Origin of the sequence: Actinoplanes awajinensis subsp. mycoplanecinus (assembly GCF_001509495.1) — a bacterium.
In the GTDB taxonomy this organism is placed as follows: Bacteria; Actinomycetota; Actinomycetes; order Mycobacteriales; family Micromonosporaceae; genus Actinoplanes; species Actinoplanes palleronii.
The window spans coordinates 1-53,837 of record NZ_LLZH01000284.1; the positions used below are offsets into that span (position 1 = coordinate 1).

Genomic DNA, 53,837 nt, shown 5'->3' on the forward strand with positions numbered 1-53,837 from the left:
TCGGCGATTCAGGACTTGAAATGCCCTGCATCTTCCACGACTTTGCTGGGTCGCTTGAATTCGTTGACCGCGCTGCGCGGAAACGCGAACCGCGACACCGTCCTGCGCGGTTTGGGTCTGAACGAAACGCCAGCGGATAAAGCCGCGCCGCAAAACGTACCAGCGAAATAAGCGGCTCGCAGAGCGGCGCCACGGACAACGGCAACCTGATCCACCGCGCGGAACCGCCTCGCCGGAGGCCCTCGAACCACGGGGGTCTCCGGCGCGTCCGTGTGTGGGCCATGCGCGCGGTGATCTTCGGCTGCTTCGGCACGCTGACCGGAAGCCTCGGCGACCCGCAGCAGGTCGTCCCACATGTCCGTGACCAGGTCCAGGTTGAGCCGCCGGGTCGGCAGCGCGCCGGCGCGCGGGGTCCGGTCCGATGGAGGGTGAAAAGCAGATCCAGCTCGGCGCAGCGCCGGTCGGAGAGCAGGTACTTCACCCGCGCCCAGGTCTGCTCCCGCTCGCCGTGCCCGCGCAGCTCACCCATCGCGATCCCGAACTGTTGCGTCCGGCGCCGCCAATTACCTCATCGGGTACGAACCCGAGCCACGGCAGCGTGCACAGCTGGACCGCCACACCCAACACGTTGCGGCCGGTGCGGAACTGGCGCACGAACGCCTCGTCCGCATCCGTCAGCGTGAAGTACCGGACCAGCTCGGCCCGGTTGATCTCCGGAAAGCCCCGAAGCCGCGCCAGTTCCTCCGCCGCGAACACATCCTGAGTCGCCACGAACCCACCGCCTGAGCATCGACCGTCACCACACGGCCGGCACGCTAGGACTGGGGAAGAGTGTGATCAACCCTCAGTTCCTACCGTTGTTCTTGGCCTGGAAACTACGGGGCGGGCCGGGACTTCCGCGAGTTCAGCCGAACTGAAGGTTCATCGGCTGGAACTCAACGGGTTTCATGCTTGTGGGATGGTTTCCGTTCTTGGGCTCGCGGTGAACGGGGGCCCCGGCGAGCCGCAGAAGAGCAGGATCGCACTCGGCAGGAGTTGAGCGTCACGCCGGTGGCCCGGTGAGTTTGGCTGCGACAGCGTCGAGGACCCATTCCAGGCCGGTGGCGAAGGATTCCGTGGCGTCCATGTCCGTGCCGTCATGTACCGCTTTGGCCAGGGACGGGAAGCGGCCGGTGGCCAGCATTCTGGTCACATGTGGGCCAAAGGCCCGTTGCCAGTCGCGTTTGGACAGGCCCGTGGCGCGTTCGGCCCGCAGGTTCGCGATCTCGCGCCGGATCGCGCCGGTGACGTAGGCGCTGACGGTCTGCGTTGCGCGCATGACGGTGTCGATGTCGGTGAGGCCGTCGAGGGCGGCGAGTTGGGCCTCGGCCACGGCCAGGCCGTGCGGGCCCAGGGTAGGACGGCCGCCGAGCAGGTCGGCCAGCCATTCGTGGCGCAGAGCGGCCTGCCTGGTGCGCTGGGCGAGGACGCGCAGCGTCTCCCGCCAGTCACCGGGCTGTTCCTCGGGGAGAATCTCGGCGTTGACCTCGTCGACCATGAGGTCGAACAGGTCGTCTTTGGTGGAGATGTATCCGTACAGCCGCATCGGGCCGGCATCCAGCCGGGCGGCGACCTTGCGCACCGACACCGCTTCCAGCCCGCCCTCGTCGGCCAGTGCGATGGCGGCGGCGATGATCCGCTCCCGGTCGAGCGGCGCGGGGGGATTCCGCGGCTCCGGCCGATCCCACACCGTCATGGTCGCTCCCTGTTGTTGCGAGACATCCTACGATCGAAATACAGTGTATCGCTATGAGACATCGTATCGCTGTGGTCGGCGGCGGCCCCGCCGGGCTGACCTTCGCCCGTGTCCTGCACCGCCACGGCTACCCCGTCGCCGTCCTCGAACGCGATCCCGCCCCCGACTCCCGTCCCCCGGGCGGCACGCTGGACCTGCACGAGGGGCTCGGCCAGCTGGCGCTGGAGAAGGCAGGTCTGCTGGCGGAGTTTCAGACGCTCTCTCGGCCCGAGGGGCAGGCCATGCGCATCCTGGACACCGCTGGAACCGTCCTGAGGGACTGGCGACCCCGCCCGGATGAGCGGGCCAATCCCGAGATCGACCGCGGGCAACTGCGTGACCTGCTACGCGGTCCTCTCGACGTCAGGTGGGGACGGGAGGTGACGCAGGTGGTGCCGAGGACCGGCGACAGCCCCCTGGTTCATTTCGCCGACGGACGACAGGAGACGTTCGATCTGGTGGTGGGTGCGGACGGCGCCTGGTCCCGGGTTCGCCCGGCGGTCTCGCCGGTGACACCGCGGTACACCGGCGTCACCACGGTCGAGACTTCCCTGGACGACGTCGACAACAGCCATCCCGAACTCGCCCGGTTGATCGGTGACGGTTCGGTGGCCGTGTACGGCGTGAACCGATCCCTGGGTGCCCAGCGCAACAGCGGCGGTCATGTGAAGGTCTACGCCAAGTTCCGCGCGCCGCTGGACTGGCACGCGGGCCTGGACCTGGCCGACGTCGACGCCGTGCGATCGAGCCTTCTGGCCCTGTTCGACGGCTGGGCCGCTCCCGTGCTCGACCTGCTCAGCCACGGCACCGCTTTCGTCCACCGTCCCATCTACGTCCTGCCCGAATCCCACACCTGGGCCCACGTCCGCGGGGTGACGCTCCTGGGCGATGCCGCTCACCTGATGCCGCCGTTGGGTGCCGGCGCCAACCTAGCCATGCTCGACGGGGCCGAGCTCGCCGCGTCCATCGCCGCCGGCCCGGAAGATCTGGACAAGGCCGTCCGCGCCTTCGAGGACCAGATGTGGGCACGAGCCAGCATGTGGGCGAAGATCACGACGGCCGGCCTGGAACGCCTCGTGAGCCCGGACCCCGCCGAAGCCCTCGCCCTCTTCGAGCAAGTCCAGTCATCCTGACTGCCAGGACCAACAGCACCAGGAGTTGCCGGCCGCGGCGCAGGCGTTGCAGGGTGCCGGCGTGGCCGCGGAGCGCGTTCGTGTCCAGCAGGTGCTGACCGGGCCGGTCGCGGTCTGCTGTGCCCCACGGACCTCACTGACCCGCCCCCGCGTCACGGATCCCGAAACAGGGGGTAGGCGGGAAACCCGAGGGCTAGCCTGAAATCGATCGTTTTATACGAATAAATAATAGCTTGATGGTGGTGATTGTCGTGCTCGAGTACGCCTCACGAGCTGAAGCGGTGTTCCAGGCTGCACCGGATGCGATCGTGGGCATCGATTCGAGCGGCCGGATCCTGCTGGTGAACACCCAGGCCGAACGACTGTTCGACTACGACCACGACGAATTGATCAACCAGCCGGTCGAGGTCATCGTCCCGGCAGCGGCCAGCGGCGGGGTGTACCCGGCCCGTCCTACCTATCAACTCGACGACCCGGACCGCCCGCGCCGGGCGGACACCGCGGTGACCCTGACCGGGCGGCGCAAGGGCGGCGACGAGTTCCCGGCCGAGATCTCCCTGTCGGTCGTCGACACCGATGACGGACCGGTGGTGGCGGCGGCCATCCACGACGTCAGCGTCCGCAAGGACGCCGAGGCGAAGTTCCGCTGGATGATCGAGGTCGCCCCGGACGCCATCCTCGGCGTCGACGCCTCGGGCTCCATCGAGTTGGTGAACGCGCAGTGCGAAAACCTGTTCGGCCGCAGCCACGACGATCTGATGGGTCTGCCGGTCGAGGCGGTGCTCCCCGGCGGGCTGCGTCCGGTCGACGCGGGTCAGGTCGGTGCCTGCGTGGTGATGTCGGCCGTGCACGAGGACGGCACCACCATCCCGGTCGAGGTCAGCCTCAGCGCCCTGGAGACCACCACCAGCGGACGACTCACCATGGCCGCGGTCCGGGACATCTCCGACCGCAAACACATCGAGCACCTGCTGCAGCACAACGTCTCCGAGCTGGAACGGGCCAGCCGGGTCAAGAACAACCTGCTGGCCAGCATGAGCCACGAGCTGCGCACCCCGCTCAACGCCATCCTGGGTTTCACCGGCACCCTGCTGATGAAACTGCCCGGCCCGCTCAACGCCGAGCAGGAACACCAGCTGCACCTGGTGAAGGCGAGCGGCGCGCACCTGCTCTCGATCATCAACGACCTGCTCGACCTCGCCCAGATCGAGTCCGGCAAGGTGCAGATCGCGCTGGTACCGGTCGACTGCCGCGCCGTGGTCGACACGGTCGTGCAGTCGCTGGAGCCGCTGGCCGAGACCCACCACGTCACCCTGCACGTGGAGGGACCCGAGGTGCCGGTGTCCGCGAACGCCGACAAACGCGCGCTGAGCCAGATCGTGGTGAACCTGGTCAACAACGCGATCAAGTTCGCCGAGGGCAGCCAGGTGTGCATCCGGCTGACGCTGCAGGAGTCCGGCGACCGGATCCAGATCTCGGTGCACGACACCGGCCCGGGCATCCCGGAAACGGACCTGGACCGGATCTTCTGCGCGTTCGAGCGCAGCGCCGCCACCGCGAAGGCCACCGACGAAGGCACCGGTCTCGGCCTGCACATCTCCCAGAAGCTCGCCGAGCTGATGAACTCCACCGTCACCGTGGCCAGCGTTGTCGGTGAGGGCAGCACCTTCGCCATCTCCCTGGCCACCTGCTGAACGGAGCAGGGTCATGAACGCGCGCATCCTTGTCGTCGAAGACACTCCGAACAACATGTATCTGATGACGTACCTGTTGCAGGCCCACTCGCACACCGTCACCCCGGCGGCCAGCGGAGAGGAAGCCCTCGCGCTGGCCCGGGCGTCACGCCCCGACCTGGTCGTGATGGATCTGCAGCTGCCCGGCATCGACGGCTACCAGACGTTGGCGGCCATGCGCGCCGACCCGGGACTGCGCGAGGTGCCGGTCGTCGCCGTGACGTCGTTCGCGCTCGTGGGTGACCGCGACCGGATCCTCAACGCCGGCTTCGACCACTACGTGGCAAAACCCATCGACCCGGCGACGTTCACCGACGAGATCGACGCCTACCTGCCGCAGCTGTTGCGCAGCTCCGCACCGAACTGACCGGTGCGGCTGCCGGGTGCGGCTCCGTAGCAAGAGAAAGTCCTGAGGCTGTCATGGCTACCGTTCTTGTCGTCGACGACCGCGCCACCAACCGGGAACTCGTGCGCACCCTGCTCGGATACCAAGGGCACCGGGTCATCGAGGCCCACGAGGGCGCCGAGGCACTCGACCTGGCGCACTCCCAGCATCCCGACCTGGTCGTCACCGACATGCTGATGCCCGGCATGGACGGTTACGAACTGGCCCGGGAGCTGCGCTCCGCCCCGGACACCGCCGCGACACCCATCGTGTTCTACACGAGCAACTATCAGGAATCGGAGATCCAGCCCTTCGCCCAGGCGATCGGTGTGGCCCGGGTGCTGCTCAGGTCGTCGGAGCCACAGGAACTCATGCGGACCGTCGACGAGGTCCTGGCCGCGGGACCGGGCCTGGTCGGGCCGATCGACACCGCGCAGGTCGACCGCGAGTACCTGCGCGCGGTCACCGGCAAGCTCTTCGAGAAGGCCACGGCGTTGAGCACCACCGAGAAACGTTTCCGGCTGATGGCCGACGCCTCGCCGGTGGGTATCGCGTTCGGCGACCCGCACGGGTCCGCCAGCTACGTCAACGCCCGGCTCTGCGAGATCACCGGGCTGCCCGCCGACGACCTGCTCGGCCTGGGCTGGCTCACCTGCGCCGGCCAGGAGCACCGCGACGAGGCCCTCACCGTCGCGCGCGGCGACGGGCCCCGCGACGTCCGGCACCGGTACCGCAGTCACATCGGGTTGAGCGGCCGCACCGCGCGATGGCTCAACGTGCACGTCGAGGCGGTCCAGGACGACGAGGGCAGCCACGTCGGGTTCATCAGCACGATCGACGACGTGACCGCCCACGTCGAGAGCGACCAGCGTCGCCACGCCACGCAACGCCAGCACGACCTCGACGACCGGGACCGGGCCCGGGAACGGCTCGGCAGCCTCAGCACCCTGGCCGGCGGCGTCGCCCACGACTTCAACAACATCCTGGGTTCGATCCTGGCCTTCGAGAGCTTCGTGTCCGAATCCGTCGCCGAACTGACCGTCGCCGGCCGGTTGGACCCCGAGAGCAGCACGGCCATCCTCAACGACCTGGGACAGATCCGCAAAGGCGGTGAACGGGCCACCGGCCTGACCCAGCAGCTGCTGACCTTCGGCTCCCGCAAGGTGATCAACCTGTCGGCGCTCGACCTGAACCGGGCCGTGCGCGAATCCAACGCGCTGCTCGCCCCGACCCTCGGCACCCGCGTGCACATCGTCACCCACCTCGCGGACGACCTGCGCCTGGTGCTCGCCGAGCCCACCAACATCGCGCAGATCCTGCTCAACCTCACCGTCAACGCCGGCCATGCCATGCCCGGCGGCGGCACGCTGACCATCATCACGTCCAACGTCGTGATCACCGAGGAACCCGGTGAATCGGGTCCCGCCCCGCAGACCGCCGGGCACTACGTCCGGCTCACCGTCCGCGACACCGGTGAGGGAATGACCCCGGAGACGCTGCAACACGCGATCGAGCCGTTCTTCACCACCAAGGGCCGGGGCCTGGGCAGCGGGTTCGGGCTGGCCATCGTCTACGGCATCGTCAACCAACTCGGCGGCGTGCTCCGCATCGAATCGGAACCCGGCCACGGCGCCATGTTCACCATCTATCTGCCGACGACGGAACAGACCGTCGAACCACCGCCCGACACCGTGGCGGCGGCCGGCGGCGGCACCGAGACCATCCTGATCGCCGAGGACGACGACGGTATCCGTGAGGCGCTCACCCGGACCCTGTCCGGCGCCGGTTACACGACCCTCACCGCGGTCTCCGGCCCGCAGGCGCTCGCCCTGGCCGACCAGCACACCGCCGGCATCGACCTGCTCGTCTCGGACATCGTCATGCCCGGCATGCTCGGCGACGAGCTCGCCGCGGCGCTGCAGCAACGACGGCCCGCCATCAAGGTCCTGCTCGTCTCGGGCTACGCCGGCGACCTGATGAGCCACTACGGCGTCCTCAAACCCGGTGTCACCGTGCTGCCGAAACCGTTCACCAGCGACGAGTTGCTCACCGCCGTCCGCACCTCGATCGGTATCGCCGCGGCCTGACCGCCGGACGTCCGAGCCGGCCGTGCGCCGCGCGGCCGACGGGCCCTGCACGTCACCGGCCGCCAGGACGACATCGTCGGCTACACCGACACCGCCCGGCCTCACATCCGGCCGGGCTGTGTCGTCGGTGCGGTAGCCGACCTTGAAGGAGCCCCCGTGTCCGCCGCCTATCTCACCACCACCGGCCTCGCCGCGTTCCTCGCCGCCAGTGCCGCGGTCACCTACCTGATCGGGCACGACTACCCGAAGGCGCAGCTGCGGATGAAACGCCTGCCGCTGTGGTGGATGCCGATGCTCGGTGTCATCCTGGCCGCCGGCGCCGCGGGCCTGCTGATCGGCCTCGCCGTCCCCATCCTGGGCGTCCTGGCCGCCGCCGGGCTGGTCCTCTACTTCGTCGGCGCGTTCACCGCCCACCTGCGGGTCGGCTCCCGCGCCCTGGCCGGCCCCGCGGTCTTCTTCACCGTGATGCTCACCAATCTGGGGGTGACCCTGGCTCACCGGTTCTGCTGACCGCAAAATCGGCCTGCGGGGGACAGCCGCGGGCCGGGGCGGGCTGGCATGGTGGAGGCGCCGACGTGAACAGGGGGACGATGACGTGACCACGATCGACGCCGCAGGGATCACCCTCGCCTACCGCACCGCCGGGGAGCCGGGCCGCCCGCCGATGGTGCTGCTGCACGGGCTCGGCGACAGCTCCGCCGACTGGCACACCGTGCTGTCCGATCTCGCACAGACCCACCACGTGCACGCGCTCGACCTGCGCGGGCACGGCGGCAGCGCACACCCGGGCGCGTACTCGTTCGAGCTGATGCGCGACGACGTGCTCGCCTACCTCGACGCGGCCGGCATCGCCCGGTGCGTGCTGGTCGGGCACTCGATGGGTGGCATGGTCGCCGCGCTGCTCACCCTGGCCGCGCCGGACCGGGTCACCCACCTGGTCCTGGAAGACAGCAGCCTGCCGCGGCCCGGGTCGCTGCCCCGGCCGCCGCTGGACCCGCCGGCCGAGCCGACACCGTTCGACTTCGCCGCGGTCACCGCGATCCGCGCCCAGCTCAACGACCCCGACCCGGCCTGGTTCGCGTCGCTGTCCGAGATCGCCGTCCCCACCCTGATCATCAGTGGGGCGGAGAGCCCGATCCCGCACGAGCTGCTCGCCGACAGCGCCGACCGGATCCCGGACGCGATGCTGGTCACCGTGACCGCCGGGCACAACGTGCACGTCGAACAGCCGACCGCGTTCCTCACCGAGATCCACCGCTTCCTGAACCGCCCGTGACCGATCCCGATCAGCCCGGCCCGGCGAAGCTCACCACCGCGCGACGGATCGTCGTCTACGGCGTCACCGGGTCCGGTAAGACCACCCTGGCCCGCCGGATCGGCGAGCGCACCGGCCTGCCCTGGCACAGCGTCGACGACCTCACCTGGGAACCCGGCTGGGTCGAGGTCCCGCTCGCCGTGCAACGCGACCGGATCGCCGCGATCTGCGCCGGCGACGCCTGGGTGCTCGACAGCGCCTACCTGTCCTGGGCCGACATCCCGCTGGCCCGCGCCGACCTGATCGTCGGCCTCGACCTGTCGCGCCCGCTGCTGCTGTACCGGCTGGTCACCCGCACCCTGATCCGCGGGATCGTCCGCACCCCGATCTGCAACGGCAACACCGAGTCGCTGCGCGAAGCCCTGTCCCGCGACTCGATCGTGCTGGTCCAGTTCCGGTCCCTGCCCCGCAAACGCGCCCGCCTGCGTGCCTGGCAGGCCGACCCCGCGATGCCACCGGTGGTCCTGCTCCGCTCCGCGCGCGCGGTCCGCGCCTGGCTGCACACCCTTTCCGGTACGACCTGACGACTCACTCGGTGAACTCGCAGAACGACAGCGCCTGATCGAACCGCCCGGCGGCCAGGTCCTCGTGCCGGATCAGGAACCGCCCGTTCACGTACTCCTCGTGCGGCGCCGCGAACTGGGCCAGCGCCACCCACTCGCGCAGCACCGCCTCCTCGGAGCTGTCCTCGGCCAGGATCGTCTCGGGGCTGTTCTGCGCCGACACCGAGTACCCGCCAACCAGCAGGTCGTCCTCGATCCACGGCACCCGGCCCGGCCAGAGCCTGTCGACGACCGCGGTGAGCTGCGCCATGCCCGGAATGTCGTGGGTCAACTGTTTCTCCAGGTCGGTCAGGAACTCCGGGGACTGCTCGAGCCAGTCCGGCAGGTCCGGCTCGACCCGCGCGTACAGGTCATGTTCCGGGCCGGTCAGCGGCTCGTCGTCGCAGTCGTCGTCCGGCGGCCCGGTCGGTGTGGTCACCGCGCCGGCCGGCACGTGCACCACCCGGGCGAACTGCTGCTCCTCCGGTATCGAACACGACGACATGGCCGCCTCGGGCGACAGGAAGAACAGCAGCGACCCACCGGCCGGCAGGGCGAACCCGGCGATCCGCGGCAGCGCCGCACAGTCGACCGCCGCCAGGTACGGCAACGGCACCCCCGGCCGGATGCACGGCCAGGCGATGTCGGCGGGCAGGTGCGGCAGCCCGCCGAAGCGTCCGGCGCGCACCCCGTCCGGCCCGGCACCGGCCCGGATCCGGAACCGCAGGACCAGGTCGGCGTACCGGGCCGCCTCGTCCCGCCGCACACCCTGCTCGGCCGCGGCCCGCAGAAATTGATCGTGATAGTCCATGACCGGACATAGTGGCAGAGCTATCCGACAGAACTCCGGCTCGCGGCGACCCAGCGGTCCAAGGTGACCGTCGCCGCGCCGCTGCCGACCACCTCGGCGCACCGGGCCAGGGCCGCCGGGAACGAGCGCCCGTCGACGGCGACCAGCATCGCGGCCGCGTTCAGCAGCACCACGTCGCGGATCGGGCCGGGCTCACCGCCGAGCACGGCACGCGTGATCCGGGCGTTGTGCACGGCGTCACCGCCGCGCAGCTGGGCCGGGACCGCCCGGGCCAGGCCCAGCAGCGCCGGGTCGAGGACCGTGGCGCGCACCGTGCCGTCGCGCACCGTCCACACCCGCGACGTGGTCGTGGTGGTGAGCTTGTCCAGGCCGTCGTCACCGCGTACCACCAAAGCCTGAACGCCGCGCCCGGCGAACATCTCGGCGACCAGCGGTGCCAGCCGCGCATCGGCCACACCGACCACCTGGTGCCCCGGAGCGGCCGGGTTGATCAACGGTCCGAGGATGTTGAAAACGGTCGGCACCCCGAGCGAACGCCGCACCGCCGCCGCGTGCCGCAACCCCGGGTGGTACCGCGGCGCGAACAGGAACGTGATCCCGGCCTCGGCCGCGACCCGGGCGGCCTGCGCCGGCGACAGGTCCAGGCGCACCCCGAGCTGCTCGACCAGGTCGGCGGCCCCGGCGGTCGCCGACGACGCGGCCCGGCCACCGTGCTTGACCACGGTCACCCCGGTCGCGGCGGCGACCACCGCCGCCATCGTGGAGATGTTCACCGCGCCGGTGCCGTCGCCACCGGTCCCGGCGATGTCCACGACCGGCCCCGGGATCACCACCGGCAGCGCACTCGCCAGGGACGCCTCGACCAGGCCGGTCAGCTCCGCGGCGGTCTCGCCCTTGGTGCGCAGCGCGGCCGCGAACCCGGCCACCTGCACCGGATCCAGCTCACCGCTCACGATCTTGCTCATCGCCCAGGCGGCCTGTTCCCGGGTCAGGTCGATCCGGCGCAGCAGGCTCGGCAGGATGGTCTTCGACAGCGGCATCGTGGAGGTCCTCGCAGGGTGCGGGGTCGCCCGCCGAGGGTGCACACGAAAAACGGCCGCCTCGACGAGGCGGCCGGTGGGGATGGTTCGACAGGTGGCCGCCTAGCAGGCGCGCCACCACAGCATCGAACACGAGATCACGACACGGACCTTAACAAATCGACCTCTATGGATGCGCTGGGCGGCGTGGCGTGGTACTCCAGAGCGACAGGGAGGTGCCCATGCGCTCCGAGATCTTCCGCCGCAAACCCGTCGAGGACATCACCGACGACCACGACACCGGCCTCACCCGCACCCTCGGGCTGTGGCAACTGACCTCGATCGGGGTCGGCGGCATCATCGGCGCCGGCATCTTCGCCCTCGCCGGCGCGGTCGCCCACGAGACCGCCGGACCCGCCGTACTCATCTCGTTCCTGATCGCCGGGATCGCCTCCGCGGCCGCCGCGCTCTCCTACGCCGAGTTCGCTGGCATGATCCCCAAAGCCGGGTCCGCCTACACGTACGGCTACGCCGTGCTCGGCGAACTCGCCGGCTGGTTCATCGGCTGGGACCTGCTCCTGGAATACACCGCGATCGTCGCCGTCGTGGCCATCGGCATCTCCGGCTACTTCAGCTTCCTGGTCGGTGAACTCGGCGCCGACCTGCCCGCCTGGATGCTCGGCGCACCCGGCACCGGCGACGGCCACGTCGTCGACCTGTTCGCCGTGGTGCTCTGCCTGCTGATCGCATACCTGCTCAACCGCGGCATCCGCTCCGCCGCCCGGTTCGAGACCGCCGTCGTCGGCATCAAGATCCTCGTGGTGCTGCTGGTCGTGGTCGTCGGCATGTTCCACATCAACACCGCCAACTACACGCCGTACTTCCCGTTCGGCGTCAGCGGCGCGATCACCGGCGCCGCCACCGTCTTCTTCGCCGTCTTCGGCTACGACGCGATGTCCACCGCCGCCGAGGAATCCGCCGACTCCCGCCGCCACATGCCCAAAGCCATCCTCTACAGCCTGGCCATCTCCATGGTCCTCTACGTGCTGGCCACCCTGGTCCTGACCGGCATGCAGAACTACCGCGACATCGACCCGGAGAGCGGCTTCTCCACCGCGTTCGCCTCGGTCGGGCTCAACGGCCTCGCCGACGTCATCGCGGTCGGCGCCATCATCGGCATCCTCACCGTCATGTTCACCTTCATGCTCGGCGTCACCCGCGTCTGGTACGCCATGAGCCGCGACGGCCTGCTCCCCGCCTGGTTCGCCCACCTGCACCCCACCCGCCGCGTCCCCAGCCGCGTCACCTGGATCGTCGGCGTCGCCTCCGCCCTGATCGCCGGCTTCCTGCCGATCCGCGAAGCCGCCGAACTCACCAACATCGGCATCCTGCTCGCCTTCGTCGTCGTCTGCATCGCCGTGATCGTGCTGCGCTACCGCCGCCCCGACCTGCCCCGCACGTTCCGCCTGCCGCTGATGCCGGTCATCCCCGCCGTCGGCGTCGTCTTCTCCCTCTGGCTGATCACCTTCCTGGACCCGATCACCTGGCTGCGCTTCGCCATCTGGTTCCTGCTCGGCCTGATCATCTACTTCACCTACAGCCGCAAACACTCCTTGCTCAACCGCCGCTGACCGCTTCCCGGTCACCCCTTTTCCGGTACGCCGGAAAAGCACCCCGCCGCAGTCCCCCTGCACCGGTGCTCCCGGGCCCCGGCCCCGGCACGGCCGGAGCCCGGAGAGCGGCCCCCAGCGCCCTGCGCTGCCACGAACCCCCGGCTGGCTCTCAGCGCCGTCAAACCACCCGCATAGCGCCCTGAGAACCAGCCGGGGTCGTGAGGCGCGCTGCTGCCGGTGCCGGGCGCAGACATCGCGGGCCCGCGCCGACCCGGGCGGGCCGCCTCGGACCAGCTGCCAGGACCGGCTGCTGGGGTGACCGCGACCGGTCATGGACGTGACCAGCGAGATGTTGATCACCTGGGCGCGGCCGGGACCGGCCGCCCAGCGGATCCCGGCGGCCCCCGGCCCACCCCGGCCGCGTCCCCCGGGTCACCGTCGGACACCCGGACCGGCACGATCGGCGCGCCCGGCGCCACCGCCGACGCCGCGGTGCCGTGACCCGCGCACCGCGGGCCACCCGCCAGCAGATCCCGGCCCGCCGCGATCCGGCCGGTGAGCTGCGGCAGCGCCGCGTCCACACCCGAGTCGACCACCCCCGCCCCGGTCACCGGGGCCGTCCACCGCTCCACCGGGTACGGGTTCACCGGCACCACCACCGCGCACCCCAGCATCCACACCCGCCACATCGTCCACACCCCCGGCCACCAGCGACACCCGTGAATGTCATCGGCGCCGCGCCATCCCGGTTGTGCCCCCAGCACAGCGGCGGTTAGGTTGTGGGGGCCATCTGCGGCGTCGTGAGGGAAACCGGTGAAAGTCCGGTGCGGTCGCGCCACTGTGAACTGCCCCCGCAGGGGACAGTGAGTCAGGACGCTCACGCGACCGCAGCCTGTTGATCGGGACGCGTCATCCCGTAGGAGTTGATTCCGCCATGCCCAAGGCTGATTCCGTCAAGCCGCTCGCCATCCCCGCGATCTCCACGCGCCTGCTGCTCACCGCCGCCGGTGTCGTCATCCTGCTGCTCGCCCTCGCCTACCTGGTCGCCTTCGACCAGGGCGCCCTCTCACGCAGCGGCATGTACATGCACGAGCTCATGCACGACGGCCGTCACCTGCTGGGCGTCCCGTGTCACTGAGCGCCGACCGGAAACCGACGTTCGGCCGGATCCTGATCGCCGGCATCCTGGCCGGGCTCATCGCCGGGCTGCTCGCCGGCACGTTCGCGTTCTTCGCCGGTGAACCCCGCGTCGACACGGCCATCGCGATCGAGGAACAGAACGCGCTCGCCCACGGCGAGTCCGGCGGCGAAGAACTCGTCAGCCGCGACACCCAGAAGCACGTCGGCCTGCCCCTGGCCACCGGCCTGTACGGGATGGCCGTCGGCGGCTTCCTCGCCGTCGCCTACACCCTGCTGCGCCGCCGCCTGCGCACCGGCAGCGACACCCGCGCCGCCCTCGGCCTCGCCGGCGCCGGCCTGCTCGGCATCGTCATCGTGCCGTTCCTGAAATACCCGCCGAACCCACCCGCGGTCGGCGATCCCGCCACCATCAACCAGCGGACCCTCAGCTACCTCGCCGTGCTCGCGCTCGGCCTGGTCGCGGTCTGGGCCGGCGTCGTCGCCGCCCGCACCCAGACCCACGAGTGGCGCCGCGCCACCGCCGGCCTGGCCGGCTTCCTGGTCGTGGTCACCGTCGCCTACCTGCTGCTGCCCACCATCGACGAGGTGCCCGCCACCTTCCCGGCCGTGCTGCTGTGGAAGTTCCGGCTCGCCTCGCTCGGCACCCAGGTCGTGCTCTGGAGCGTCCTCGGTCTCGCGTTCGCCGGGCTGCTCAACCGGCTCGCGACCCGCAGCGCCAACCCGGCGGCTGCCCCGGCCGCCGTGGCGACCGCCGACGCCTGACCCGCACCACGAGAAACGCCGCGCGAGACGATCGCGCGGCGTTTTTTCTGCCCAGATCTTGTTCTAGGGTGACCCGATGGCGCGGTTCAGCGGACTCGACGACCTGCTCGGCCACGTCGAGCTCGGCACCAGCGCCTGGCACCTGGTCGACCAGCCGCGGATCACCGCGTTCGCCGAGGTGACCGGCGACCACCAGTGGATCCACGTCGACCCGGAACGCGCCCGCACCGACGGCCCGTTCGGCACCACGATTGCGCACGGCGCGCTGACCCTGTCGCTGTGCATGACGTTCCTGACCGAGGTCGTGCAGGTCGACACCGTGACGTTCGTGGTCAACGGCGGCTTCGACCGGGTCCGCTTCCACACCCCGGTGCGCTGCGGGTCGCGGCTGCGTGGCAAGGTCCGGCTGCTCGAGTCCCGGCGGCTGACCGGCGGCGCCCGGCTGATCCTGCGCACCACCGCCGAGATCGAGGGCGAGAAACGCCCGGCGTGCGTGGCCGATCAGATCCTGGCCCTCTACGAGCCCACCGCCCCGACCGAGGCGTAACCCAGGGTCCGGGCTGGCTCTCAGGGGCGTGTCAGCACTGTCGAGGCACCCCGGAGAACCAGCCGCCGGGTCCGGAACCGGCGGGCGGCCCGCAATCAAAAACCTGTGGCGGTCGGCGAAGCCGTCCTTTTGGTGGTTGGTGCGGCTTGCCGCACTGCGCGTAGGTCATCCTAGGAAGATAGGAAACGACCTCACGGTCGCAGGCGGGCCGCGCGGGACTCCAGGTAGCGGCGCTCGGCCAGGCTCGCGGTGGCTTTCGCGGCACGACGGTAATTTTCGTACGCCGCAGCCGGCTCCCCCGCCTTCTCCAGCAGATGCGCCCGCACCGACGCCAGCCGGTGATGCCCGCGCACCCGCTCGTCGGCGTCCAACCCGGCCAGCAACGCCAGCCCCTCCCCCGGCCCGGCCACCTCGGCCAGCGCGATCGCCCGGTTCAACGTCACCATCGGGTTCGGCGCGATCCGCTCCAGGATCAGATACAGCGCGTACACCTGCCGCCAGTCGGTCTCCCCCGCCGTCGCCGCGTCCGCGTGGGTGGCCGCGATCGCCGCCTGCAACTGGTACGGCCCCAGCACCGGCGCGCCCAGCGACTCCCGGGCCAGCGCCAGCCCCTCCTCGATCAGCTCCCGGTCCCACACCGACCGGTCCTGCTCGTCCAGCGGCACCAGGTCACCGCCCGGCGTGGTCCGCGCCGCCCGCCGCGCATGGGTGAGCAGCATCAACGCCAGCAGCCCGGCCACCTCACCGTCCTGCGGCAGCTGCGCACGCACGAGGCGGGCCAACCGGATCGCCTCCCACGCCAGCTCGACCCGGTGCAACGACGAGCCCGACGACGCCGTGTACCCCTCGTTGAAGATCAGATAGAGCACGTGCAGGACCACCCGCAGCCGCTCCTCGAACGCCACGCCGTCCGGCAACCGGAACGCGCTGCCGGCCGCCCGGATCCGCTGCTTCGCCCGGGAGATCCGCGCCGCCATCGTCGCCTCCGGCACCAGGAACGCCCGGGCGATCTCCGCGGTGGTCAGCCCGCCGACCGCCCGCAACGTCAGCGCGGTCTGCGACGCCGCGGTCAGCGCCGGATGACAGCACAGGAACAGCAGCACCAGGGTGTCGTCGGTGTCCGGCACGTCCGGCGCCGGCTCGGCGACCGTCTCGCGCTCGCGCCGGGCGTGCTCACTGCGCACGTGATCGATCAGCCGCCGCGACGCGACGGTCATCAGCCAGCCACGCGGATTGTCCGGCACACCGTCGGCCGGCCACTGCACCGAGGCCGCGAGCCCGGCCTCCTGCACCGCGTCCTCACACCCCTCGAACTGCCCGTGCCGGCGCACCAGCGCGCCGAGGACCTGCGGCATCAGCCCGCGCAGCAGGTCCTCGACAGCCGGGCCGCTCACGCCTCGAGAACCCCGTCGGCGAACATCACCTGCCGCACCTCCACCCCGAGCCCCTCGATCGCCGCGTCCGGGATCTGCGCCGCCAGCTCGATCGCCCGCGCCCGATCCGCGCAGTCGACGAGGTAGAACCCGCCCAGGTACTCCTTCGCCTCCAGGAACGGCCCGTCGGACACCACCGGCTGCCCGTTGCGCACCGACACCACCACCGCCTGCGACGGATCCACCAGCGCCTGCGTGGTGATCAGCTCACCGGACTCCTTCAGCCCCTCGATGAACCGGCCGTGCCCGTCACCGATCGCCGCCATCTCCGCCTCGGTCAGCGACTCCAGCACGGCCGGGTTGATGTGCATGCTGATCAGGAACTTCATCGTCGTACCCCTCAGATCCTTGTCGGCCCGGACGGGGCCGCTCGCCTGGTGGTCGGAGTGGCCGCGCCCACCTTGACATCCTCGCCCGGAATTTCTCGACCGGCGTTTCCGGTCAGGGCCGCGCCCAGCGGCGTCAGCTCGTAGCGGACCGCGCGGCCCAGCCGGGTGCGGGTGACCAGGCCGGCGTCGCGCAGCACCGCCAGATGGCTGCCGACCGTGCCCAGGCTCAGGCTCAGCTGCGCGACCAGCTGCGACGTCGTCGCCGGCACCGCCAGGGCCCGCAACACGTCCGCGCGACGCTCACCGACCAGCCGGCTCAGGGCCACGTCACCCGGGGCGCGCGCCGCCGGACCGAACAGGTCCGCGACACCCCGGGCCGGATAAACGAGAGCGTACGGCCACGGCGGCTCCACGTAGTTGATCAACGTGCCGAACACCGTCGGCATCAGCAGCAGACCCTGGCCCGCCGGGCGCAGCCGCTCCCACTCGGTCCGTGACCCGGTGCGCACCTCGATCGTCCCGGCCTCACCGTCGGCACGCCACCGCACCCGCCGATCGAGATCGGACAACGCGGCCGCCCAGCCGTCCCGTGCCAACTGCCCGGAACGGTGTGCCAGGTCCCGCTCCAGCACCGCCCGCAACCGCGGCCAGTCCGGCTCCACCAGCACCCGCCAGCTCGCTTCCAGGGCGTCGGCGAGCCGGGCCACCACGTCCGGGGCGTCCAGGATCCGCTGCACCGGCCGGGCCGGCGGCCGCATTCCCGCCAGGTTGCGGGCCAGCTCCAGCCGGGCCCGGGGCAGCGCCGTGGCCCGCACCACGGCCAGCTCTGCGGTGATGTCGGCACCGGGGCCCGACGGCGGCGGATGGATGAAGTCGGCGTTGTAGGCGCCCCGGCGGAACAACGCCGTCAACGCCCCGACGGCGGGAACCTGGGCGCGCAGCTGCTCGTACCGCGGGGCGACCCGCTCCGCCCACGGCCGCAACGCGCCGGCCGGCTGCACACCGGCGGCCACCCGCAACGCCTGCACCGCCTCGCCCAGCGGCGAGATCGCAAAACGGGTCCGCGCCACGTCCACCGGCCCCACCTCGATGGCCAGCATGTTTAGCCTCCACGCGAAAGCTTAGCCACCCACGTGCGGCGGCCGGGACGCTGACCGCCATGACCACCACGTACCGCGACGTGTTCGCCGTGGGCCAGTTCCGCGTGCTGTTCGCCGGCTACACCCTGTTCCTGATCGGCGAGACCGTCCGGATGCTCGCGCTGAGCGTGACCGTTTATGCCGCCACCGGGTCACCGTTGCTGTCGGCTCTGGCGTACGCCGCCGGTTTTCTTCCGTACGCCCTCGGCGGCGCGCTGCTGCTGTCCTTCGCCGACCGGTGGCCCCCACGCCCGGTGCTGGTCGGCTACGACCTGCTGCGCGCCGCGGTCAGCGCCGTGCTCGCCGCCGGGATCCTGCCCGTCCCGGCCATGCTGGCCCTCGTCGTCGTCACCGGGCTGCCCAGCGCCGTGACCGCCGCGGCCCGGACCGCCCTGCTGCCCGACCTGCTCGCCGGGGACGGCTACGTGCTCGGCCGGGCCGTGTTCGCGATGACCGCCGGCGGCACCCAGGTGCTCGGCTTCGCCACCGGCGGTGTGCTGATCACCGCGGTCGGAGCGCGGGGCGCACTCGCGATCACCGCCGCGACGTGCCTGACCTCAGCGGCGCTGCTGAGACGGCACCTGGCCGACCACCCACGCCGCCGCACGAGCAGCACCGTCAACAGCGCCGCCGTCAGCACCGGGTCGGTCTCTGGTTCTGGCGCTGGGACTGGCGTCAGGTCTGACGTCGGCGTCGGCGTCGGCGAGACCTGGCGGGTGAACCGGTCGCTGCTGGGCCGGCCCGCGGTCCGTTCGCTGCTGCTGGCGCACTGGCTGGCACCGGCGCTGGCGGTCGGCGCCGAGGGCGTGCTGATTCCCTACGCCGCGCGCACCGGCGCTCCGGACGCCGCCGGACTGCTCTTCGCCGCCGTCGCGGCCGGGATGTTCGGCGGCCACCTGATCGTCGGCCGGCTGGCCCTCCCCGCCGCCCGGGAACGGCTGGCCGGGCCGCTCGCCCTCGCCCTCGGGATGCCGCTGCTGGCGTTCGCGCTGCAGCCGGCACCGGGATACGCCGCCGTCCTGCTGGCGGTCTCCGGCGCCGGCGTCGCCTACCAGCTCGGGCTGGCCGGCCGGTTCCTCGACGCGGTACCCGCAGACCAGCGCGGCCAGGCGTTCGGGCTGCTACTGACCGGCACGATGACGCTGCAGGGCCTGGCCGCCGCGGCGGGCGGCGCACTGGGCGAGGTCGCCGCGCCGGGCCTGGTCATCGCGGCGGCCGGCGCGGCCTCGGCCACCGCGGCCCTGCTCTCCTGGCGAACCCTGACACCCCGGCGATCCGCGCCGTCCTGGCCATGTTGATCCGGGCGGCCCGGCCGCGGAGTTAGGGTGCGATGTGACGTCGGAATTCCGCATTGAGCCAGCCCACGCGGGGGTCCGGCGATACTGGCTGGTGACCGGCGAACGCCACGGCGGCCGCTTCGAGGTCCCGGACACCCACCTCGACGTGAGCTTCGCCCACGCCCGGATGATCGACGTGGACTTCACCGGGGTGTGGTTCATCAGCTTCGTCGGGCACGACTCGGTGTTCGAACGGTGCGACTTCACCCGCACCCACTTCGATCACGTGCTGCTCGGCGCCACCGGCTACGGCGGCCGGCGCTGGGACGGACGCAGCTGGCCGGAGACGGTGTTCCGGGAGTGCGACTTCACCCGCACCCGGATGCCACCGGACACCTATTTCGGCAACGCCCGCTTCGAACGCTGCGTCTACGACTGCGGCAGCCTGCGCGACCAGACCGCGACCGAACACGCCCAGTTCATCGACTGCACGTTCCGCGGCACGGTCAACGACGTCTGCTTCTGGGGCACACCGACCCGCGGCAGCCACGTCATCGGCCGCGACCGCAACGCGTTCACCGGCAACGACTTCACCGCCGCCGAACTCGTCGACGTGGAGTTCCGCAACATCGACCTGCGCGCCCAACGATTCCCGGAGCCACCCGGCTACGCCCTGCTCGACCACGCCGACCAGCGGGTCGCGGCCGCGCTCGCCGCCCTGGCCGGCTGGCCCGACGACGCGGTCAAGGCCGACGCCGAGCAGTACCTGCGCAACCGGGCCGAGGACGCCCTCGAATACACCGAGGGCTACCTGCTCGCCTCACCGCACGAGATCGGCCAGCGCCTGCCCGCCGAGGCCCGCGAACAGATCTACCGCATGCTCGTCGACTACCAGCACCAGTGACCCGGTCCGTGCGCGCTACGCACCTCCGATCGTGGCGAGGGACTGCATGGCGGTGCGCTCCCGGATGGCCACGTCGGCCAGCAACGCCGATGCGTCGGCCAGCGGACCGGGGCTGCCGGTCCGGCCGGCGGCCTCGATGTGGGCCGCGACCTCGGTCCACCTCGGGACGATCTCGGCGTACTGCTGGTGGCCGGCACGCAGGGCGTCGTCGTCGACGATGGTCAGCGCCTCGGCGAGGAAATCCCGGTACATCGCCCGGAACAGCGCGCCGCCGGTGCCACCACGCTCCATCAGCATCGCGGCCAGCGGAAGGTCCCGGGCCGGGTCCGCGGACCGGCTGAGCCACGACGGCACCAGAGCGGCGGCCTTGGCGATGCCGCGGTGACCGAGGTTCGCGATCGGCGGGTTCAGGAACGTCAGCGCGGTGGCCCGGATCGCCCCGCGCACCGCGGCACCCAGGTCGGGACGGGCCGCCGGAGCGGTGAGCCGGAACGACAGGTGCCGGGCGGTCATCGGGCCCCGCTCGGCACGGGCCAGCTCCAGGCTGGTCAGCGTGGTGGCGACCGCACCACCCTGCTGCGCCGTGTCGATCAGGTAGGCGTGGGTGTCGTCGTAGCCGTACAGCGCGACGACGTGGCCGCCGAAATGGGTCTTCGTGGTGAAGTAGTCCAGGTGGTAGCAGTCCAGCTGCAGACCGACCGGCTGCCCGGCGTCGAGAGCGGCGACGACGGTGCGCCAGGCCCTGCCGGGCGAACTGGTCTCCTCGACCCGCAGCCCGAGTCCGAGCCGGTCAGCAAGCGTCCGAGTGATCATGGCTGGTTTGCTGCGGCCACCGAGGAACGGGAAGTCCATGTTCTTGGCATCCCAGTAGACGAACCCCAGCCCCTCACCCAGCCCGAACAACATCGGCTCGGACAGCACCAGCCCCGCGTGGCCCAGCAGCGCGCCGAGCGTGGTCGTCTCACAGTGCAGGCCCCCGGGAAAGGCCACCCCGTCAAGCTTCATGCGGCACCACCGCCGGCCAACCCCGTCGGCACCGGAACGCGCACAGCATCCTCGGCCGGTCCGGAACCAGAGGACTCCTGCCGAACCGGCCAGGCAACCTCGGTGCGCAGCGCGGATGCAGGCACATCCAGGCCCGGTGGCACCCGGTAGTGCTCCTCGGCCGGCCCGGCCAGAACCCTGCCGTGCTGAGCCAGCCAGCGGCCCAGCGACCGATAGGCCACACCGACCTCGTCATACCCACCCTCGTGCACGGTCGCGGCCAGCAGACACCCCGGCAACGTCCCCGGCGCGATCCCCGCCGTCGGCCGAGGCACCCGATCCACCGGAACGAACACCTCGACGTCGAGCTCCGACACGCCCGGCTCGACGATCGCGTCGCTGCTGAGATATCGGGTGCCGGGCGGACCGGTCGGGCGGATCCCCTGCCCGGCGAGGGCGGCGAACAGCTGCGGATAACCGCGCCCCAGCGCCTCCGCAAGGCCGCTCAGTGATGTGCGCACCACCAGCCGGGCCACCGGCTGGGGATCACGCCATCGTTCATAGACCCGCAGCCAAGCAGGCACCCGCTCCGGCTCGGCGAGCACCGTGCTCAACTGCCTGGCGATCTGATCCAGGCGTGCGGCCCGCGCGGACACCCGCTCCCGGTGCCGCTCGATGGCGGCACTCGCCTGGCGCGGGTCGTCGGTCGCCAGGATCTCGGCGATCTCCGGCAAGGGAACCTCCAGATCTCGTAGTCGCTGGATCAGCCCCGCCCGCGGGAACTGGTCGACGCTGTACCACCGGTACCCGGTGTCGGCGTCGACCCGCACCGGGACGAGCAGACCCAGCCGGTCGTAGTTGCGCAGCACCCGGACGGACAACCGGCTCGCCCGCGCGAACAACCCGATCGACATCAGCTCCGTCATCAGTACCTCCCACAGCCTCAACCCTCCCCTTGGGGCAAGGTCAAGCCCGATCATCCCCTGAACACCAAAGGCCCGGCGTGGTCGGCGAAGCCGTCCTTTGTGTTCGGGTGCGGCTTGCCGCACTACCCCTAAGGCTTCCTAGGACAATAGGATGAATCCATCCAGACAGCGAGCGCCGGCTGCCGCTCAGGGGTGTCTCCCGACCGACGAGGCACCCCTGAGCACCAGCCGGGGTCGCGCGCCGCGGCACGGTCCGGGTGAGAGCGGGCCCGGCGCGAGGCGGGAAGCGCGGCTGGGCCGTGAGTGGGAGCGGTGTCGCGCGGCCTCACGGGCGGGACGCGGCTCGTAGCCTACGGACGGGACGCGGTATTCGTACCGAATGAGGACGGTCTTGAGAAGAAGCGGTCTGGCCTAGGAAGACAGGAAGTGGCGGATCGCCGCGCGCAGGGGGTCGTGCTGGGGGCCCAGCGGCGTCTGCGCCCACTTCTCCTTCGGGTAGCGGGCCACCGGGCCGACCACCAGCTCCGGCGGTTCCCACTCGTAGCGCGGCCAGATGTGCGCGTGCAGGAACGGGTCGAAATTGCCGAGGATCTCCAGGTTGATCCGGCGGAACGCCGGGTCCAGCGACGCGCAGGCGCGCTCCACCGCCTCCCCCAGACGTTCCATGCTGTCCAGGAACGTCAGACGGGCCGGCCGCGGCAGATCCGTCAGCCGTTCGATGGCCGGGTCGTCGGTGAGCAGCAGGCAGTACCCGGGCAGGAACTGCGCATCGCCGATCACCGCGAAACCGCCCGGCAGCGTGGCCAGCAGCGTCGGGTTCTCGCCGCGGGCGCAGGAGCCGATCCGATCGGTACGCCAATCGTCCGCGCTCATCGCAGCGCCTCCCCCGCCCAGCGGCCGACCACCTCGAGGACCGGGGCCCGCCCGGCGAACCGTTCCGGCCAGCCGCGCGCGTCGTAGGCGGCGGCGTGCGCGTCCTGCGTCAACGAGTCGATCATGCGGGGTGCCAGCCAGAAGTACTTCGCCGCGCCGGTGACCATGATGGCGCGTTGGACCACGGCCGGATCGACATCGGACATGCCCCGGACGTAGCCGTCGATGACCGCCTCGAGGACGCCGTCCATCAGCGACAGGTCGATCAGGCCGTCGAAGAACGTGTCCAGGGCCAGGTTCGCGGCGTCCTCGCCGATCGCGCCCGGCCCGGTGAACGCCCAGTCCAGCAGCACCGGGCCGGACTCGGCGAGCACCACGTTCATCGGCCACACGTCGTGGTGACAGAGCGTGCGCGGCAGCGCGTCAGCGGCCGCCAGCAGGTCGTGCCGACTCTCCCACACGTCGCGGAGCCGGGCGCGCAGCTCCGGCTCCCACGCGGCGACCACGACCGGGTGATCCCAGTCGACCTCGTCCGGCACCGGCTGGGCCAGGGTGTAGTCGCGCAGGAAGTCCCGGGCCAGCCACTCCGTCGCCGGTGGCCGGCCGACCCAGCCGTTCTGCCCGGCGCCGAGCCGGTAGGCGATGTCACCGACGTCCTCGGGCCGCCACGTACTCATCGGGGCGCCGGGCACGTCGGCCAGCCACATCGCCACCGAACCGTCCGGGCGCTCCTCGATCTCGTACAGTTCCGGAACGGACAGTCCGCCGGCCGCGAACGCGGTCCGGGCCAACCCTTCGGCGTACGCCAGCGGCTCACGCCTCCAGTAGTTGAAGTGCCCCGGATCCTCGCTGGCCGCCAGATGTGCCGCTGCCCCGTCCCGCCGGCGCATGACCACTTTCAGCACCGCGGTCCCGCCGTCGCGCGGCACCCGCCACACCCCGCCGGTGACCTCGTTGGCCGTGCTGTAGACGAGTTGTTCCGCGGCGGCGCTCACGACGTAAATGCCTCGTTGATCCACATAGCCGCATGCTAAACCGGCATCGTGCCCGAATTCCGTCCCGGTGTGGAACTGTCCCGCCTCTTCTACCGTGAAGCGGTCCGCCCGTTGCTCGGCGACCGCCCGCATCTCGCCGCCCGGATCGGACCGGGCAGTGACGTGCTCGGCTTCGACACGCCGCGCTCCACCGACCACGACTGGGGCCCGCGCGTCGACCTGTTCCTCGAGGACCCCGGTGACCTGGCCGAAGAACTGCGGCACACCCTGCCGAAGCGGTTCCGGGGCTGGTCCACGCACTTCGCGCCGCCCGGCGCGCGGGTCCGATCGATGGCCGACACCGACGGGCCGGTCGACCACTACGTCGCGGTCACCGGCCTCTCCGCGTGGCTGCGGAGCCGGATCGGGGCGGGCGAGGACTGGCTGGCCCTGCCGTGGCAGCGGCTCGCCGAGATCACCGGCGGGGCGGTCTTCCACGATCCGGACGGCGAACTGGCCGCGATTCGGAAACGACTGTCCTGGTATCCGGACGAGGTGTGGCGCTACGTGCTCGGCTGCCAGTGGGCGCGGATCGGGCAGGAGGAGGCGTTCGTCGGCCGCACCGCGGAGCTCGGCGACGACCTGGGCTCCCGGATGGTGACCGCCCGCCTGGCCCGGAACCTCACCCGCCTGCTGTTGCTGCAGCAGCGGCGCTGGCCGCCGTACCAGAAATGGCTCTCCGCCGCGATCAGCGGCGACCCGGCGGCGGCCCACCTCGCCGAGGCGCTGTCCACCGGCGACAGCGAGCGCAGGCAGGCGGCGCTGTGCACGGTCTACGAGGAGGCCGCCCGCCGGCAGAACGCCCTCGGCCTGTGCCCGCCGCTCGACGCGGTGCGCCGGCCGTACTTCGACCGCGGCTACCCGGTGATCGGCGCCGACCGGTTCGCCGCGGCGCTGCTCGACGGGCGGACCGCGATCGGCACCATCGACCAGCACTGCGACAGCAACGACGTGCTGGACAATCCGGAAATCTGCGCGGCGGTAAGCAGATCCGCGCACTCACCGCGTCCTTAGGACAGGTTTCGGAACCCGGCCGCGTGCGAAGCGCCCGCAGACGGGGGCGGGCGCTCCGCGGCCCCGGCCGGGTTCCGAACAACCTACGGGTGACGGCATCCAGACGACCGGGGGAACGAGTGCACACCGGATTCGAAGAGTACGTGCGAGCGCGAGGGGACACGCTGCGACGGTTCGCCTACCTGCTCTGCGGCGACCGCCATCTCGGCGAGGATCTGGTCCAGGAGGTCCTGGTCAAGGCGTACCGGAGATGGTCACGCATCGAGGCCGACCAACCCGACGCCTACCTGCGCACCGCGCTGGTGCGCTCGCACGTCTCGTGGCTGCGCCGGCTGTCCAACGCCGAACGACCGGCAACGGTCAGCCACGACCGGCCGGCGGCCGGCGACTTCACCGACCGGCAGGCCGACCGCGACGACCTCTGGAGCCGGCTCACCGGGCTGACCCGGGCCCAGCGGGCGGTGCTGGTGCTGCGCTACTACGAGGACCTCGACGACCGGCAGATCGGGGAGATCCTGCGCTGCGCACCGAGCACCGTCCGGGTGCACGCGGCCCGCGGCCTGGCGCGGCTGCGCCACGAACTGAACCCTGTTCATTCCACGATCTCCGGAGCCACCTCATGAGTGTCGAAGAGGACCTGCGCACGACCCTGCGCGACCGGGCCGACCAGGCCGCTCCGCTGCCCGACCTGTGGGCCGGAGTCACCGCCGGAGTCCGCCGTGATCAGCGCAAACGCCGCACTCTGGCCGCCGTCGCGGCGGCCGCCGTGGTGGCCGCGGGAATCACGGTCCCGACGCTGCTGCACGACCGCGGCACCGACCGCCTGCCGGCCGCGCCGCCCACGGCGAGCCCGGCGACGTTCCCGGCGCCGGTCTTCCCGCTGCGCCCGACCTGGCTGCCGGCCGGCGTGCCGACCGCGTTCGCCAGCACCTGGACGATCACCCAGATGGGCCCGAACGTCCGGATGGAATACACCGAGGGCACCACCGTGCTCGGCATCGAGATCGGCCCGCTGCAGGCCGATTGGGAGACCGAGGCGACCGATATCCATCAGGCCGACGTTCTCAGCCGGCCCGCTGAGGTCCATGTCGCTCCGGGGTACGACGGTTCCGGCGCCGGCGAGCGCTTCGTCGGCGTGCGCTGGAAGATGCCCGCCACCCGCTGGGTGTCCGTGCTGAGCTGGGGCAAGCTGACCGAGGCCGACGTGCTGCGGGTGGCCCGGAACCTGGCCGGCGACCGGATCGTCTCCGGCTACCCGGCGCCGTTCAGCTTCCCGTTCAGCCCGCCGGGGCTCGTGCTGCAGCACCAGTCGGACGGCATGATGTGCCTCGCGCCGGTCACCGTCCAGCAGCGGCAGCCGGCCGGGCTCTGCGCTTCCCTGTCCGTGGGCGAGCCTTTCGATCCCGGCAGCGCCTCGGAGAGCTGGTCCGTGGACGGACGGCGGGTCGCGTACGAGCCGGACAGCGCCTCGCTGGTGATCGAGTGGGGCGGCGACACCCAGATCAGCGTGAACTGGAATCCCGATGAGATCCCGTTGAGCCACGACCAGGTGGTCACGCTCGCCGCCGGCCTCCGCCCGATCCACCGCTGAACGACAGGCGTGCGGCGATGACGGCGCCGCAGGTGCTCGGCGCGCCGCCCGGCGTCGCGGACCCGGTCAGCTGAGGATCGGCAGCCACTCCCGGACGCTGCTGACCGTCACCCCGGGCGTGCTGAAATACGGGTCGGCGGCCAGCACCGCCTGCGGGTCCGGCGTGTCCAGCACGATGACAGCGCCACTGTCGTCGGCGAGTGGCCCGGCCATCCGGACCACGCCGTCGGCGTGCAGGGCGGTGAGCAGCGCCCGGTGCGCGGGCCGGGCGGTGATCCGGGCGGGCTCCGGGGTGAACGACAACTCGACGATCCACATGCGGGCACCATAGGACGTTCGCCGCGGGGCGGGCATCGGGATAATGCCCGGATGTCGCACGCCGATCTCACCCTCACCGGCTGGTCGGGCCTCTCCGACGAGGCCGCTCTCCGCACCGCCACCGCCATCGCCGGCAGCACTCAGGCGCGCCTGACCGGGATCGGCGCGCATGCGTACGCCGGCCGGTCCGGGCGGGTGGCTTTCTTCGAGAGGGACGATCTCCGGTACGCCCTCGTGCCGGGCGGCACGGTCGCGCTCGGCTTCGACCCGGACCGGTTCACGCCCAGCGCCCGGCAGGTGGCCGACTTCGCCGAGGCCGAGGTGGAGTCGGCGCTCACCGCGTTCCTCGCCGAGATGACCTCGCCGGCGCGCACGGTGACGTTGCCGGCCCGGCTGGTCGCGGTCAGTTCCGAGGTGACCGACACGCTGCTGCCCGACGGCGTCGACGACCACGCCGAGCTGATCGCGGCCCTCGGTCGCCGGGGCCTGCGACCACCGAGCCCGGACGAGTGGGAGCACGCCTGCGGGGCCGGGGCGACGACACTGTTCCGCTGGGGCAGCGATTATCCGGCCGGCGAGCCGTACGGAAAAGTGCCTTTGATCCAGGACCCGAATCTGCTCGGACTGCTGATCGGTGATGACCCCTATCGGTCCGAGTTCACCACCGACCCGGCGGTGCTGTGCGGAGGGGACGGCGGCTCGGCGCTGTGCGGCGGGTCCGGGCCGTTCCTGTCGTGGCTGTCGGTGGCCACCGCGTTCCGCGACCCGGACCTCGCGGAGGTGGTCCAGGAGGGCGGCCTCACCGGTGAGACTCCGATCCGCCCGGTCCTGGAGATCCCCTGAGGGCTCAGGCATGGTCCGGGTCATGGCCGCTGACCCCAAGCGGCCATGACCCGGCCGTCCTCTCACGACCGGATCGTCAGACCCCTGGATCCCAGTCGACGAGTTTGATCGCGACGTCGTGGCCGCCATAGGCCTCCGGGATCGCCGTCACGATCATGCCATTCATCCCGAGGGCCTCTCGGAGCACCTGCGCGACCATCGGCGGGCCGATCAACACTCGGTGCATCGGATGGTGTTCCAACCGTGGTCGGGCCAGATCACCGGCCTCGATCGCGGCTTGAAGGTCGAGCGGCAACTCGACGATGGTCCGGTGAGGGGACAGGACCTGATTCCAGATCGATGGAGTCGCCCGGAGAACCACTTGAGCCTCGAGAACAGCATTAGTCGGGACGGCCATCGTGAAATCCCCGAAGCCCGCACCCTCCATGATGCGCATCAGGACCGGATGCCCTTGAAAGAGTTCCACCAATGCGGACGCGTCGAGGATGAGTGGCGATTCCGCACTCATACCGCTCGGCTGTCTCGGCGAGCTTTCATCACCGCGACCTGCTCGTCAATGCTACCGAGCCACTTCTGGTAGGCGGCTTCCTGTTCCTCGGTGAACGGCTTCGGCGCGGGGAGACCGAGGATTTCGCAAAGCCTTTCGGAGATGCTCTGCGACTTTTCCGGTTGGATGTCGTCTGTCATGCGACGAGAGTAAGGCCGTTTTCGGCCCGATGGAAGAGCCTGGGACTAGTTGGCACACGACAAGTTGTCGATCACGTCCGCACAGCCGCTGAGCAGGCCGGACTAGCCGCCCCGCTCGCGGCGGGCCTTCATCGCCGCGAGCTGCTCGTCGATGTCGCGGAGCCGCTTCTGGTACGCGGCTTCCTGCTCCTCGGTGAACGGCTTCGGAGGAGGCAGCCCGAGGGCCGCGCACAGTTCTTCGGAAACACTCATCGACCGATCGGAACTGGTGTTTTCGTCTGCCGTTCGGGTCACCTCAATCAATGACGGTGAGCGGGACGTCGTGGCCGCCATAAGCCTCGGGGACCGTGGTGACTATCGCGCCTTCCATGACCAGCGCTTCACGCAGAACGTGCCCGACCATCGGCGGACCGATCAGCACCCGGTGCATCGGATGGTGCTCCAACCGTGGTCGGGCCAGATTTCCGGCCTCGATCGCGGCATGGATCCCGAGTGGCACCTCGATGACGCTGCGGCGAAACAGCATGTGTTCCCACATCGACACGGTTGCTTTGAGGACCGCCTGCGCCTCGAGGACAGCATTGGTCGGGACGGCCAGATTGAAATCGCCGGCCTCCCCGTCGGACAGCATGCGCATCATCTGCGGATGACCCTGGAAGAGCTCCACCAGCGCCGACGCGTCGAGGATGCGGGGGTGGCGCGAGATCATGCGGCACCCTGCCTGCGGCGAGCCCGCCATTCCTCGACCTGCCTGTCGCCGTCGTCGAGCCACTTCTGATAGGCGGCTTCCTCCTCCTCGGTGAACGGTTTCGGACGGGGCAGGCCGAGGAAGGCGCACAGCTCCTCAGCAACGCTCATCTGCTGGTCAGTTTCGATGAATTCGTCTGCCATGGCGCCGACCGTAGCGCCCGCCCGGACACGGAAGGAAGAGCGCACGACTAGTTGGCACACGACAGGGTGAAAACGGGCTCAGTCCAGCTCGATCTCGACCAGTGGGCTGCCCTCCAGCCACGACTCCAGGCTGCCGGCCCAGCTCAGGCCCGGCACGATCTCGCCGAACACCCGGGCGCGCTCCTGCGGATCGGTCACCGGGCGAGCGCGGGCGGCCAGGTCGCGGCCGGCCAGGTGCAGGGTGAACGCGGGATGGGCGAGCAGGTTCGCATACCAGTCGCGGCTGCCGGGGCTGCCGGTCAGCCAGTAGCGGCCGCCCGCCAGATACCGCCACGTCTCGATCCGCCGCGGCTGGCCACTGCGCCGGCCGATGGTGGTGATGTCCACGGTCTGCTGCTGGTCCAGGGCCTCGCGCACCTCGTCCGTCATGGTCATCCGGCCATCGTGCAACCTCAACCGGACTTCACCTCAAGCCGGCGACGCGGGGCCAGGGTCCCTGGCCGGCCCGAGGGTGGCCGTAAGCGGATCGTAAGCCGACCGGGCTGGTGGCCGCCGGCGACCGCCGGTTGACTCGAGTTGTGATTCGCCCTCTCCTCAGCAAGCCTGCCACCTGGATCGTCGTCGCGGTGCTCGGCGCCGGGGGCGCCGGCGCGCTCTACTGGTTCCAGCCCTGGCGACTGTTCACCGACACGGTCGCGACGGACGTCCTGTCGGTCGTACCGTCCGCGGCGCCGCAGCCATCCGGCGGTTCCGGCACCCGTCCCGCCGTTCCGGCCTCGCCGGCGGTGATCGCTCAAGGTTCCTTCGTGACACAGGAGCACGACACCAGCGGCAGTGCCCGGATGGTGCGCAACCCGGACGGCAGCCATCAGTTGGAGATCGCCGGACTGGACACCAGCGACGGTCCCGACCTGCGGGTGTGGCTGTCCGACCAGAAGGTACGCACCGGAACCGCCGGCTGGCGGGTCTTCGACGACGGCGAGTACGCCGAGCTGGGCAAGCTCAAGGGCAACCATGGTGATCAGGTGTTCCGCCTCGCCCCCGGAGTGGACCCGGCGGCATTTCAGAGCGTCAGTATCTGGTGCAAGCGGTTCGCCGTCTCGTTCGGCGCCGCTCCCTTGGAACCTCGGCCCGCCGGGGCGGCGTGAGGTCAGTGACCGGCCGGGCCCGCGGTGCTCGTCGCGGACGGCGGGTTCCGGCGCTCCGCTGTGGCCCACATCCACGAGGCGAACCCGGCAGCCATGGCGAGCATGGTCAGCACCCCTCGGGGCGAGAAGATGTGGCTGTCGAGGAAGGACCAACCGGCGGCGAGGAGGACCAGCGTGCCGGGCAGCACCCGGAGGCCGTACCCGCTGCTGAGCGTGATCGCCGCGGCCAGCGTGGCGACGAGGAACGCGGACACGCCGACGGTCCCGAGCCCGTTCGCCGTCCGGTAGAGCGCCAGCACCAGTCGTCGCAGCTCGGCCGGGTCGCCGTCCTGCCCGGCGACGGTGCCTGCGGCGATCCCGGCCACCGCGTCCAGACCGGTGTACCCGACGGCGTAGACCGCCACGCCGATCCACGCGAGCACCCGGGTCACCCGGGGCAGGCCGGCCCGGGGCTGCTCCCGTAACAGCACCAGGAACCCCAATCCGAGCAGCGGGAAAACCGGCAGGAGGGCGATGTGCAGCCACACCCATCGATGGGCCGTCGCGGCTGACAGCCCGCCTGGATGGACGAGCCCGGCGAGGGCCAGCAGCAGCGGACCCAGCAGGACGAGCACCAGCGTCCACGCCGGTCCCGAACGGATCCGGCGGCGGTCACGGTTCGAGTTGATCATGGTGTCCCCGGGTGGTCAGCAGGAGATTCGTGCCGCGAGGGCCGCGGCGGCTTCCCCTCGGTACGGAATCGTCCTCGGGCCGGCCGGGTTCCGGAGGCAGCCGTAAGGGATACGTAACGTCGGCGCGCGGACGTCACGCGGGCGCGGAGGAAGCGCGGACCACCAGCTGGCACGGGACCGCATGCACGCCGGGGGTGTGACCGCTTTCGATTGCCTGCAGCAGCAGCCGGCCGGCGCGGTGGCCGACCTCGCGCAGGTTCAGGTCGACGCTGGTCAGCGGAGGGCGGCACTCCTCGGCCACCGGGGCCCAGTTGTCCACGCCGACGATCGCCACGTCCTCGGGCACCCGGCGGCCGGCCTCGCGCAGGCCGTCGGCCACCCCGCGGGCGATCGTGTCGCTGCCGCAGAAGACCGCGTCGACGTCCGGGTGTTCGCGGGTCAGCGCGGCCGCGGCGAACCGGCCCCACACCTCGCTCCACCCGCCGTACCAGGGTTCGCCGACCAGGGACAGGCCCGCCGCGGCCAGGGACTCGTGCACGCCGGCGACCCGGGCGATCGCCGAGGCGTGACCGTGCGGCCCGGTCACGTGCGCGATCCGGCGGCGTCCGGTCCGTACCAGATGGTCGATCGCCATCACCGCGCCGCCGGCCTCGTCGGTGACCACCGAACAGTCCGCGTCGTCCGCGGAGCGGGCGAAGGCGTAGACGACCGGGACCGGCGCGCGCTGCAGGACCAGCGGCGGTCTCGCCTCGGCGCGCCGGCCGGCCACGATGATGCCGTCGACCCGGCGGCTGAGCAGGCTGCGGACGTAGTGCTGTTCGCGGATCGGGTCGTCGCGGGTGTCGCAGACGAACGCCAGGGTCTCGGCCCAGCCCAGCGCGTCCTCGGCGCCGTGCAGGATCGGCAGGCTGAACCGGCCGTGGTGGTCGGTCATGATCAGGCCGACGGTGAACGTGCGGCCGGTGAGCAGGCTCGTCGCCACCGAGCTCGGGATGAACCCGAGCTGCTCCGCGGCGGCCTGGACCCGGGCGCGGGTCTCGTCGCGCAGCTGTCCGCGATCGTTCAGCGCCTTGGACGCCGTCCCGATCGAGACGCCGGCGAGGCGGGCGACGTCGGCGATCCCGGCGCGGCGTGAGGTTTTCCCTGGCACGGCCACACGCTACCGGCGGAAACCCTTTTCCTCAATGCCTTCCATTGACCACTGTGCATAGTCCTCGTAACCTGGCGGAAACCGCCGTCCCCCGCTCGGCAAACTTTTTCCTTTCTCCCTGGAGATGACCCTCGATGAGACCCTCCCGGCTCCTCGCCGTGACAGCCGCCGCCGGGCTGCTCACGGCGCTGCCCGCGCTCCCGGCCTCGGCCGCCGGCCCGGCAGCCGACGACCTGGTCGTCGTATACGACTTCGACCACGACGACCTGACCGGCGTCATCACCGACACGTCCGGTCACGGCCTGAACGGCACCCTGGTCAACGGCTCCACCGCCACCCTGACCGACGGCGCCCTGCACCTGCCCGGTGGCGCGGCGAACTCGACCGGCGCCTACGTCTCGCTCCCCCGCGGCGTCCTGGCCGGCCGCACCGATCTGACCGTTTCGGTACGCGCCAAGTGGGACGGCACCACCGCACCCTGGCAGTGGATCTACGCGCTCGGCAAGGACACCGGCCGCTACCTGTTCAGCACCCCGTACAACGGTGACGGGCTGCTGCGCACCGCGGTGACCACCGGTGGCGGCGGGGCGGAGGCCCAGGTCACCGGCTCGGCCCCGCTCCCGGCGAACGTGTGGAAGACCCTCACCGTCACCCTGGACACCAGCGCCGACCGGCTCACCACGTACCTGGACGGTGTCGCGGTCTCCAGCGCGCCGACGACGGTCAGCGCCGCCGACCTGCTCGACGCGGCGACCACGACCAGCGGGTTCATCGGCAAGTCGTTCTACGCCGACCCGCTCTTCGACGGCGCGGTCGACGACTTCCGGGTCTACGCCCGTGCGCTCACCGCGGAGCAGGTCGCGGCTCTCCACCCGGGCGGGCTGCCCACGCTCACCGGTCTGGCCCAGACCGCTTTTGACGTACGAACGACGATCGGCACCGCCCCGGCGCTGCCGGCCACCGTCCGCGGCACGTTCGACGACGGCTACGCCCGCGACGTCCCGCTCACCTGGCCCGCGGTCGACCCCGCCCAGTACGCCCAGCGCGGCGTGTTCGACGTGACCGGCGAAGCCGGGGGCACCACGGTCACCGCCACCGTGACCGTGATCCGCGAGGGTGAGCTCACCGTCGACCTGGCGCAGTCCACCGGCGCGTTCCACGGCGGCGCGTCCGGCTCGCTCTACGGCCTGTACGGCGACGGCGTACCCACCAACAACCTGATCGAGGGCATGCACCTGCGCACCGTCGCCACCAAGGCGCAGGACGGCCCGCAGCACCCGGGCGCCGACGCCCTCGAGGTGGTCAAGCCCTTGGCGGACAGCACCGGCGGCGACACCTACATCTACATGACCGATATTCATCGTGGCTTCCCGTACCAGTGGCCGGGCAGCACCCCGGCCGAGAAGCTGGCGACCTACAAGCAGAAGATCGCCCTGCAGGTCGACCAGGTGCTGACCCTCGAGCCGAAGTACCAGCAGCACGTGGTGTTCGTGCCGTTCAACGAGCCCGAGGGCAACATGTTCGGCACCGGCGAGTGGAGTTACCACGGGGTGAGCTGGCTCGACGACCCGGCCGACTACTTCGCCGCGTGGGACGACGTCTACCGGATCATCAAGCAGCGGATGCCGGCCGCGCGGATCGCCGGTCCGAACACCAGCATCCTGTTCACCCAGGTCAAGGGCTTCCTGCAGCACACCGTCACGGCGGGGACGGTGCCGGACGTGATGACCTGGCACGAGCTGAGCCACCCGGAGAAGGTGCGCCAGAGCGTCGCCCAGTACCGCGAGTGGGAAGCCGCCATCCTCGGCAGGCAACTGCCGATCAACATCAATGAGTACGCGTTCAACTACCACACCAGCGTCCCCGGCCAGATGATCCAGTGGATCTCGGCGATCGAGGAGTCCAAGGTCGACGCGGACATCGCGTACTGGAACATCGACGGGAACATCTCGGACTCCGCGGTGCAGGCCAACCGGGGCAACGGGCAGTGGTGGCTGTTCAACGCGTACGGCTCGATGACCGGGAACACCGTGCGGGTCACGCCGCCGTACCCGGGCCAGAACTACACGCTGCAGGGCGTCGCCACGCTCGACCGGGCCAGGAAACAGGCGCGGGCGATCGTCGGCGGGGCGACCAGCGCCGGGTACCTCCGGTTCGACAACATTCCGCGATCGGTGTTCGGCGCGACCGTGCACGCCACGATCCGGGAGATTCCGTGGACCGGGCAGGTGGGCGATTCCGCGCAGCCCCGGCTGCTGGCCGAGACCGATTATCGGGTACGGGACAACGGCGTCGCCGTGGAGTTCGACGGCACGCGACTGCCGAAACTGACCGACTCCTCGGCGTACGAAATCGTGCTCTCACCGGGCCCGGACCGGCAGCGAGCCGGCGCCGTTCCGACCACCTGGAGCGGGTCCTTCGAGGCCGAGAACGCGACCTACACCGGCAGCGGATACAGCAGGAACGGCCCGGAAGGCTCCACCGCTGACGTGTCGAAGTTCTACACCTCGGGCGGTTACGACGTCGGCGGGCTGCGCACCGGCAGTGACGGCGTGCTCGACTTCACCGTGGACGTCCCCACCGACGGCACCTACGACCTGAGCGTGTTCGCCAACGCGCTCAACACCTACGACCTGGTGAAGGAGCAGGGCCCGACGAACGTGTTCCTGCGCGTCGACGGCACTGCTGAGCAGGAGATCTACCTGCCACTCGGCTACAAGTGGGTGGTCTGGGACCACGCGGACACCACCGTCGCGCTGACCGCCGGCCGGCACACCGTCTCCCTCGCCGCGAAGAGCCTGGACGGCACGAAGCTCACCAAGGGTGACGCCATCCTGGACCGGATCACCCTGGCGCTGCCGAACCCGGCCGCCGCGACAGCGGTCTATCCGGCCGCACAGGCCGACCTGACGAACGCCGGTCCGGCGAAGAACGGCGTCACGTTGCGGCGCGGCGGCTCGGCGACCTTCTGGGTCTATTCGAAAGCCGACGCGGAATCGACCCTCGACGCCCGGGTCCGCTCCGGTGCGGCGACGGTGACCGTCAATGGCATCGCGGTGGCCGCCAAGGCCGCGGTGTCGCTCTCCGGCGGCGTCAACAAGGTGGTGGTGACCGCGACGAAGAACGGCACGAGAATCGACCGGCTCACCGTCCGATCGTCGGCGCATCTGCCGACGACCGTGCTGGAGGCCGAGGCGGCGACCCGGACCGGCAGCGCGGCCGTGACGGCGAAGTCCCTGGCCAGCGGCGGCGCGGCGGTCACCGGCATCGGCGACGGCCCGGCCAACACGCTGACCTTCGCGGTCACCGCGGCGAAGGCGGGCACCTACGCGCTGCGGATCCGGTACTCGAACCCGGAGCAGGCCGAGGCCACCCACTACAACCCGGATCCCCTGGCGCGGCACGCCGACCTCACGGTCAACGGCGGCACGGCCAAGCGGGTGCTCTTCCCGCACAGTTTCCACGACAACAACTTCTGGGAGCTGACCGTGCCGGTGACGCTGCGCGCGGGCGTCAACCGGGTCGGGTTCTCCTCCGCCGAGCTGCCCAACTTCGACGGTGCGACCTACGCCTCGGACACCTGGCCGGGCGTGCTGCTGCGCTCCGCCTGGGCACCCGTGCTCGACAAGGTGACCGTCACGCCGTACAGCAAAACTCTGCCGCAATGACCCGGGACGGCCCGGCGCGTTCACGCCGGGCCGTCCTAATCGTTGTCGGTCCGGAGCACCGCGAAGACCAGCTCGTCCTCCCACACTCCCTTGCGCAGCCGGCTCTGCACGAAGTGCGCCTCCTGGCGCAGCCCGAGCCGGCGCAACAGTGCCGCCGAGGCGGTGTTGCCACCGGCGCAGCGGCCGATGATCCGGCGCAGCCCGAAGTGCTCGAACCCGAGGCGCAGCATCTCCCGCGCGGCCTCGGCGGCCAGGCCCCGGCCCTGATACCGCGGGTCGAGGATGAACCCGATCTCGCCGGTGCTGTCCGCCCGGCTCACCCAGACCAGCTCCACGTGCCCGATCACCCGGCCGCCGGACGCCTCGACCACCGCCAGGCTCAGGCAGTCGCCCTCGGCGGCCAGGGTGATCTCGCCGGCCATCTGGTCGACGACCGCGACCACCTCGGCGCGGTCGCGCGGCTCCCAGCGCATGAACCGGGCCACCGCCGGCTCGCGCTGATACGACCACACGTCGTCGACGTCGGTAGCGGTGAACGGGCGCAGCAGCAGCCGCTCGGTGCGGATCAGCACGTTACTTGGCCGCGAGGACGTCCACGATGAAGCGCAGCGTGCCGCCGACGCCGTTGCTCGGGTTGTCGCCGTAGGCCAGGTCGGCCGGGATGTCGAGCTGGACCCGGCTGCCCACCGTCACGCCGACCAGACCCTGGTCCCAGCCCTTGATCACCTGGCCGCCGCCGACCGCGAAGTCGAAGGTCTGCGAACGCTTCCAGGACGAGTCGAACTCCTTGCCGTCGGCGTACTTGACGCCCACGTAGTTCACCGTGGCGGTCTGGCCGGCCTGCACGGCCGCGCCCTTGCCCGTGATCAGCGGGGTGACCACGAGCTTGGTCACGGTGCCCTTGCCCGCTTTGGCGACCGGCTTCTTCGACAGCGCCGGGTCGGCGCCCGCCGGGACCGGCGGGAACGCGGCCGCGGGCGCCTCGGTGGTGGCCTCCGCCGCGGCGGGGGCCGAGGTCCCGCCGGCCGCGGTCGGGGTCGACGCCTCGTCGTCGCCGCCGCGGACCGCGAGCACCACCACGATCGCGAGCACGGCGATCACGGCGGCGGCCGCACCCGCGACGGTCAAGGTCTGCCGGCGTTTGGCCGCGGCGGCGGCCCGCCGCTTCGCGGCCTTGGCGGCGGCACGTTTCTCGGCTTTGGACGAAAGGGCCGGGCGCTGCCGGGCCGTCACGCGATCAGTCACCGGGCCACCGTACGGCAACCGTCTGTGCCCCGGCTGCCGGTCAGGTCCCGGTTCCCTCCCGGTCCACGCCGGCCCGTGACCCGCTCTCCCTCGCGACCCACACCCTGGTGGCGGTCACCGTGAGACCGTGCGGTCCCCGGCTGGTGCCCAGGGGTCCCTCACACCCGGCGAGACACCCCTGGGCGCCAGCCGGGACCGGAACAGGGACGTCGCCGTCCGTGCGGCCGGGTGCTGACCCGGCGGGTGGCGTCCCACCATCCGCGCGACCGGTGTGGTGATATCGCCAGTGGACTGTTTGTGCAGGTCACTGGCGATAGCAACGTTGGCGCAACGCGGTCGGGCACCTATCGTGAGCACGACCGCACGGCGCGAAGGGCGACGGGGGAAACACGATGGGTACGCAGCATCACCACCACACCCGCTGGGAGCAGCTCAAGCACCGGCTCACCCCGCACTCGCACGACGCCGCCGACAAAATCGACCCCGCGCTCGAGTCGTCCCGGGCCGGGATGCGCACGCTGTGGATCTCGCTGGTCGTGCTCGGCGCGACCGCCCTGCTGCAGGCGGTCATCGTGTCGTGGTCCGGCTCGGTGGCGCTGCTCGGCGACACGCTGCACAACCTCGCCGACGCGCTCACCGCCGTACCCCTGGGCATCGCGTTCTGGTTCGGGCGGCGGGCCGCGACCCGGGCGTACACCTATGGTTTCGGCCGGGCCGAGGACCTGGCCGGCGTCGTGATCGTCCTGGTGATCGCGGCCTCGGCGGCGGCGTCGGCGTTCGTCGCCGTGCGGCGCCTGGCCGAGCCGCAGGCGATCACCCACCTGCCGTGGGTCCTGGCCGCCGGGGCGGTCGGTTTCGCCGGCAACGAGCTGGTGGCCCGCTATCGGATGGCGGTCGGCCGGCGGATCGGCTCGGCCGCGCTGATCGCCGACGGGCTGCACGCGCGCACCGACGGGTTCGCGTCCCTGGCCGTGGTGTTCGCCGCGGCCGGGGCGGCGCTCGGCTGGCGCTGGGCCGACCCGGTGGTCGGCCTGATCATCACGGTGGCGATCCTGGTCGTGCTCAAGGACGCGGCGCGCGAGGTGTACCGGCGGCTGATGGACCGGGTCGACCCGGAGCTGGTCGACCGGGCCGAGCGGGAGCTGCGGCTGATCCCCGGCGTGCGCGACGTGTCCGGGCTGCGGATGCGCTGGGTCGGGCACCGGCTGCGCGCCGAGGCGTCCGTGGTGGTCGACGCGCACCTGAGCCTGCTGGCCGCGCACGAGATCGCCGCCGACGCCGAGCACCAGCTCACCCACGCCGTGCCGCGGCTGACCGAGGCGACCGTGCACGTCGACCCGGACACCCATCCGGGCGCCGGGCACCACCTGCGGATCAGCCACGCCCGGGCGACCGTCTAGAGTCCGGTTCCGTGACCGAGATCGTTCTTGCCGGGCCGGCCGATCGTACGAATGCCCTCGCGACCCTGGTCCCGGCGTTCGCCGCCGACCCGGTGCTGCGCTGGTTGTTCCCCGCCGACGACACCTACCCGGAGCACGCCACGGCGTTCTTCGGGCACCTCTTCGACACGCGCGTCCGGCGGCACGCGGTGTGGCTGGCCGAGGGCGGCGCCGCGGTGGCGATGTGGGACCCGCCCGGCGCGGACCCCGACCCGCTCGAGCTGGAACTGCCGGCCGAGGTCCGGGAGCGGGTCAGCGCCTACGACCACGCGGTGCACGGGATCATGCCGGCCGGGCCGCACTGGTATCTCGGCACTCTCGCCACCCACCCGGAGCGGACCGGCCGCCGGCTGGGGCACACCGTGATGGCCGCCGGCCTGCGCCGGGCCGCCGAGGACGGGCTGCCCGCGGTGCTGGAGACCTCGACCGAGGGCAACGTGCGGATGTACGAGCGGGCCGGCTGGACGCTCATCGCCTCGATCACCGACCCGCTACCGGTCTGGGTGCTGGCTCACGGCTTGTAGAGCATGTCGCGCACGTTCTTCTGCACCGCGACCGCGGAGTAGAGGGTGAGCACGAACGCCAGGCCGTAGAAGCCCTTCTCGTTCAGCTCCATGCCGCTGTTGAACAGGCCGACCACCAGCATCACGATCGAGATGCCGACCATCCCCCAGGACAGGGCGAGGTACAGCGCCGAGACGGCCATCCCCTCGGCCTGGTCGCGGACCGACTTCTGCAGCGAGATCGCCCCGAACAGGCCGAGGAGCAGGACCGCGGCGTAGAAGCCCTTCTCGCTCTTGGTCATCTCGGCGTTGAACAGCCCGACGCCGAACGCGATCACCCCGACCGCCAGGGCCGCCCAGGAGGCGCCGATGAAGGCGGGCGTGGGCCTGAGCGGTTGCGGCGGCGGCGAGGGCGGCGGCTGGTAGGTCATGATTTACCGCACATTATCAGGACGGGCGGTAAATATCCGGCTCCAGGTAGATCACCTTGGCGGTCGGCACCGCGGCACGGACCCGGGCCTCGGCGTCGTCGATGGTCGCCGCGATGTCCCGGCCCTCGTCGTGTTCACCGACCGCGATTTTCGCGGCCAGCAGCAGTTCCTCCGGGCCCAGGTGCATGGTGCGCAGGTGGATCACCCGCTGCACGCCGGGCGAGGCGAGCAGCGCCTTCTCGATCGCGGTCAGCTGCTCGGGCACCGCCGACTCGCCGATGATCAGGCTCTTCGTCTCGATCGCCAGGATCACCGCGATGCTGACCAGCAGCAGGCCGATCAGCAGGGTGGCGATGCCGTCGTAGACGCCGTTGCCGGTGAGCACGCTCAGGCCGACGCCGAGCAGGGCGAACAGCAGGCCGATCAGGGCGCCGCTGTCCTCGAGCAGGATGACCGGCAGCTCCGGGTTGCGGGTCCGGATGATGAAGCGGAACCAGCTGCGCTTGCCGCGGACCCGGTTCGCCTCGCCGACCGCGGTCCGCAGGGCGTAGCCCTCCAGCACCGCGGCGATCAGCAGCACGGCGACCGCCACCAGCGGCGATTCCAGCTCGTGCGGGTCGATGACCTTGTGGTAGCCCTCGTAGACCGCGTACAGGCCACCCAGGCTGAACAGGACGATCGCCACGATGAACGCGTAGACGTAGCGTTCCCGGGCGTAGCCGAACGGGTGCAGCGCCGACGCCGGCCGCTTGGCCCGGCGCCCGCCGACCAGCAGCAGGACCTGATTGGTGGAGTCCGCCACCGAGTGCACACCCTCGGCGAGCATGGAGGCCGATCCGGTGATGGCCGCGGCGACGAATTTCGAGACGCCGATCGCGAGGTTCGCGCTCAGCGCCGTCACCACGGCCTTGGTACTGCCTTCGGTTGCCATTGTTTCCTTTTCTCAAGATGAAGATCCATCATGCCAGCAAGATCAAATTACGCGTACGGCATGACCGCGCCCTTTACGGGACATCCCGGATGTGATCTTCCCTCGGATTTCGGCAGTATCGGCGGGAAGTCCGGTTCTACGGGAAGGCCCTGTGATGCGAATCCTGCGCCCCGTCGCCACCCTGTCCGCCGCGCTGCTGCTGCTGGCGGCGTGCGGCTCCAGCCCGAGCACCCCGGCCGCCGCGCCGGTCACCTCGAACCCGCACTCCGGTCATACCGCGACCTCGGCGCCACCCCCGACGCCGCTGCGCACCGGCGAGCGTTTCGTCGACCTCGCACTGCCGCAGGCGTACACCCCGCAGGCCCCGAACGGCGGCACCGACGACTACCGCTGCTTCCTGGTCGACCCGGGACTGACCGAGGACGCCTACCTGACCGGCAGCCAGTTCCAGCCGCAGAACGCCGCGATCGTGCACCACGCGATCTTCTACCGGCTCGACCCGCAGCAGGCCACCGAGGCCGCCGCGGTCGACGCGCAGACCCCCGGCGAGGGCTGGACCTGCTTCGGCGACGCCGGGGTCGAGGGGCAGACCGCCTGGGTGGCACACTGGGCGCCGGGCGCCGGCGAGACCCTGATGCCGGCCGGTTCCGGCTTCACCATGCCGCCCGGCAGCAAACTGGTCATGCAGGTGCACTACAACCTGCTGGAGACCGGCGCGGCCGGGCAGACCGACCAGTCCGGCATCCAGCTGCGGGTCGCGGCCGGCAGCACCCCGCTCACCAAGCTGTCCACCGCGCTGTTCCCGGCCCCGATCGAGCTGCCCTGCGCGGCCGGCGAGAGCGGTCCGCTCTGCGACCGGGACGCCGCGGTCGCCGACGTCGCCGACGTCGCCAAGCGTTTCGGCGAGGAGCAGGAGAAGCACCTGATCGAGGGCTGCAGCGCCGGCAAGATCACCCCCGGGGACACCCAGCACTGCGACCAGCCGGTCGAGGGCGCCGCCACCATCTACATGGCGGCCGGCCACATGCACCTGCTGGGCCGCTCCATCAAGATCGAGCTGAACCCCGGCAGGCCCGGCGCGCAGACCATCCTGGACGTTCCGCAGTACAACTTCGACAACCAGGCGCTGGTCCCGCTCCCGAAGCCGATCCAGGTCAAGGCCGGCGACACCGTCCGGGTCACCTGCACGCACGACGCCAAGCTCCGCAAGATGCTGCCCCAGCTGCAGAAACTGCCTCCGCGCTACGTCGTCTGGGGCGAGGGCACCAGCGACGAGATGTGCCTCGGCATCCTGGTCACCGCCCGGCCCGCTTGACCCACAACCCCTTTCCGGTACGCCGGTGGCCGCGCCCCGCGACCACCGGCGTCCACCAAAGTTTCCGCAATATCTTGGCCCGCGGGGGTACTCAGCAAGTTGTCGAGTGCCTATAGTCAAGCGTATGCCAACCAAACGCCTCACATTGATGGGCACCCATGAGATCAAGGTGCGCCTCGGCGGCGAGCTCAGCCGTCAGCGGGTGAACCAGCTGACCGCCAAGGCGCACTTCCCCAAACCGATCGCCGAGCTGGTGCAGGGCCGGGTCTGGCTCGCCGAGGACATCGAGGACTGGATCAGCACGTACCGCACCCGCCCCCGCGTTCCTTAGCCGAAGGCGGCCAGATGGCGGGATCGGGCGGCGGTCAGGTGCTCGCGCATCGCCGTTTCCGCGGTGTCCGGCTCGCCCGCGCTGATCGCCGCGGCGACCCGTTCGTGCTCGCGGTGGGTGGTGCCGACCTCCGCGTACGGGAAGTACAACCGGTGGATGTGCAGGTGAGCGTGCAGCCGGGTGATCGCGTCGCGGAGCAGCGGGTTCGCCGCGGTGACTGCGACCAGGTCGTGGAATCGGGCGTCGGCCGCGGTGAAGGCGGCGTGCGAGTGCGGGGCGCTCACCTCGTACGCAACGGTCGCCTCAGCCACCAGCGACGCCCGCGCCGCAGCGTCTCCCCGGCTCGCCGCCCACCGGGCGGCGGCCGGCTCCAGCACCAGCCGCATGTCGAACATGTCGTGGAACTCGGCCCGGGTCAGCAGCGGGCTGACCGTATAGCCGGCGAGCGGCCGCTTGCGCAGCAGCCCTTCGGCCTCGAGCCGCGCGAGCGCCTCCCGCACCGGCGTCGGCGAGACGTCCAGCTCCCGGGCGAGCGCGTCGATGTTGACCCGAGCCTCCGGCTCCAGCCAATGCTCCAGGATCAGCCCCTTTAACGACTCATGAACATCGTCGCTGAGCACGGAGCGCCTGATCGGCCCGGACATCGGCCTTCCCTTCCGCCTGGGTGAACAATCCCCCGAATCCTATAGGATCCATTCACGGCCGCGTCCCTGCGGTCTACGCTCAGTGCATGGAGCAGGACGAGACAGCACCCATCGCCGACATCCTGCGCGCCCGCGGCATCCCGGTGACCGCGGAGGGCATGGCCCGGGCCGGCGACCGGCTGCGCGCGGCCGACGAACGCCGCGACCACGCCGCCCGCGCCGCACTCCTGGCCAGCCTCCGCACCGGCGTCTCCACCGCGTGACCGCCGCACACTGATCATCCGATGCCGATGTGATCACCCGGCCCATTCACCCGGCTGGATCCGGCTGCGACGATGCCCGGCATGCGCTCACCGTCGAACGCCCCGAACGCCCGAAAGCCGTGGCGATGGATCGCCGTCGCCTCCATGACCGCGGCGACCGCGGTAGCCGGGATCGGCATCGCCTCCGCGGCGACCACCACCGCGGCCGCACCGCCGGCGGTCCGGTTCACCAAGATTTACTACAACTCGCCGGGCGCTGACACCCGGAGCAAGGCCAGTCTCAACGCCGAATACGCGCAGATCACCAACAAGAGCGCCCGCGCCGTGTCCCTGAGCGGCTGGACCGTCCGCGACGCCTCCCACCACGTCTTCACGCTGTCCGGCACCCTTGCCGCCGGAAAGACCCTGACCGTCCATACCGGCAAGGGCGTCAACGGCCGGCCCGCTCGACATCGGTACTGGCAGTCCGGCAACTACATCTGGAACAACACCGGCGACACCGCCACTCTGCGCACCGGCAACGGCACCACCGTCCACACCTGCACGTGGGGCAGAACGGGCTCGGTGACCACCTGCACCCCAGCCACCCCGGCCACGTCCAAGCCGACCCCGGCTCCGGCCACGTCTGCGGCGCCGGTACCCACCCCCTCCAGCACGAGGCCGACAGATCCCAGCCCGACGCCGCCGCCGGTCGAAGAGTCCGAACCCGGCACGGGCGGGCAGTGACGACCCGACCCCTCAGCGCCAGCCGGACCGGACGGATGTCTCCGCCCCTGCATGACACCGCTGAGCACCAGCCAGACCGACCCGGCTGGGCGTGAGCGGTGCCTCCACCTCCGAATGACACCCCTGAACACCAGCCAGACCGACCCCAATGCCACTTAGCTTAAGTTGATCTTGGTGGGTGGCTGGAGTGGGAACAGTCGGATCGTGACCGAAGACATGGCCCGCCGCGCTCTAACCAAGGTGGACGCGGCGCTCGCCTGAGCTGTCGGTACAGACGTAGTTGCGGCTGTCGCTGCCAGACGCCCTGCCGTCCGGCTCGACGCCCGTACACCGCTATACCGGCCCGCCGAGATCGCATAGCATCCACACAGAGCGATCATGTACGCAGTTCGTAGCGGTTGCTCATGGCGGCAACTGCCGATGGATCTCCCACCCTGGCAGACTCGCTTCTACCTCGGTTGCAGGGTGGCGGTCATGTGGTCGGCGGGCTCGCCCAAGCCGAAGGAGACGATCAGCCAGGATTGGTCGGTGAACCACAGCATCACCCGCGGCATGTGCTCCACCGGCGGGGCAGCTACGGCTGCGACCGCACCGGGGCGCAGCTCGAAGACCGGCAGCACCGAGCCGGAGAACCCGCTGCGTTCGTCGGGATCCTGCGTGTTTGAGACGAGCTTCCACAGCGACGTGCCGAGGGAGACGCCGATGCGCAGCAGTTGCCGCAGTGGCTGCCCGGGTGTGTAGTGCGATCCGGACGCCGGTATCGGGTCGGCGAATACGGTCACTCGTTGATCGGTGCAGGCGATCCAGGCGGGACGATGGCCGTAGTCCATGGTCGCGTGCTCGTTGAGCACGTCGAGCAGGCGCCCGGCTTCGCTGTTCTTGACGCCGCAGAAGATGTGCCCGTACCGGCGGGCGAGCTGCGCTTTCCCGATCAGGGTGGACGGGTCGTAGTCCTGCTGCGGGATGCCGAGCGCGGTCGCGAACACCGCCCAGCCGCCCCCCTTCTCCCGGGCCGCCTTGGTGAACCCGGCGAATGGGTTGAGAGTGTTCAGGACGTCACCGCTGGTCGGAGGCGGCTCCTCCAGACCCGGTGAACGCAGCAGCAGGCTGTGCGTGAGCAGTCGCTCGCCCGGCCGCAGCATGGCCCGGATCGCCTGGCCGGCCCGGCGGTGGTCGTCGGTCAGCGCCGCCATGTTCGCTGCGTCCGTCATCGGTGTTCCTTCACAGATCGGGTCGGGTTATGGCCCGGTCCAACCGGGTCCGGGCACCTTACGGAAGGTACCCGCGCACCTTCTTGACGGTTTCCTCAACTTTGTCGACGTACGGGTCGGCGGTTTCTTCGACCCTGGCCAGGTACGGGTCGGCCTTGTCGGCGAGCGGGTCCACATACTCGCTGATCTTCTGACGCATCGGATCGTCGTTGCCGTCCACGCCGCTGCGGTGGTCGTCGAACTCGCCGGCCGCGACGTGCACGCCGTACTCGAAGAGTTCGCCACCCATGGTGGTGAACGCGCCGAACTTCGAGTGGTTCAGGCCGGTGAGGTCTCCGATCAGGCCGCTGACCTGTTTCTTGATCAGTTTGGCGGCGAACTTCTCCATGAAGCTTCCCGCCTTCAGTTCGTGGTAGACCTTGCGGAACTCCCAGAGCGCCTTACGCAGGTCGTTGAGATACTTGATGCAACGCGCCACGAAAACCGAGGTTGTCGCCGGCGCCGCACCGCCTAGGAAACCGACCTCCGACGCGCCCAGGGTCTCCGGGGCGAGGATCTGCGCGACGACCCATTCGACGAGCAGCCACTCGACGAGCTCGCGGATTGTGTCTTTGAACAGTTCCTCGTACGCCGCCAACAGCTCGGCGATCTGCTGCAGCGTCCGGGCGGTTTCCCGCATCCGCACGGCGAGGTCGCGCAGCTGCTGTTCGGTCTCGGCGAGGCTGTTCTGCGCTGCCCCGGCAGTCTCACCCTTCCATTGCGCGGCGAGCGCTTGGCGCTGCTCGGCCAGATCGCCGGCGACCCGCTCCACCTCGGCCGCCGCCGCGTTCCAGGCCTTCGTCTTTTCCTGCAACTGCTCCGGATCACCGATGGCCATCTCGAAGATCTCGATCAGCGGCTGCACGAACGGCCACAGGATCGCGTCCATGACGTTGTTGACCGCGTTCATCAGCCCATTGGCGCGCTGCAGGACACCGCCGGCAGCTTCGGCTCCGCTGACCACGCTGGTGGCGGTACCGTCACTCACAGGATCTTCCCGAACTGTTCGGCGTGCTGGATGTCGGTGCTCCGATAGGATTCCGCGTTAGCAGTCAGCAGGGCTGCGGCCCGGTCAAGCAGGGCAGCTCCTTCGCTGATCTCTTGGATCGCTTCCTGCAGGTGCTGCTGGTAGCCGTCGTTGAGGCCGACCAGCGTGCCGATCTGACCGTAGGCGTCGCTGGTCACCGCACCGCCCTGCAGTGTGGCCACCAGCGCCTGCAGTGCCTGACCGTCAGCACGCAGCGCGTTGGCCACCTCGTCCAACCCGTCCGGCGCGACCTCGAAGCCCACTACCGGCCGCCCGTCTCGCGGGTGAATTCCTGCAGCGTGGCGCGGGCACCGTCCAGGACCTGCTCATCCGGGGTGTCGTAGTCGCTGAGCCGCGCGGCGAGGTTCACACGGTCTCCGACGATGGGCTGCAGGGCCGCGCTCAGTGCCGCTGCCCCGTCGCCAGCGGCCCGGCGGATCGTCGCGACGATCGTCTCCGCGAGATCTTCCGGTGGCATCCGATACGCGGTCCGGCTCAGCTGCAACGACCGGATCATCCCGGACGGCGCCACCACGGCACGTACCTCACCGCCGGGTGATTCGGCCTCGCCACTGATCGCCGAAAGCTCGTCCCGCATGTCGTTGACCTTCTCGAGCCGAGACATGGTGTCGCGCACTGTTCGCGCCAGCCAGTCGCTCGGAACCTCACGCTCCATCGTGTTCCTCCCCCGTGTGACCCGTCCGGCGGGCCGCTCAACATCGTAAGCCGTGTCGGGGGGTGACGCCGGTCCGGCGACCACTTGCCAGCTGGCGCAAAGTGTGGAGTGGGTCGACCGAAAGGCTCGCCACGAGCCTTTGCTGCTGGCATCTGTTCGGCGCGGGCTGCCACGGCGTTCAACGTCTCCGTTCGGCCTGGGCTCGCAGCGTGCTGGCGGCCCATCAGCCCGGAAGAAGCGCTGGGCATGGTAGGCGGAGCCAGGCAGGTGTGGTGGGACGATCGAGCACCACCACGCGGCTTGCCACCGGACTACGAGGTCGGCGTAGACAGTCGTTCTCGGACCGTCTTCGCAGGCCGGGCTGCGGCTCACCGATCAGGCGGCGACCGCCGGTGGAAGGCTGTACCGCTGTCTCTCCTCGGCCGTGAGTCTCCGTGCGGCTGTGACCTCAAGTTCTGCTGGGCGCTCGTCGACGGGAACAGTCCAGCTCAGATCCGTTCCGTCGTCCATGGTCATGACCAATTCGGTATCCCACGCGATCTCGCAGATGCCCTTGCGGCTGGGGCGTCGGATCACGCACGGTCAAACGATGGATCAACCAATGTCGTTACGTGATCCGCAGCTGTAGTTACGAGGGACCAGCACCCTCTGACGGATTGAGGATAGTCGCAGTTCGAGGCCAGATAGGATCGCCAAAGAATGGCAACAGCACCTTTGTCAACATGACGCATTCCCCTTACCGCCAGAACGTTTGGCGCCACGGAGTATGTATTAGCGCTTTCTTGTCGAGCCTTTTCGTATTTTATGAATCTGCACAAAAATGATATACCCTGCAGGGATCGCTAGAATCGACGGGAATCGGGTGGTCAGAAACCGGGTTTGTAGACCGCAGCAGATGCCGTACGTCCGCTCGGGCGGCCACGTCACACCAGCTGGTGCCCATACTCCGTGACCAGGGGTTCCAGGTCGGGCTCGCCGTAGGCAGCGACCAGTTCGCTGAAGCGGGCCGCCTTGCCCGCCCCGAACCGGCTCACGCTCACCGCATACGTCGCCGCGGACACGAAGACCGGTGGGGACTTCTTGCTGTGGAATTTGTCGGCGTACAGAACAAGGGTTTCCTCGGCGGTCTCGGGCACGTAGTCGCCGGGAGGTAGCGGCAAACCCTGCTCCCGGATGTCGGCCCTGGTCACGCCGACGCCGGTGTGACACGAACAGAAACGGCACAGCGGCTCCGGGAAGAGCCCTCCGCCTCCAGGAGCTCGTGGCCGAGCAGCCCGTGCTGGATGTAGTTCGGATAGTCGAGGGTCCCGTCGCGGCCATAGAGCCGGTACACCCCGATGTCGTGCAGCAGGCAGCCGGCGCGGACCAGGTCCGCGTTGAGTTCCGGGGTAAGGAACTGCTCGGCGATCCGGCAGACGATCTCGCAGTGCGTCCACACCAGTGCGAACGCTTCCGGGGTGGGCGCGGCCCGCTCGTGCAGCGAACGGATTTCCGAGTCCGACGGGATCCACATGGGTGTCCATGATCCCAGGCCGGTGACAGCGGGCGGACAGCGCCACCACGATCCGCTAGCGTCTCGACCGTGGTCGATGCTGCCGAGGTGCCGGAGGCGTTCGTGGCGGCCGTGCGCGAGCGGCTGCCCCGCCTCACCGCCCTGATCGCGATCGGACCGGCCGCGGAGCTGGGTCGTCTCGGCGCGCCGGAGGACAGCGGGGCGCGGGAGGACGCCGGAGCGCGCGGTGCGGTGGGCGGGCAGGCGCGGGCGCGGTTCGCGGAGCGGCTCGGGCGCTCGGCCGCCGAGCCGGTGGCCCTCGCGGCGCTGCGTCGCCTCGGCCCGCTGCCGGCCGAACGGCTGCTCGGCGCACTGGAGCTCACCGCCGCCGCGCTGGAGCTGCCGCCCCTGCCACCGGCCGCCGGCCACCCGGAGAGCACCGGCGCCATCTCCCTGGTCTCCGCCGGTCAGGACAGCACGGCGCTGACCGCCGCGACGCTCCTGGAACGCCTGTCGCCCGGCATCGCCGACGCGGCCCTCACCCTGACCCGCCACCTCGCCACCGCGATCCCGCCCGCCGACGCGGAGCAGAAGCCGCCCGACGCGGACCCTGACGCGGAGCAGAAGCCGACCGAGCCATGCCCGGAACCCGACGAGCAAGCCCTCGCCGCCGCCCACGGATCCCACTGGCTCGCGCTCGCCCTGGCCGCCTCGGCCGCCGTCACCTCCCGGGCGGAACCACCCGCCGTCGTCGACCGTCCCGCGGCGATCGCCGGGCTCGCGGTGGGTGCCGCGGCCGCGGCGTTGCGCGACGCACCGATGCCTTTCCGGTACGACGGAGCGCGCCTGGCCCGGCTCCGCCACGAGTACCTGCTCCCCCGGCACGGCTACGGCACCGTCACCGTGACGGATCCGTGGTTCGCGCTGACCGAGGCGGCGTTCCCCACCACCCCGGACTTCGGCGGGAACGGCCTGGTCACGGCACACGACGGCTACGCCGCGATCCGCACCGGCGCGACCGGCGGCCCGGTCCGGGTGCACCTGTCCGTGCTCGCCGGCCCGCCGCCCGGGGTCGAGCCGGACTGGGAGGAGGTCGTCGAGGTCAGCTGGCACGCGGGGACCGGGCGCGCCTCGGTGCTCGGCCCGGACGGTCCCGGCGACCCGCAGTTGCGGCACGCCACCCCGCCCTGGCCCGGCGACTACCGGCTGCGGGTGCACGCCCGGGGCCGCGACGACGCCGGCGACCCGGATGCCGGGGACACCGAGATGTACCGGCTGCTGGTCTGGGCCGCGCCGGCCGCCCCACCGGTCGTGCACCGGAGCACCGATCGGCTCGGGTTCCGGCTGCGCGGCGAGCCGGAGCCGGTGCGCCCGCGCCGGCCGGAGCACGCGTACCGGTGGATCCGCCGTACCGATATCGGTCTGGCAGCGACGGTGACCGTGGTGACGGCCGGGACCACCGCGGAGGTGCTGCGCGCGTTCGGCGCGGACCCGGACCGGCCGGAACCGGTCGCCGCGATCGAAGCCGACCTGGCCGCCCGCGGCGCGATCGACCCGTGGGTGGCCGTGCACGACGCCGGCGACGCGATCGTGGCCGTCGAGGTCAACGGCTATCAGGGCTCGCACGCCGCGGTGCTCAGGGCGGCCGCGGCGCACGGCCGGGTGGCCAGCATGCACTGGAACGAACGCGCGCTGACCAGGCTCTCGTTCGCCGACGGCGGGGTGCTGCTGGCCGCGTTCGAGCCGTGGGAGAACGTGACCGCCGAGCCCCGGGTGGCGGCCGCGCTGACCGGCCTGGACTTCACCGAGCCGGGACTGCGCCCGGAGAAGGGCCTGGTCGCGGTGGAACGCTTCACCGGCTGCGGCCTGACCCCGTCCATCCTCGAACAGCTCCGGACCGGAACCGGCCACCGGATCACCTGAGGCCGGCGGCGGGGAAATGCTCCCGTGACTATCTTGACCAAATGAAGAAACATCCGGACCCTTATGGGAGCGCTCCCGCGAATCACTGTCATCGATACCCAGAAAGGGGAGGCTGACCATGCGAAGAGTCCTCGTCGCGTTCTGCGCCGCCCTGCTCGCCGCCGTCGGCGCGGTCCTGGCCCTCGGGAACCCGGCGTACGCGGCCACCGGCCTGCACGTCTCCGGAACCGACATCTACGAGGCCAACGGCACCAAGTTCGTGATGCGCGGGGTCAACCACGCGCACACCTGGTACACCAGCCAGACCAGCTCGTTCGCCAACATCAAGGCGGCCGGCGCCAACACCGTCCGGGTGGTGCTCAGCGGCGGCCGCTGGACGGCGAACAGCGCCAGCGACGTGGCCAACGTGATCTCGCTGTGCAAGGCCAACAAGCTGATCTGCGTCCTCGAGGACCACGACACCACCGGGTACGGCGAGGACACCGCGGCGTACACCCTCGATCAGGCGGTCAACTACTGGATCAGCCTGAAGAGCGTCCTGGTCGGCCAGGAGGACTACATCTCGATCAACATCGGCAACGAGCCGATCGGGAACACCAACCCGGCCCAGTGGACCGCGGCCACCACCGCCGCGATCGCCAAGATGCGCGCCAACGGCTTCCAGCACCTGCTGATGATCGACGCCCCGAACTGGGGCCAGGACTGGCAGCAGGTGATGCTCGCCAACGGGCAGGCCGTGCTCGACGCGGACACCCAGAAGAACACCGTGCTGTCGATCCACATGTACGCGGTCTACTCGCAGGCCTCGACGATCACGTCGTACCTGGACACGTTCAAGTCCAAGGGCTGGCCGCTGGTGATCGGCGAGTTCGGCTGGCAGTTCGCCAGCACCGAAGTCGACGACCAGACCATCCTGGCCGAGGCCAACGCCCGCGGCCTCGGGTACCTCGGCTGGTCATGGTCGGGCAACACCGACCCGATCCTGGACATGGTGCTCAGCTTCGACGTCAACCAGAAGACCACCTGGTACCACCGGGTCTTCGACGGCGCGAACGGCATCACCGCCACCGCCAGACAGGCAACCATTTTCGGTACGACGAGCACGTCATCCCCGACCGCCTCTCCGTCGGCCTCGTCGTCGGCCTCCCCCTCCCCGTCCGCGTCGTCCTCGCCGCCGCCGAGCGGTAAGACGTGCACCGCAGCGTATGCGATCACCGGCTCGTGGCCGGGCGGCTTCCAGGGCGAGGTCAAGGTGACCGCCGGCTCCACGGCGATCACCGGCTGGACGGTCAACTGGACGTACGCCAACGGCCAGAGCGTCGCGAACGCCTGGAGCGCCACGGTGACCAGCAGCGGATCCGCCGTGACCGCCAAGAACGTCAGCTACAACGGCAACCTGTCCGCAGGGTCCGCCACCTCGTTCGGCTTCCTGGGCTCCTGGACCGGCACCAACAGCGTCCCGGCAGTCACCTGCACCGCCAGCTGACATCGGGGCGGGCGGGCCGAGCGGCCCGCCCGCCCCGCTCGGTCCGATTGGCTACACATCGGCACCCATCCATAGCCGCGCGCGGCACGCTGGGCCGGTGAAGAAGCTGCTGACAGCCCTCGCAGTGCTGGTGACCGGCGCAGGAGCCGGCACCCCGGCGGCCGCCCACCCGGTGCGGCCGGACATCGACAGCGTCCACGTCTGGAACGAGCTCGCGCTCTCCGCGGTCCGCGCCACCCGGGCGACCGACGCCGACGCCGCCCGCCTCTACGCCATGCTCAACGTCGCCGTCTACGACGCGGTCAACGGCCTGCGCTCCGGCCACACCGGCCGCGCCCCGGCGCTGATCGGCGGCGCCGGTCCGCACGGCGCCGACCCGCAGGCCGCCGCGGCGGCGGCCGCCCACGCGGTGCTGGCCGGCGCCGACGCCGCCCGCGCCGCTACCTACGACGCCCAGCTCGCCGCCGACCTCGCCCGCCTCGGCGCCGGTACGCCGGTGACCCGCGGCGCCACCTGGGGAGACCACGTCGGCGCGGCGGTACTCACCGCCCGCGCCGACGACGGGTCCCGGCCGGTCGAGACCCAACCGGCCGGCGCCGGGCCCGGCGTGTTCCGCGCCGACTGGCCGGGCGTGCAGTACCGCAACGTGCGCCCGTTCGCCGTGACCGACCCCGCCCGGTACGTGCCGGGCCCGCCGCCGGGCCTCACCAGCAGCGCCTACGCGCAGGCGTTCGCGGAGGTCGAACAGCTCGGCAACGCCGCGGTCGACGCACCCGGCCTGCTCGCCACCTTCCAGTTCTGGTCACTCCCGGCCGGGTCCGCGCAGCCGCCCGGGGAGTGGCTGCGGATCGCCCTGACCGTGGCCGGGCAGCGGCATCTGGCGCTGGGCGACCAGGCCAGGCTCACCGCGCTGCTGACCATGACGCTGGCGGACACCACGATTCCCACGGTGGCGACCAAGTACGCGTACCGGCACTGGCGGCCGACCACCGCGATCCGGGAGGCCGACACCGACGGCAACCCGGCCACCCCGCCGGATCCGGCCTGGACCTCGCGGGCCGGCAGCGCCGGCGGCACACCGGAGTACGTCTCGGGGCACAGCGCCTACAGCGGGGCGGCGGCCACGGTGCTCGCCGGGTTCTTCTGCACCGACCGGATCGCGTTCACCCACACCACCGACTCGGCGCCGGGCGGGGTGGCCCGCGGCTACCCGAGCTTCTCGGCGGCGGCGACCGAGGCCGGCCGCTCCCGGATCTACGGCGGGCAGCACTTCGCCTTCAGCGACCAGGCCGCCCAGTCGATCGGTCGCGCCGTCGCCCGGGACGTGCTGGCCACGAAGCTGCTCCGCAACACCGCCCCCATCCACCACGGCCCCTGCCCGGCCGCCTGACCCCTCATCTCACGGCCGTGATGACGGGCGTGAGAGCCAGCCGGGACCGATCGGCTGGCTCTCACGGCCGCTATGACAGGCCCATCAGGGCGCGCAGAGCCAGCTGGGACCGCAACGCGCGCTGCCGCCGGTGAGACGGTGGGCGGGGTGGGCTGGCAGACTCGCGGGATGGGCGGGGAACTGCGGGTGCGTGGTGGTGGCAGCGGGGAGCCGGTGCTGATCCTGTTGCACGGGCTCGGCGCGACCGGTGACGTCTGGGCCGGGTGGGAGCCGCTGCTGGCGCGGGACTGGCCGGGCCGCTGGCTGGCGCCGGATCTGCCCGGGCACGGCGGGTCGGCGGAGCTGCCGGAGTACACGTTCGACGCGCTCGCCGAGGCGGTCGGCACGCTGGTGACGCCCGGCGAGCACACCGTCGTTCTCGGACATTCGCTCGGTGGGGTGATCGCCGCCTTCCTGCCGGTGGCCACCGTCGTCGCTCTCGGCGTCAAGGTCTCCTGGAGTGCCGAAGAGTTGGAGCGGGCACGGTCGCTCGCCGGACGCCCGGTGAGCTGGTTCGACTCCCCGGAGGACGCCCTGGCCAGGCACCTGCGCGTGTCCGGGCTCAGCGGGCTGGTCGGCGCGGAGCATCCGGCGGCGCGGGGCGGGGTCCGCGAGCAGGACGGCCGCTGGCGGCTCGCCCTGGACCCGCGGGCCTTCGGCGTCGGTGCACCCGACATGGCCGGGCTGATCGCCCGGTCGCCGGCAGCGGTCACCCTGGCCCGCGGGGAGCACGACCCGATGAACACCGGCGACCAGCTCGAACAGTTCGGCCGGCCGGTCGTCACTCTGGCCGGGCTGGGCCACAACGCGCACGTGGAGAGCCCGCACCGGTGCCTGGCGCTGCTGCCGGGCGTGGCCTGAACCCCGCCCGGCAGCAACTCAGCAGCCGTTCCGGGTGCCGCTGACCGCCACGTCGTCGTACCAGAGGGTGTCGGCGCCGTCGCCGTAGCTCTCCCAGCCCAGTCGCAGGTCGGTGAGGGCCGGG

Annotated in this window: 62 protein-coding genes, 1 pseudogene and 1 riboswitch (1 of these 64 running past the window's edge); of the genes and pseudogenes, 29 read left to right on the forward strand and 34 right to left on the reverse strand. The window is 70.9% G+C overall.

Translation table 11 applies throughout. From position 1 onward, the window contains the following. Positions 1-490 precede the first annotated feature (490 nt). A pseudogene (locus ADL15_RS54515) lies at positions 491-771 on the reverse strand (DUF4158 domain-containing protein); the annotation flags it as partial. 271 nt (positions 772-1,042) lie between these two features. After that, positions 1,043-1,735 (reverse strand): TetR/AcrR family transcriptional regulator, encoded by a 693-nt coding sequence (locus ADL15_RS30335; protein ID WP_067698321.1) that lies wholly within the window; start codon positions 1,733-1,735, stop codon positions 1,043-1,045. A gap of 53 nt (positions 1,736-1,788) precedes the next feature. Between ADL15_RS30335 and ADL15_RS30340 the strand changes: the two genes are divergently transcribed. The 7 genes from ADL15_RS30340 to ADL15_RS30370 all read left to right on the forward strand — a co-directional run bounded on the left by ADL15_RS30340 (position 1,789) and on the right by ADL15_RS30370 (position 8,951). Then, positions 1,789-2,907: an FAD-dependent oxidoreductase gene (locus ADL15_RS30340; RefSeq protein WP_067698323.1), complete on the forward strand. Its 1,119-nt coding sequence runs from the start codon at positions 1,789-1,791 to the stop codon at positions 2,905-2,907. 236 nt (positions 2,908-3,143) lie between these two features. Then, the gene (locus tag ADL15_RS30345; RefSeq protein ID WP_067698325.1) at positions 3,144-4,601 is read left to right on the forward strand and encodes a sensor histidine kinase; all 1,458 of its coding nucleotides are present in this window, start codon (positions 3,144-3,146) and stop codon (positions 4,599-4,601) included. Between the two features lie 13 nt (positions 4,602-4,614). After that, positions 4,615-5,007, forward strand: a complete 393-nt coding sequence (locus tag ADL15_RS30350; RefSeq protein WP_067698327.1) for a response regulator — start codon at positions 4,615-4,617, stop codon at positions 5,005-5,007. Between the two features lie 53 nt (positions 5,008-5,060). Then, entirely contained in the window at positions 5,061-7,112 is a 2,052-nt protein-coding gene (locus tag ADL15_RS30355; protein WP_067698329.1) for a hybrid sensor histidine kinase/response regulator, read from the forward strand. Positions 7,113-7,268: 156 nt separating this feature from the next. After that, positions 7,269-7,622: a DoxX family protein gene (locus tag ADL15_RS30360; protein WP_067698331.1), complete on the forward strand. Its 354-nt coding sequence runs from the start codon at positions 7,269-7,271 to the stop codon at positions 7,620-7,622. 154 nt (positions 7,623-7,776) lie between these two features. Beyond that, positions 7,777-8,388, forward strand: a complete 612-nt coding sequence (locus ADL15_RS30365; protein ID WP_067698464.1) for an alpha/beta fold hydrolase — start codon at positions 7,777-7,779, stop codon at positions 8,386-8,388. Further along, the gene (locus tag ADL15_RS30370) at positions 8,385-8,951 is read left to right on the forward strand and encodes a P-loop NTPase family protein (protein WP_067698333.1); all 567 of its coding nucleotides are present in this window, start codon (positions 8,385-8,387) and stop codon (positions 8,949-8,951) included. Before ADL15_RS30365 ends, ADL15_RS30370 begins: the two co-directional genes overlap by 4 nt. A gap of 4 nt (positions 8,952-8,955) precedes the next feature. Here the strand turns inward: ADL15_RS30370 and ADL15_RS30375 are convergent, their stop codons facing one another. Together ADL15_RS30375 and trpD are read right to left on the reverse strand one after the other, a co-directional pair. Further along, positions 8,956-9,780: a YwqG family protein gene (locus ADL15_RS30375; protein WP_067698335.1), complete on the reverse strand. Its 825-nt coding sequence runs from the start codon at positions 9,778-9,780 to the stop codon at positions 8,956-8,958. Between the two features lie 20 nt (positions 9,781-9,800). Then, positions 9,801-10,820 carry an anthranilate phosphoribosyltransferase gene (gene trpD, locus ADL15_RS30380; RefSeq protein WP_067698337.1) on the reverse strand — a complete coding sequence of 340 codons (1,020 nt, stop codon included), beginning with the start codon at positions 10,818-10,820 and terminating at the stop codon, positions 9,801-9,803. Positions 10,821-11,041: 221 nt separating this feature from the next. Between trpD and ADL15_RS30385 the strand changes: the two genes are divergently transcribed. Continuing rightward, positions 11,042-12,430 carry an amino acid permease gene (locus ADL15_RS30385; protein ID WP_067698339.1) on the forward strand — a complete coding sequence of 463 codons (1,389 nt, stop codon included), beginning with the start codon at positions 11,042-11,044 and terminating at the stop codon, positions 12,428-12,430. A 338-nt stretch (positions 12,431-12,768) separates the two neighbouring features. On the opposite strand, the gene ADL15_RS30390 is transcribed toward ADL15_RS30385, so the two are convergent. Next, positions 12,769-13,101 (reverse strand): hypothetical protein, encoded by a 333-nt coding sequence (locus tag ADL15_RS30390; RefSeq protein WP_157441695.1) that lies wholly within the window; start codon positions 13,099-13,101, stop codon positions 12,769-12,771. 116 nt (positions 13,102-13,217) lie between these two features. Continuing rightward, a riboswitch (cobalamin riboswitch) is annotated at positions 13,218-13,289 on the forward strand. Between the two features lie 57 nt (positions 13,290-13,346). On the opposite strand from ADL15_RS30390, the gene ADL15_RS30395 reads away from it, so the two are divergent. From ADL15_RS30395 to ADL15_RS30405, 3 genes are all read left to right on the forward strand, one after another. Beyond that, on the forward strand, positions 13,347-13,550 hold the full coding sequence (locus ADL15_RS30395) for a CbtB domain-containing protein (protein ID WP_067698343.1): 204 nt from the start codon (positions 13,347-13,349) through the stop codon (positions 13,548-13,550). Beyond that, positions 13,541-14,314, forward strand: coding sequence for a CbtA family protein (locus ADL15_RS30400; protein WP_198171078.1), 774 nt, complete (start codon positions 13,541-13,543; stop codon positions 14,312-14,314). The genes ADL15_RS30395 and ADL15_RS30400 overlap by 10 nt, the downstream gene beginning before the upstream one ends. A gap of 76 nt (positions 14,315-14,390) precedes the next feature. Next, positions 14,391-14,861 (forward strand): MaoC family dehydratase, encoded by a 471-nt coding sequence (locus ADL15_RS30405; RefSeq protein ID WP_067698345.1) that lies wholly within the window; start codon positions 14,391-14,393, stop codon positions 14,859-14,861. A 191-nt stretch (positions 14,862-15,052) separates the two neighbouring features. Here ADL15_RS30405 and ADL15_RS30410 read toward each other — a convergent pair whose 3' ends face one another. The 3 genes from ADL15_RS30410 to ADL15_RS30420 are packed head-to-tail and all read right to left on the reverse strand — an operon-like array spanning position 15,053 to position 17,720. Beyond that, complete coding sequence (locus ADL15_RS30410) at positions 15,053-16,216, reverse strand: RNA polymerase sigma factor (protein WP_198171082.1); 1,164 nt, start codon at positions 16,214-16,216, stop codon at positions 15,053-15,055. A 35-nt stretch (positions 16,217-16,251) separates the two neighbouring features. After that, entirely contained in the window at positions 16,252-16,623 is a 372-nt protein-coding gene (locus tag ADL15_RS30415) for a YciI family protein (protein ID WP_067698349.1), read from the reverse strand. A gap of 11 nt (positions 16,624-16,634) precedes the next feature. After that, a complete protein-coding gene (locus tag ADL15_RS30420) occupies positions 16,635-17,720 on the reverse strand; it encodes an ArsR/SmtB family transcription factor (RefSeq protein WP_083971935.1) in 1,086 nt (361 codons plus the stop codon). 62 nt (positions 17,721-17,782) lie between these two features. Between ADL15_RS30420 and ADL15_RS30425 the strand changes: the two genes are divergently transcribed. After that, the gene (locus tag ADL15_RS30425; RefSeq protein ID WP_067698351.1) at positions 17,783-19,060 is read left to right on the forward strand and encodes an MFS transporter; all 1,278 of its coding nucleotides are present in this window, start codon (positions 17,783-17,785) and stop codon (positions 19,058-19,060) included. A gap of 91 nt (positions 19,061-19,151) precedes the next feature. Further along, positions 19,152-19,943 carry a hypothetical protein gene (locus tag ADL15_RS30430; protein WP_067698353.1) on the forward strand — a complete coding sequence of 264 codons (792 nt, stop codon included), beginning with the start codon at positions 19,152-19,154 and terminating at the stop codon, positions 19,941-19,943. A 15-nt stretch (positions 19,944-19,958) separates the two neighbouring features. Here ADL15_RS30430 and ADL15_RS30435 read toward each other — a convergent pair whose 3' ends face one another. From ADL15_RS30435 to ADL15_RS30450, 4 genes are all read right to left on the reverse strand, one after another. After that, entirely contained in the window at positions 19,959-20,948 is a 990-nt protein-coding gene (locus ADL15_RS30435) for a BtrH N-terminal domain-containing protein (protein ID WP_067698355.1), read from the reverse strand. Next, positions 20,945-21,853, reverse strand: a complete 909-nt coding sequence (locus ADL15_RS30440) for a MerR family transcriptional regulator (protein WP_067698357.1) — start codon at positions 21,851-21,853, stop codon at positions 20,945-20,947. Before ADL15_RS30440 ends, ADL15_RS30435 begins: the two co-directional genes overlap by 4 nt. A 411-nt stretch (positions 21,854-22,264) precedes the next feature. After that, positions 22,265-22,726 carry an HIT family protein gene (locus tag ADL15_RS30445; RefSeq protein WP_067698360.1) on the reverse strand — a complete coding sequence of 154 codons (462 nt, stop codon included), beginning with the start codon at positions 22,724-22,726 and terminating at the stop codon, positions 22,265-22,267. Beyond that, a complete protein-coding gene (locus tag ADL15_RS30450; RefSeq protein ID WP_232344514.1) occupies positions 22,723-23,745 on the reverse strand; it encodes a phosphotransferase in 1,023 nt (340 codons plus the stop codon). Before ADL15_RS30450 ends, ADL15_RS30445 begins: the two co-directional genes overlap by 4 nt. Before the next feature lie 24 nt (positions 23,746-23,769). Between ADL15_RS30450 and ADL15_RS30455 the strand changes: the two genes are divergently transcribed. From ADL15_RS30455 to ADL15_RS30465, 3 genes are all read left to right on the forward strand, one after another. Further along, positions 23,770-24,774: a DUF4037 domain-containing protein gene (locus tag ADL15_RS30455; protein WP_067698364.1), complete on the forward strand. Its 1,005-nt coding sequence runs from the start codon at positions 23,770-23,772 to the stop codon at positions 24,772-24,774. A 119-nt stretch (positions 24,775-24,893) separates the two neighbouring features. After that, positions 24,894-25,397 (forward strand): SigE family RNA polymerase sigma factor, encoded by a 504-nt coding sequence (locus tag ADL15_RS30460; protein ID WP_067698366.1) that lies wholly within the window; start codon positions 24,894-24,896, stop codon positions 25,395-25,397. Then, positions 25,394-26,365, forward strand: a complete 972-nt coding sequence (locus tag ADL15_RS30465) for a hypothetical protein (RefSeq protein WP_067698368.1) — start codon at positions 25,394-25,396, stop codon at positions 26,363-26,365. The genes ADL15_RS30460 and ADL15_RS30465 overlap by 4 nt, the downstream gene beginning before the upstream one ends. Positions 26,366-26,431: 66 nt before the next feature. Here the strand turns inward: ADL15_RS30465 and ADL15_RS30470 are convergent, their stop codons facing one another. After that, positions 26,432-26,683: a YciI family protein gene (locus tag ADL15_RS30470; protein ID WP_067698369.1), complete on the reverse strand. Its 252-nt coding sequence runs from the start codon at positions 26,681-26,683 to the stop codon at positions 26,432-26,434. A gap of 51 nt (positions 26,684-26,734) precedes the next feature. On the opposite strand from ADL15_RS30470, the gene ADL15_RS30475 reads away from it, so the two are divergent. Further along, the gene (locus ADL15_RS30475) at positions 26,735-27,526 is read left to right on the forward strand and encodes a hypothetical protein (protein ID WP_067698370.1); all 792 of its coding nucleotides are present in this window, start codon (positions 26,735-26,737) and stop codon (positions 27,524-27,526) included. Positions 27,527-27,602: 76 nt separating this feature from the next. Here ADL15_RS30475 and ADL15_RS30480 read toward each other — a convergent pair whose 3' ends face one another. From ADL15_RS30480 to ADL15_RS30505, 6 genes are all read right to left on the reverse strand, one after another. Further along, on the reverse strand, positions 27,603-28,034 hold the full coding sequence (locus ADL15_RS30480; RefSeq protein WP_067698372.1) for a hypothetical protein: 432 nt from the start codon (positions 28,032-28,034) through the stop codon (positions 27,603-27,605). Beyond that, positions 28,031-28,213 carry a hypothetical protein gene (locus ADL15_RS30485; protein ID WP_067698374.1) on the reverse strand — a complete coding sequence of 61 codons (183 nt, stop codon included), beginning with the start codon at positions 28,211-28,213 and terminating at the stop codon, positions 28,031-28,033. Before ADL15_RS30485 ends, ADL15_RS30480 begins: the two co-directional genes overlap by 4 nt. A gap of 102 nt (positions 28,214-28,315) precedes the next feature. Beyond that, a complete protein-coding gene (locus ADL15_RS30490) occupies positions 28,316-28,465 on the reverse strand; it encodes a hypothetical protein (protein ID WP_157441696.1) in 150 nt (49 codons plus the stop codon). A gap of 43 nt (positions 28,466-28,508) precedes the next feature. Beyond that, positions 28,509-28,922, reverse strand: a complete 414-nt coding sequence (locus ADL15_RS30495; protein ID WP_067698378.1) for a hypothetical protein — start codon at positions 28,920-28,922, stop codon at positions 28,509-28,511. Further along, the gene (locus ADL15_RS30500; protein ID WP_157441697.1) at positions 28,919-29,104 is read right to left on the reverse strand and encodes a hypothetical protein; all 186 of its coding nucleotides are present in this window, start codon (positions 29,102-29,104) and stop codon (positions 28,919-28,921) included. Before ADL15_RS30500 ends, ADL15_RS30495 begins: the two co-directional genes overlap by 4 nt. A 78-nt stretch (positions 29,105-29,182) precedes the next feature. Next, on the reverse strand, positions 29,183-29,539 hold the full coding sequence (locus ADL15_RS30505; RefSeq protein WP_067698382.1) for a nitroreductase family deazaflavin-dependent oxidoreductase: 357 nt from the start codon (positions 29,537-29,539) through the stop codon (positions 29,183-29,185). Between the two features lie 143 nt (positions 29,540-29,682). On the opposite strand from ADL15_RS30505, the gene ADL15_RS30510 reads away from it, so the two are divergent. Continuing rightward, on the forward strand, positions 29,683-30,252 hold the full coding sequence (locus tag ADL15_RS30510) for a DM13 domain-containing protein (protein ID WP_067698383.1): 570 nt from the start codon (positions 29,683-29,685) through the stop codon (positions 30,250-30,252). Between the two features lie 2 nt (positions 30,253-30,254). Here ADL15_RS30510 and ADL15_RS30515 read toward each other — a convergent pair whose 3' ends face one another. Continuing rightward, positions 30,255-30,923, reverse strand: coding sequence for a hypothetical protein (locus ADL15_RS30515; protein WP_157441698.1), 669 nt, complete (start codon positions 30,921-30,923; stop codon positions 30,255-30,257). A 133-nt stretch (positions 30,924-31,056) separates the two neighbouring features. Continuing rightward, positions 31,057-32,073, reverse strand: a complete 1,017-nt coding sequence (locus ADL15_RS30520) for a LacI family DNA-binding transcriptional regulator (RefSeq protein WP_198171079.1) — start codon at positions 32,071-32,073, stop codon at positions 31,057-31,059. 134 nt (positions 32,074-32,207) lie between these two features. On the opposite strand from ADL15_RS30520, the gene ADL15_RS30525 reads away from it, so the two are divergent. Further along, positions 32,208-35,741: a LamG-like jellyroll fold domain-containing protein gene (locus tag ADL15_RS30525; protein ID WP_067698387.1), complete on the forward strand. Its 3,534-nt coding sequence runs from the start codon at positions 32,208-32,210 to the stop codon at positions 35,739-35,741. A gap of 35 nt (positions 35,742-35,776) precedes the next feature. Here the strand turns inward: ADL15_RS30525 and ADL15_RS30530 are convergent, their stop codons facing one another. Both ADL15_RS30530 and ADL15_RS30535 read right to left on the reverse strand, forming a co-directional pair. Further along, positions 35,777-36,313, reverse strand: coding sequence for a GNAT family N-acetyltransferase (locus ADL15_RS30530; protein ID WP_067698389.1), 537 nt, complete (start codon positions 36,311-36,313; stop codon positions 35,777-35,779). 1 nt (position 36,314) lies between these two features. Then, positions 36,315-36,986 carry an FKBP-type peptidyl-prolyl cis-trans isomerase gene (locus ADL15_RS30535; protein ID WP_083971937.1) on the reverse strand — a complete coding sequence of 224 codons (672 nt, stop codon included), beginning with the start codon at positions 36,984-36,986 and terminating at the stop codon, positions 36,315-36,317. A 392-nt stretch (positions 36,987-37,378) separates the two neighbouring features. Here ADL15_RS30535 and ADL15_RS30540 point away from each other — a divergent pair, with 392 nt between their 5' ends. Both ADL15_RS30540 and ADL15_RS30545 read left to right on the forward strand, forming a co-directional pair. Then, positions 37,379-38,386 (forward strand): cation diffusion facilitator family transporter, encoded by a 1,008-nt coding sequence (locus ADL15_RS30540; RefSeq protein WP_067698393.1) that lies wholly within the window; start codon positions 37,379-37,381, stop codon positions 38,384-38,386. Positions 38,387-38,397: 11 nt separating this feature from the next. Beyond that, positions 38,398-38,949, forward strand: a complete 552-nt coding sequence (locus ADL15_RS30545) for a GNAT family N-acetyltransferase (RefSeq protein ID WP_067698395.1) — start codon at positions 38,398-38,400, stop codon at positions 38,947-38,949. On the opposite strand, the gene yiaA is transcribed toward ADL15_RS30545, so the two are convergent. Together yiaA and ADL15_RS30555 are read right to left on the reverse strand one after the other, a co-directional pair. Next, the gene (yiaA, locus tag ADL15_RS30550) at positions 38,937-39,359 is read right to left on the reverse strand and encodes an inner membrane protein YiaA (protein ID WP_067698396.1); all 423 of its coding nucleotides are present in this window, start codon (positions 39,357-39,359) and stop codon (positions 38,937-38,939) included. The genes ADL15_RS30545 and yiaA overlap by 13 nt on opposite strands. A gap of 16 nt (positions 39,360-39,375) precedes the next feature. Then, complete coding sequence (locus ADL15_RS30555; RefSeq protein ID WP_067698398.1) at positions 39,376-40,290, reverse strand: cation diffusion facilitator family transporter; 915 nt, start codon at positions 40,288-40,290, stop codon at positions 39,376-39,378. A 154-nt stretch (positions 40,291-40,444) separates the two neighbouring features. Between ADL15_RS30555 and ADL15_RS30560 the strand changes: the two genes are divergently transcribed. Both ADL15_RS30560 and ADL15_RS30565 read left to right on the forward strand, forming a co-directional pair. Next, positions 40,445-41,605, forward strand: coding sequence for a monooxygenase (locus ADL15_RS30560; RefSeq protein WP_067698400.1), 1,161 nt, complete (start codon positions 40,445-40,447; stop codon positions 41,603-41,605). A 124-nt stretch (positions 41,606-41,729) separates the two neighbouring features. Further along, positions 41,730-41,936 (forward strand): helix-turn-helix transcriptional regulator, encoded by a 207-nt coding sequence (locus tag ADL15_RS30565; protein WP_067698402.1) that lies wholly within the window; start codon positions 41,730-41,732, stop codon positions 41,934-41,936. Here the strand turns inward: ADL15_RS30565 and ADL15_RS30570 are convergent. Continuing rightward, a complete protein-coding gene (locus tag ADL15_RS30570; protein WP_067698403.1) occupies positions 41,933-42,580 on the reverse strand; it encodes a GntR family transcriptional regulator in 648 nt (215 codons plus the stop codon). The genes ADL15_RS30565 and ADL15_RS30570 overlap by 4 nt on opposite strands. A gap of 86 nt (positions 42,581-42,666) precedes the next feature. On the opposite strand from ADL15_RS30570, the gene ADL15_RS54520 reads away from it, so the two are divergent. After that, entirely contained in the window at positions 42,667-42,843 is a 177-nt protein-coding gene (locus tag ADL15_RS54520; RefSeq protein ID WP_198171080.1) for a hypothetical protein, read from the forward strand. An 81-nt stretch (positions 42,844-42,924) separates the two neighbouring features. Continuing rightward, positions 42,925-43,569, forward strand: coding sequence for a lamin tail domain-containing protein (locus ADL15_RS55760; RefSeq protein WP_067698406.1), 645 nt, complete (start codon positions 42,925-42,927; stop codon positions 43,567-43,569). Between the two features lie 449 nt (positions 43,570-44,018). Here the strand turns inward: ADL15_RS55760 and ADL15_RS54525 are convergent, their stop codons facing one another. From ADL15_RS54525 to ADL15_RS55770, 7 genes are all read right to left on the reverse strand, one after another. Then, positions 44,019-44,780, reverse strand: a complete 762-nt coding sequence (locus ADL15_RS54525; RefSeq protein ID WP_067698408.1) for a hypothetical protein — start codon at positions 44,778-44,780, stop codon at positions 44,019-44,021. Between the two features lie 58 nt (positions 44,781-44,838). Then, the gene (locus ADL15_RS30585) at positions 44,839-45,708 is read right to left on the reverse strand and encodes a WXG100 family type VII secretion target (protein WP_198171081.1); all 870 of its coding nucleotides are present in this window, start codon (positions 45,706-45,708) and stop codon (positions 44,839-44,841) included. 95 nt (positions 45,709-45,803) lie between these two features. Continuing rightward, complete coding sequence (locus ADL15_RS30590; protein ID WP_067698412.1) at positions 45,804-46,109, reverse strand: hypothetical protein; 306 nt, start codon at positions 46,107-46,109, stop codon at positions 45,804-45,806. Beyond that, on the reverse strand, positions 46,109-46,522 hold the full coding sequence (locus ADL15_RS30595) for a YbaB/EbfC family nucleoid-associated protein (RefSeq protein WP_067698414.1): 414 nt from the start codon (positions 46,520-46,522) through the stop codon (positions 46,109-46,111). The genes ADL15_RS30590 and ADL15_RS30595 overlap by 1 nt, the downstream gene beginning before the upstream one ends. Before the next feature lie 375 nt (positions 46,523-46,897). Further along, a complete protein-coding gene (locus tag ADL15_RS30600) occupies positions 46,898-47,038 on the reverse strand; it encodes a hypothetical protein (RefSeq protein ID WP_157441699.1) in 141 nt (46 codons plus the stop codon). A 407-nt stretch (positions 47,039-47,445) separates the two neighbouring features. Further along, positions 47,446-47,712, reverse strand: coding sequence for a hypothetical protein (locus tag ADL15_RS55765; protein WP_232344515.1), 267 nt, complete (start codon positions 47,710-47,712; stop codon positions 47,446-47,448). Further along, positions 47,709-48,035 (reverse strand): HD domain-containing protein, encoded by a 327-nt coding sequence (locus ADL15_RS55770; protein ID WP_232344516.1) that lies wholly within the window; start codon positions 48,033-48,035, stop codon positions 47,709-47,711. The genes ADL15_RS55765 and ADL15_RS55770 overlap by 4 nt, the downstream gene beginning before the upstream one ends. Positions 48,036-48,104: 69 nt before the next feature. Between ADL15_RS55770 and ADL15_RS30610 the strand changes: the two genes are divergently transcribed. The 4 genes from ADL15_RS30610 to ADL15_RS30625 all read left to right on the forward strand — a co-directional run bounded on the left by ADL15_RS30610 (position 48,105) and on the right by ADL15_RS30625 (position 53,713). After that, entirely contained in the window at positions 48,105-49,937 is a 1,833-nt protein-coding gene (locus ADL15_RS30610; protein ID WP_067698417.1) for a DUF6461 domain-containing protein, read from the forward strand. Between the two features lie 118 nt (positions 49,938-50,055). Continuing rightward, positions 50,056-51,423 carry a cellulase family glycosylhydrolase gene (locus ADL15_RS30615; protein WP_067698420.1) on the forward strand — a complete coding sequence of 456 codons (1,368 nt, stop codon included), beginning with the start codon at positions 50,056-50,058 and terminating at the stop codon, positions 51,421-51,423. Positions 51,424-51,520: 97 nt separating this feature from the next. Continuing rightward, a complete protein-coding gene (locus ADL15_RS56575; protein WP_067698422.1) occupies positions 51,521-52,813 on the forward strand; it encodes a vanadium-dependent haloperoxidase in 1,293 nt (430 codons plus the stop codon). A 168-nt stretch (positions 52,814-52,981) separates the two neighbouring features. Continuing rightward, entirely contained in the window at positions 52,982-53,713 is a 732-nt protein-coding gene (locus ADL15_RS30625; RefSeq protein WP_067698424.1) for an alpha/beta fold hydrolase, read from the forward strand. An 18-nt stretch (positions 53,714-53,731) separates the two neighbouring features. On the opposite strand, the gene ADL15_RS30630 is transcribed toward ADL15_RS30625, so the two are convergent. Further along, positions 53,732-53,837: the 3' end of a cellulose-binding domain-containing protein gene (locus tag ADL15_RS30630; protein ID WP_067698426.1), read on the reverse strand. The gene runs 1,082 nt beyond the window's last position; 106 of the gene's 1,188 nt are visible here — the last part of the coding sequence; its start codon lies off the right edge, out of view; the stop codon is at positions 53,732-53,734.

Excerpts from the sequence above, each read along its gene's own strand:
- ADL15_RS30350 (WP_067698327.1), top strand. The coding sequence starts at position 4,615 with ATGAACGCGCGCATCCTTGTCGTCGAAGACACTCCGAACAACATGTAT.
- ADL15_RS30410 (WP_198171082.1), bottom strand. The coding sequence starts at position 16,216 with ATGCCGCAGGTCCTCGGCGCGCTGGTGCGCCGGCACGGGCAGTTCGAG.
- ADL15_RS30390 (WP_157441695.1), bottom strand. The coding sequence starts at position 13,101 with ATGTGGCGGGTGTGGATGCTGGGGTGCGCGGTGGTGGTGCCGGTGAAC.
- ADL15_RS30505 (WP_067698382.1), bottom strand. The coding sequence starts at position 29,539 with ATGACCATGACGGACGAGGTGCGCGAGGCCCTGGACCAGCAGCAGACC.
- trpD (WP_067698337.1), bottom strand. The coding sequence starts at position 10,820 with ATGCCGCTGTCGAAGACCATCCTGCCGAGCCTGCTGCGCCGGATCGAC.
- ADL15_RS30345 (WP_067698325.1), top strand. The coding sequence starts at position 3,144 with ATGGTGGTGATTGTCGTGCTCGAGTACGCCTCACGAGCTGAAGCGGTG.
- ADL15_RS30355 (WP_067698329.1), top strand. The coding sequence starts at position 5,061 with ATGGCTACCGTTCTTGTCGTCGACGACCGCGCCACCAACCGGGAACTC.
- ADL15_RS30415 (WP_067698349.1), bottom strand. The coding sequence starts at position 16,623 with ATGAAGTTCCTGATCAGCATGCACATCAACCCGGCCGTGCTGGAGTCG.
- ADL15_RS30425 (WP_067698351.1), top strand. The coding sequence starts at position 17,783 with ATGACCACCACGTACCGCGACGTGTTCGCCGTGGGCCAGTTCCGCGTG.
- ADL15_RS30480 (WP_067698372.1), bottom strand. The coding sequence starts at position 28,034 with ATGAGTGCGGAATCGCCACTCATCCTCGACGCGTCCGCATTGGTGGAA.
- ADL15_RS30615 (WP_067698420.1), top strand. The coding sequence starts at position 50,056 with ATGCGAAGAGTCCTCGTCGCGTTCTGCGCCGCCCTGCTCGCCGCCGTC.
- ADL15_RS54520 (WP_198171080.1), top strand. The coding sequence starts at position 42,667 with ATGGAGCAGGACGAGACAGCACCCATCGCCGACATCCTGCGCGCCCGC.
- ADL15_RS30375 (WP_067698335.1), bottom strand. The coding sequence starts at position 9,780 with ATGGACTATCACGATCAATTTCTGCGGGCCGCGGCCGAGCAGGGTGTG.
- ADL15_RS30500 (WP_157441697.1), bottom strand. The coding sequence starts at position 29,104 with ATGGCAGACGAATTCATCGAAACTGACCAGCAGATGAGCGTTGCTGAG.
- ADL15_RS30625 (WP_067698424.1), top strand. The coding sequence starts at position 52,982 with ATGGGCGGGGAACTGCGGGTGCGTGGTGGTGGCAGCGGGGAGCCGGTG.
- ADL15_RS55770 (WP_232344516.1), bottom strand. The coding sequence starts at position 48,035 with ATGTGGATCCCGTCGGACTCGGAAATCCGTTCGCTGCACGAGCGGGCC.
- ADL15_RS30395 (WP_067698343.1), top strand. The coding sequence starts at position 13,347 with ATGCCCAAGGCTGATTCCGTCAAGCCGCTCGCCATCCCCGCGATCTCC.
- ADL15_RS30490 (WP_157441696.1), bottom strand. The coding sequence starts at position 28,465 with ATGAGTGTTTCCGAAGAACTGTGCGCGGCCCTCGGGCTGCCTCCTCCG.
- ADL15_RS30435 (WP_067698355.1), bottom strand. The coding sequence starts at position 20,948 with ATGAAGCTTGACGGGGTGGCCTTTCCCGGGGGCCTGCACTGTGAGACG.
- ADL15_RS30515 (WP_157441698.1), bottom strand. The coding sequence starts at position 30,923 with ATGATCAACTCGAACCGTGACCGCCGCCGGATCCGTTCGGGACCGGCG.
- ADL15_RS30565 (WP_067698402.1), top strand. The coding sequence starts at position 41,730 with ATGCCAACCAAACGCCTCACATTGATGGGCACCCATGAGATCAAGGTG.
- ADL15_RS30570 (WP_067698403.1), bottom strand. The coding sequence starts at position 42,580 with ATGTCCGGGCCGATCAGGCGCTCCGTGCTCAGCGACGATGTTCATGAG.
- ADL15_RS30465 (WP_067698368.1), top strand. The coding sequence starts at position 25,394 with ATGAGTGTCGAAGAGGACCTGCGCACGACCCTGCGCGACCGGGCCGAC.
- ADL15_RS30475 (WP_067698370.1), top strand. The coding sequence starts at position 26,735 with ATGTCGCACGCCGATCTCACCCTCACCGGCTGGTCGGGCCTCTCCGAC.
- ADL15_RS30495 (WP_067698378.1), bottom strand. The coding sequence starts at position 28,922 with ATGATCTCGCGCCACCCCCGCATCCTCGACGCGTCGGCGCTGGTGGAG.
- ADL15_RS30485 (WP_067698374.1), bottom strand. The coding sequence starts at position 28,213 with ATGACAGACGACATCCAACCGGAAAAGTCGCAGAGCATCTCCGAAAGG.
- ADL15_RS30405 (WP_067698345.1), top strand. The coding sequence starts at position 14,391 with ATGGCGCGGTTCAGCGGACTCGACGACCTGCTCGGCCACGTCGAGCTC.
- ADL15_RS30445 (WP_067698360.1), bottom strand. The coding sequence starts at position 22,726 with ATGAGCGCGGACGATTGGCGTACCGATCGGATCGGCTCCTGCGCCCGC.
- ADL15_RS30365 (WP_067698464.1), top strand. The coding sequence starts at position 7,777 with ATGGTGCTGCTGCACGGGCTCGGCGACAGCTCCGCCGACTGGCACACC.
- ADL15_RS30385 (WP_067698339.1), top strand. The coding sequence starts at position 11,042 with ATGCGCTCCGAGATCTTCCGCCGCAAACCCGTCGAGGACATCACCGAC.
- ADL15_RS55760 (WP_067698406.1), top strand. The coding sequence starts at position 42,925 with ATGCGCTCACCGTCGAACGCCCCGAACGCCCGAAAGCCGTGGCGATGG.
- yiaA (WP_067698396.1), bottom strand. The coding sequence starts at position 39,359 with ATGACCTACCAGCCGCCGCCCTCGCCGCCGCCGCAACCGCTCAGGCCC.
- ADL15_RS30525 (WP_067698387.1), top strand. The coding sequence starts at position 32,208 with ATGAGACCCTCCCGGCTCCTCGCCGTGACAGCCGCCGCCGGGCTGCTC.
- ADL15_RS30440 (WP_067698357.1), bottom strand. The coding sequence starts at position 21,853 with ATGACGGAGCTGATGTCGATCGGGTTGTTCGCGCGGGCGAGCCGGTTG.
- ADL15_RS30585 (WP_198171081.1), bottom strand. The coding sequence starts at position 45,708 with ATGGACGCGATCCTGTGGCCGTTCGTGCAGCCGCTGATCGAGATCTTC.
- ADL15_RS30335 (WP_067698321.1), bottom strand. The coding sequence starts at position 1,735 with ATGACGGTGTGGGATCGGCCGGAGCCGCGGAATCCCCCCGCGCCGCTC.
- ADL15_RS30340 (WP_067698323.1), top strand. The coding sequence starts at position 1,789 with ATGAGACATCGTATCGCTGTGGTCGGCGGCGGCCCCGCCGGGCTGACC.
- ADL15_RS30560 (WP_067698400.1), top strand. The coding sequence starts at position 40,445 with ATGCGAATCCTGCGCCCCGTCGCCACCCTGTCCGCCGCGCTGCTGCTG.
- ADL15_RS30470 (WP_067698369.1), bottom strand. The coding sequence starts at position 26,683 with ATGTGGATCGTCGAGTTGTCGTTCACCCCGGAGCCCGCCCGGATCACC.
- ADL15_RS54525 (WP_067698408.1), bottom strand. The coding sequence starts at position 44,780 with ATGACGGACGCAGCGAACATGGCGGCGCTGACCGACGACCACCGCCGG.
- ADL15_RS30595 (WP_067698414.1), bottom strand. The coding sequence starts at position 46,522 with ATGGAGCGTGAGGTTCCGAGCGACTGGCTGGCGCGAACAGTGCGCGAC.
- ADL15_RS30600 (WP_157441699.1), bottom strand. The coding sequence starts at position 47,038 with ATGACCATGGACGACGGAACGGATCTGAGCTGGACTGTTCCCGTCGAC.
- ADL15_RS30555 (WP_067698398.1), bottom strand. The coding sequence starts at position 40,290 with ATGGCAACCGAAGGCAGTACCAAGGCCGTGGTGACGGCGCTGAGCGCG.
- ADL15_RS30540 (WP_067698393.1), top strand. The coding sequence starts at position 37,379 with ATGGGTACGCAGCATCACCACCACACCCGCTGGGAGCAGCTCAAGCAC.